At 72.6% G+C, this 53,535-nt stretch carries 49 protein-coding genes (1 of these 49 only partly in view); 24 read left to right on the top strand and 25 right to left on the bottom strand.

Features of this window, described 5'->3' with window-relative positions; translation table 11 throughout:
* Positions 1 to 3,690: fibronectin type III domain-containing protein (locus AB0J71_RS35675; protein ID WP_364418328.1), on the top strand; the 3,690-nt coding region annotated here is incomplete at its 5' end.
* Between the two features lie 34 nt (positions 3,691 to 3,724).
* Here AB0J71_RS35675 and AB0J71_RS35670 read toward each other — a convergent pair.
* The 3 genes from AB0J71_RS35670 to AB0J71_RS35660 all read right to left on the bottom strand — a co-directional run bounded on the left by AB0J71_RS35670 (position 3,725) and on the right by AB0J71_RS35660 (position 5,591).
* Positions 3,725 to 4,138, bottom strand: a complete 414-nt coding sequence (locus tag AB0J71_RS35670; RefSeq protein WP_364418326.1) for a VOC family protein — start codon at positions 4,136 to 4,138, stop codon at positions 3,725 to 3,727.
* A 257-nt stretch (positions 4,139 to 4,395) separates the two neighbouring features.
* Entirely contained in the window at positions 4,396 to 4,773 is a 378-nt protein-coding gene (locus tag AB0J71_RS35665; protein WP_352330917.1) for a GntR family transcriptional regulator, read from the bottom strand.
* Positions 4,770 to 5,591, bottom strand: a complete 822-nt coding sequence (locus AB0J71_RS35660; RefSeq protein WP_364418323.1) for a hypothetical protein — start codon at positions 5,589 to 5,591, stop codon at positions 4,770 to 4,772. The genes AB0J71_RS35665 and AB0J71_RS35660 overlap by 4 nt, the downstream gene beginning before the upstream one ends.
* 161 nt (positions 5,592 to 5,752) lie before the next feature.
* Between AB0J71_RS35660 and AB0J71_RS35655 the strand changes: the two genes are divergently transcribed.
* Positions 5,753 to 6,409 (top strand): SAM-dependent methyltransferase, encoded by a 657-nt coding sequence (locus AB0J71_RS35655; protein ID WP_364418321.1) that lies wholly within the window; start codon positions 5,753 to 5,755, stop codon positions 6,407 to 6,409.
* 45 nt (positions 6,410 to 6,454) lie between these two features.
* Here AB0J71_RS35655 and AB0J71_RS35650 read toward each other — a convergent pair whose 3' ends face one another.
* Both AB0J71_RS35650 and AB0J71_RS35645 read right to left on the bottom strand, forming a co-directional pair.
* Positions 6,455 to 7,144 carry a DUF4097 family beta strand repeat-containing protein gene (locus tag AB0J71_RS35650; protein ID WP_364418319.1) on the bottom strand — a complete coding sequence of 230 codons (690 nt, stop codon included), beginning with the start codon at positions 7,142 to 7,144 and terminating at the stop codon, positions 6,455 to 6,457.
* A 119-nt stretch (positions 7,145 to 7,263) separates the two neighbouring features.
* On the bottom strand, positions 7,264 to 7,755 hold the full coding sequence (locus tag AB0J71_RS35645; protein WP_364418317.1) for a helix-turn-helix domain-containing protein: 492 nt from the start codon (positions 7,753 to 7,755) through the stop codon (positions 7,264 to 7,266).
* A gap of 95 nt (positions 7,756 to 7,850) precedes the next feature.
* Between AB0J71_RS35645 and AB0J71_RS35640 the strand changes: the two genes are divergently transcribed.
* The gene (locus AB0J71_RS35640; RefSeq protein ID WP_364418315.1) at positions 7,851 to 8,348 is read left to right on the top strand and encodes a hypothetical protein; all 498 of its coding nucleotides are present in this window, start codon (positions 7,851 to 7,853) and stop codon (positions 8,346 to 8,348) included.
* 110 nt (positions 8,349 to 8,458) lie between these two features.
* Here the strand turns inward: AB0J71_RS35640 and catA are convergent, their stop codons facing one another.
* Positions 8,459 to 9,142, bottom strand: a complete 684-nt coding sequence (catA, locus tag AB0J71_RS35635) for a type A chloramphenicol O-acetyltransferase (RefSeq protein WP_352325552.1) — start codon at positions 9,140 to 9,142, stop codon at positions 8,459 to 8,461.
* 75 nt (positions 9,143 to 9,217) lie between these two features.
* Between catA and AB0J71_RS35630 the strand changes: the two genes are divergently transcribed.
* Positions 9,218 to 9,760: an SMI1/KNR4 family protein gene (locus tag AB0J71_RS35630; RefSeq protein WP_352325551.1), complete on the top strand. Its 543-nt coding sequence runs from the start codon at positions 9,218 to 9,220 to the stop codon at positions 9,758 to 9,760.
* Positions 9,761 to 9,781: 21 nt separating this feature from the next.
* On the opposite strand, the gene AB0J71_RS35625 is transcribed toward AB0J71_RS35630, so the two are convergent.
* From AB0J71_RS35625 to AB0J71_RS35615, 3 genes are all read right to left on the bottom strand, one after another.
* Entirely contained in the window at positions 9,782 to 11,815 is a 2,034-nt protein-coding gene (locus AB0J71_RS35625; RefSeq protein WP_364418313.1) for a M48 family metalloprotease, read from the bottom strand.
* Positions 11,812 to 12,255: a hypothetical protein gene (locus tag AB0J71_RS35620; protein WP_352325549.1), complete on the bottom strand. Its 444-nt coding sequence runs from the start codon at positions 12,253 to 12,255 to the stop codon at positions 11,812 to 11,814. Before AB0J71_RS35620 ends, AB0J71_RS35625 begins: the two co-directional genes overlap by 4 nt.
* 259 nt (positions 12,256 to 12,514) lie before the next feature.
* Positions 12,515 to 13,207 (bottom strand): GntR family transcriptional regulator, encoded by a 693-nt coding sequence (locus AB0J71_RS35615; RefSeq protein WP_352325548.1) that lies wholly within the window; start codon positions 13,205 to 13,207, stop codon positions 12,515 to 12,517.
* Positions 13,208 to 13,296: 89 nt separating this feature from the next.
* Here AB0J71_RS35615 and AB0J71_RS35610 point away from each other — a divergent pair, with 89 nt between their 5' ends.
* Both AB0J71_RS35610 and AB0J71_RS35605 read left to right on the top strand, forming a co-directional pair.
* A complete protein-coding gene (locus tag AB0J71_RS35610) occupies positions 13,297 to 13,830 on the top strand; it encodes a YbhB/YbcL family Raf kinase inhibitor-like protein (protein ID WP_352325547.1) in 534 nt (177 codons plus the stop codon).
* Between the two features lie 34 nt (positions 13,831 to 13,864).
* Positions 13,865 to 14,752: a hypothetical protein gene (locus AB0J71_RS35605; protein WP_364418311.1), complete on the top strand. Its 888-nt coding sequence runs from the start codon at positions 13,865 to 13,867 to the stop codon at positions 14,750 to 14,752.
* A 629-nt stretch (positions 14,753 to 15,381) separates the two neighbouring features.
* On the opposite strand, the gene AB0J71_RS35600 is transcribed toward AB0J71_RS35605, so the two are convergent.
* The 3 genes from AB0J71_RS35600 to lanL all read right to left on the bottom strand — a co-directional run bounded on the left by AB0J71_RS35600 (position 15,382) and on the right by lanL (position 21,221).
* Positions 15,382 to 15,549, bottom strand: a complete 168-nt coding sequence (locus AB0J71_RS35600; RefSeq protein ID WP_352325543.1) for a hypothetical protein — start codon at positions 15,547 to 15,549, stop codon at positions 15,382 to 15,384.
* A 959-nt stretch (positions 15,550 to 16,508) separates the two neighbouring features.
* Complete coding sequence (locus tag AB0J71_RS35595; protein WP_364418309.1) at positions 16,509 to 18,284, bottom strand: ABC transporter ATP-binding protein; 1,776 nt, start codon at positions 18,282 to 18,284, stop codon at positions 16,509 to 16,511.
* A 276-nt stretch (positions 18,285 to 18,560) separates the two neighbouring features.
* Positions 18,561 to 21,221: a class IV lanthionine synthetase LanL gene (gene lanL, locus AB0J71_RS35590; RefSeq protein WP_364418307.1), complete on the bottom strand. Its 2,661-nt coding sequence runs from the start codon at positions 21,219 to 21,221 to the stop codon at positions 18,561 to 18,563.
* Between the two features lie 421 nt (positions 21,222 to 21,642).
* Here lanL and AB0J71_RS35585 point away from each other — a divergent pair, with 421 nt between their 5' ends.
* Entirely contained in the window at positions 21,643 to 22,122 is a 480-nt protein-coding gene (locus AB0J71_RS35585) for a hypothetical protein (RefSeq protein ID WP_364418305.1), read from the top strand.
* A 196-nt stretch (positions 22,123 to 22,318) separates the two neighbouring features.
* Here the strand turns inward: AB0J71_RS35585 and AB0J71_RS35580 are convergent, their stop codons facing one another.
* Entirely contained in the window at positions 22,319 to 23,551 is a 1,233-nt protein-coding gene (locus AB0J71_RS35580; RefSeq protein ID WP_358295522.1) for a hypothetical protein, read from the bottom strand.
* Positions 23,552 to 23,683: 132 nt separating this feature from the next.
* On the opposite strand from AB0J71_RS35580, the gene hemC reads away from it, so the two are divergent.
* The gene (hemC, locus tag AB0J71_RS35575; RefSeq protein WP_352325537.1) at positions 23,684 to 24,619 is read left to right on the top strand and encodes a hydroxymethylbilane synthase; all 936 of its coding nucleotides are present in this window, start codon (positions 23,684 to 23,686) and stop codon (positions 24,617 to 24,619) included.
* An 11-nt stretch (positions 24,620 to 24,630) separates the two neighbouring features.
* Here hemC and AB0J71_RS35570 read toward each other — a convergent pair whose 3' ends face one another.
* Positions 24,631 to 25,506 (bottom strand): alpha/beta hydrolase, encoded by an 876-nt coding sequence (locus tag AB0J71_RS35570; RefSeq protein ID WP_364391968.1) that lies wholly within the window; start codon positions 25,504 to 25,506, stop codon positions 24,631 to 24,633.
* Between the two features lie 129 nt (positions 25,507 to 25,635).
* Positions 25,636 to 26,712, bottom strand: a complete 1,077-nt coding sequence (locus AB0J71_RS35565; RefSeq protein WP_364418302.1) for a YafY family protein — start codon at positions 26,710 to 26,712, stop codon at positions 25,636 to 25,638.
* 95 nt (positions 26,713 to 26,807) lie between these two features.
* On the opposite strand from AB0J71_RS35565, the gene AB0J71_RS35560 reads away from it, so the two are divergent.
* Positions 26,808 to 27,206 carry a VOC family protein gene (locus AB0J71_RS35560; protein WP_352326501.1) on the top strand — a complete coding sequence of 133 codons (399 nt, stop codon included), beginning with the start codon at positions 26,808 to 26,810 and terminating at the stop codon, positions 27,204 to 27,206.
* A gap of 21 nt (positions 27,207 to 27,227) precedes the next feature.
* Here AB0J71_RS35560 and AB0J71_RS35555 read toward each other — a convergent pair whose 3' ends face one another.
* Complete coding sequence (locus AB0J71_RS35555) at positions 27,228 to 28,097, bottom strand: arylamine N-acetyltransferase (protein WP_364418300.1); 870 nt, start codon at positions 28,095 to 28,097, stop codon at positions 27,228 to 27,230.
* 224 nt (positions 28,098 to 28,321) lie between these two features.
* Between AB0J71_RS35555 and AB0J71_RS35550 the strand changes: the two genes are divergently transcribed.
* The 3 genes from AB0J71_RS35550 to AB0J71_RS35540 are packed head-to-tail and all read left to right on the top strand — an operon-like array spanning position 28,322 to position 31,439.
* On the top strand, positions 28,322 to 28,999 hold the full coding sequence (locus AB0J71_RS35550) for an FkbM family methyltransferase (RefSeq protein WP_352359882.1): 678 nt from the start codon (positions 28,322 to 28,324) through the stop codon (positions 28,997 to 28,999).
* Positions 28,999 to 29,763, top strand: a complete 765-nt coding sequence (locus AB0J71_RS35545) for an enoyl-CoA hydratase/isomerase family protein (RefSeq protein ID WP_364391963.1) — start codon at positions 28,999 to 29,001, stop codon at positions 29,761 to 29,763. The genes AB0J71_RS35550 and AB0J71_RS35545 overlap by 1 nt, the downstream gene beginning before the upstream one ends.
* Positions 29,760 to 31,439 carry a CoA-transferase gene (locus AB0J71_RS35540; protein ID WP_364418298.1) on the top strand — a complete coding sequence of 560 codons (1,680 nt, stop codon included), beginning with the start codon at positions 29,760 to 29,762 and terminating at the stop codon, positions 31,437 to 31,439. The genes AB0J71_RS35545 and AB0J71_RS35540 overlap by 4 nt, the downstream gene beginning before the upstream one ends.
* Before the next feature lie 74 nt (positions 31,440 to 31,513).
* On the opposite strand, the gene AB0J71_RS35535 is transcribed toward AB0J71_RS35540, so the two are convergent.
* Positions 31,514 to 32,773 carry a kynureninase gene (locus AB0J71_RS35535; RefSeq protein ID WP_352326509.1) on the bottom strand — a complete coding sequence of 420 codons (1,260 nt, stop codon included), beginning with the start codon at positions 32,771 to 32,773 and terminating at the stop codon, positions 31,514 to 31,516.
* Positions 32,770 to 33,555 carry a tryptophan 2,3-dioxygenase family protein gene (locus AB0J71_RS35530; RefSeq protein WP_352326511.1) on the bottom strand — a complete coding sequence of 262 codons (786 nt, stop codon included), beginning with the start codon at positions 33,553 to 33,555 and terminating at the stop codon, positions 32,770 to 32,772. Before AB0J71_RS35530 ends, AB0J71_RS35535 begins: the two co-directional genes overlap by 4 nt.
* Before the next feature lie 239 nt (positions 33,556 to 33,794).
* Here AB0J71_RS35530 and AB0J71_RS35525 point away from each other — a divergent pair, with 239 nt between their 5' ends.
* On the top strand, positions 33,795 to 35,078 hold the full coding sequence (locus AB0J71_RS35525; protein ID WP_352326512.1) for an acyltransferase: 1,284 nt from the start codon (positions 33,795 to 33,797) through the stop codon (positions 35,076 to 35,078).
* Positions 35,079 to 35,084: 6 nt separating this feature from the next.
* On the opposite strand, the gene AB0J71_RS35520 is transcribed toward AB0J71_RS35525, so the two are convergent.
* Positions 35,085 to 35,456, bottom strand: coding sequence for a DoxX family protein (locus tag AB0J71_RS35520; protein ID WP_352326514.1), 372 nt, complete (start codon positions 35,454 to 35,456; stop codon positions 35,085 to 35,087).
* A gap of 99 nt (positions 35,457 to 35,555) precedes the next feature.
* Positions 35,556 to 36,506 (bottom strand): NADP-dependent oxidoreductase, encoded by a 951-nt coding sequence (locus AB0J71_RS35515; protein WP_364418296.1) that lies wholly within the window; start codon positions 36,504 to 36,506, stop codon positions 35,556 to 35,558.
* 99 nt (positions 36,507 to 36,605) lie between these two features.
* Between AB0J71_RS35515 and AB0J71_RS35510 the strand changes: the two genes are divergently transcribed.
* Positions 36,606 to 37,343 (top strand): helix-turn-helix domain-containing protein, encoded by a 738-nt coding sequence (locus tag AB0J71_RS35510; protein WP_364418294.1) that lies wholly within the window; start codon positions 36,606 to 36,608, stop codon positions 37,341 to 37,343.
* Positions 37,344 to 37,441: 98 nt separating this feature from the next.
* Here AB0J71_RS35510 and AB0J71_RS35505 read toward each other — a convergent pair whose 3' ends face one another.
* From AB0J71_RS35505 to AB0J71_RS35490, 4 genes are all read right to left on the bottom strand, one after another.
* Positions 37,442 to 37,894, bottom strand: a complete 453-nt coding sequence (locus AB0J71_RS35505) for a DUF1579 family protein (RefSeq protein WP_364418292.1) — start codon at positions 37,892 to 37,894, stop codon at positions 37,442 to 37,444.
* A gap of 61 nt (positions 37,895 to 37,955) precedes the next feature.
* Positions 37,956 to 38,363, bottom strand: a complete 408-nt coding sequence (locus AB0J71_RS35500; protein WP_352326520.1) for a DoxX family protein — start codon at positions 38,361 to 38,363, stop codon at positions 37,956 to 37,958.
* 18 nt (positions 38,364 to 38,381) lie between these two features.
* Positions 38,382 to 39,848, bottom strand: a complete 1,467-nt coding sequence (locus tag AB0J71_RS35495) for a multicopper oxidase domain-containing protein (RefSeq protein WP_352326521.1) — start codon at positions 39,846 to 39,848, stop codon at positions 38,382 to 38,384.
* 141 nt (positions 39,849 to 39,989) lie between these two features.
* Positions 39,990 to 41,303 carry an extracellular solute-binding protein gene (locus AB0J71_RS35490; RefSeq protein ID WP_364418290.1) on the bottom strand — a complete coding sequence of 438 codons (1,314 nt, stop codon included), beginning with the start codon at positions 41,301 to 41,303 and terminating at the stop codon, positions 39,990 to 39,992.
* 148 nt (positions 41,304 to 41,451) lie between these two features.
* Between AB0J71_RS35490 and AB0J71_RS35485 the strand changes: the two genes are divergently transcribed.
* The 10 genes from AB0J71_RS35485 to AB0J71_RS35440 are packed head-to-tail and all read left to right on the top strand — an operon-like array spanning position 41,452 to position 52,669.
* Positions 41,452 to 42,669, top strand: coding sequence for an NAD(P)/FAD-dependent oxidoreductase (locus tag AB0J71_RS35485; RefSeq protein WP_364418288.1), 1,218 nt, complete (start codon positions 41,452 to 41,454; stop codon positions 42,667 to 42,669).
* Between the two features lie 11 nt (positions 42,670 to 42,680).
* Positions 42,681 to 44,435: a non-ribosomal peptide synthetase gene (locus AB0J71_RS35480; RefSeq protein WP_364418286.1), complete on the top strand. Its 1,755-nt coding sequence runs from the start codon at positions 42,681 to 42,683 to the stop codon at positions 44,433 to 44,435.
* Positions 44,436 to 44,445: 10 nt separating this feature from the next.
* Positions 44,446 to 44,658, top strand: coding sequence for an MbtH family protein (locus AB0J71_RS35475; protein ID WP_352330095.1), 213 nt, complete (start codon positions 44,446 to 44,448; stop codon positions 44,656 to 44,658).
* Between the two features lie 3 nt (positions 44,659 to 44,661).
* A complete protein-coding gene (hppD, locus tag AB0J71_RS35470; RefSeq protein ID WP_352330097.1) occupies positions 44,662 to 45,750 on the top strand; it encodes a 4-hydroxyphenylpyruvate dioxygenase in 1,089 nt (362 codons plus the stop codon).
* Complete coding sequence (locus AB0J71_RS35465) at positions 45,747 to 47,099, top strand: condensation domain-containing protein (protein WP_364418284.1); 1,353 nt, start codon at positions 45,747 to 45,749, stop codon at positions 47,097 to 47,099. The genes hppD and AB0J71_RS35465 overlap by 4 nt, the downstream gene beginning before the upstream one ends.
* A gap of 5 nt (positions 47,100 to 47,104) precedes the next feature.
* On the top strand, positions 47,105 to 48,460 hold the full coding sequence (locus AB0J71_RS35460; protein ID WP_352327800.1) for a nucleotide disphospho-sugar-binding domain-containing protein: 1,356 nt from the start codon (positions 47,105 to 47,107) through the stop codon (positions 48,458 to 48,460).
* Between the two features lie 30 nt (positions 48,461 to 48,490).
* Entirely contained in the window at positions 48,491 to 49,474 is a 984-nt protein-coding gene (gene rfbB / locus AB0J71_RS35455; RefSeq protein WP_352327799.1) for a dTDP-glucose 4,6-dehydratase, read from the top strand.
* Positions 49,475 to 49,492: 18 nt separating this feature from the next.
* Complete coding sequence (locus AB0J71_RS35450; RefSeq protein WP_364418283.1) at positions 49,493 to 50,764, top strand: class I SAM-dependent methyltransferase; 1,272 nt, start codon at positions 49,493 to 49,495, stop codon at positions 50,762 to 50,764.
* 11 nt (positions 50,765 to 50,775) lie between these two features.
* Positions 50,776 to 51,528 (top strand): methyltransferase domain-containing protein, encoded by a 753-nt coding sequence (locus tag AB0J71_RS35445; protein ID WP_352327797.1) that lies wholly within the window; start codon positions 50,776 to 50,778, stop codon positions 51,526 to 51,528.
* Positions 51,515 to 52,669: an aminotransferase class I/II-fold pyridoxal phosphate-dependent enzyme gene (locus tag AB0J71_RS35440; RefSeq protein ID WP_352327796.1), complete on the top strand. Its 1,155-nt coding sequence runs from the start codon at positions 51,515 to 51,517 to the stop codon at positions 52,667 to 52,669. Before AB0J71_RS35445 ends, AB0J71_RS35440 begins: the two co-directional genes overlap by 14 nt.
* A 40-nt stretch (positions 52,670 to 52,709) precedes the next feature.
* Here AB0J71_RS35440 and AB0J71_RS35435 read toward each other — a convergent pair whose 3' ends face one another.
* A protein-coding gene (locus tag AB0J71_RS35435) for an MFS transporter (RefSeq protein WP_364418282.1) crosses the window boundary here: on the bottom strand, positions 52,710 to 53,535 show its 3' portion. 512 nt of this gene lie beyond the right edge of the window; only the last 826 of its 1,338 coding nucleotides appear in the window; its start codon lies off the right edge, out of view; the stop codon is at positions 52,710 to 52,712.

Below are 53,535 nucleotides of genomic sequence, written 5' to 3'. Positions count from 1 at the left end.
GCCGCGGGCGTGACCGGCTACGTCGTGACGGCCTCACCCGGCGGCGCCACCGTGAACACGACGGACACGCAGGCCACGGTCACCGGCCTGACCAACGGCACCGACTACTCCTTCACCGTCACCGCGGTCGGCGCGGCGGGCGCGGGAGACCCGTCGCCGCCCTCGGACGCGGTGCGCCCGGCGCCCGCCGAGGTGCCCATGTCCCCGCCCGCGCTGCTGGTGACCCCCCTCGACCAGCGCGTGGACGTGCAGTGGGCGCCCGCGGTGGACGGCGGCTCGCCGATCACCGGGTACACGGTGACCGTCCAGCCCGGCGGCCGGACCGTCGACACGCCGCCCGACACGACGGTCACCTCGGTGACCGGGCTGGCCAACGGCACCGCGTACACGGTCTCGGTCGTGGCCAGGAACGCGGTGGGCGCGAGCGTCCCGAGCACCGCGGCGGCGGTCACCCCGGCGGCGAGCCGGCCGCCCGGCGCGCCGACGCACCTGCGGGCCGGGCTCCCGGCCTCCGGCAGCGTCCAGGTCAGCTGGGACGCGCCCGCCGACGTCGGCACGGGCCCCGTCACCGGCTACACGGTGACGGCCAGCCCCGGCGGGAAGAGCGCGACGGTCACCGCCACCACCGCCACGATCTCGGGGCTGGACCCGGCCACGGCCTACACCTTCACCGTGCGCGCCGCCAACGCCGCGGGCACCGGCACGGCCAGCGCCCCGACCGAGGCGATCACGCCGAAGCTCACGGTCAAGAGCGAGCCGCGGGTGTTGTCCCCGCAGGCGGCGGTCACGCTGCGGGCCGTACGGGGGCGGGTCCTGGAGTTCGAGAACCCGCCGGCGGAGGTCACCGGGCTCACCGCGGGCACGCTGCTCGTCATCGGCCAGACCGAACGCACCCCCGAAGGGTTCTTCGGCAAGGTGTCCGGCACCGCGCTGCAGAACGGGCGGTTCGTCGTCTCGACCACGGCCGCCTCGCTGAGCGACGCCTTCACCGACGCCAACTTCGCCACCGACGGCCGCGTGGACTCCGGCGACCAGGTGGAGTTCGTGCCGTCGGTGCCGGGGGCGAGGCTCGTCAAACCCGTCGAGAACACCAGTAACCGGGCGGCCGGGCCGCGGATCGGCCTGCGGGACGGGAACCTGGTCATCGAGTTCGAGGAGTCGTTCGAGCAGAAGGGCCGCTCGGTCACGAAGGTCGAGGGCTGGGCGGTGATCGACCAGGACACCAAGATGGGCGCCAGCACCGACTCCGCCGGCCGGGGCGTGGACATCAGCAACACCACGAAGATCAGCTCCGAGGTGCGGGTGAAGCAGGGCCTCGGGTTCGCCTTCGACAAGCGGGTGCACCTCGGGCACGTCAACGGGCCGTGCTTCTCGTTCATGGTGGGCAAGGTGCCGGTCGTGGTGTGCGTGCGCTTCTCGGTCGCGCTGTCGGTCGAGGCGTCCGCGTCGGTCGGGCTGAGCTTCGCCGTCCACTGGGACAAGCAGTTCGGCACGCGCTGCCACACCGGCAAGAGCGGCACGTCCTGCACCCCGAACGACGGCGGCCCGGGCTTCTACAGCGACGGCGGCGTGGGGGCCTACGGCGACGGCACGGTCACCGCCGCCGTCTCCACCGACGTCGAGCTCCTGCTGTACGGCCTGGCGGGCCCCGCCCTGGTGGTGGACGTGCCGGGCGTGCAGCTCAAGGCCGACACCACGCAGAACCCGTGGTGGGAACTGCGGGTGCTGGCCCGGCTCGGGGCCGCCATCGACCTGGGCGCGATCGGCAAGGACTACTCGGTCTGGCGCAAGGACGACATCATCAGCTCGTTCTGGACGGTCACCCACGCCGCGGGCGCGTTCCAGGGCATCAAGGTCACCCCTCAGCTCGGCGGGGTGGGACCGGGGCAGAACTACCAGTTCAAGGTCAGCGTCTCCGGCTATCCCGACGACGTCGTCACCCAGTGGAAGCTGATCAGCGGCCCCGGCACGCTGACCGCGGACGGCCTGTACAACTCCGCGCAGGAGGGCGTGGCCGAGGTCGAGGTGACCAGCCCCGCGACCGGCGGGCACCCGCAGCTGCAGGCCCGCGGCGGGGTCGAGGTCGGCACCAAGTACGGCACACCCGGACCGCCCAAGCTCGACACCTACACCGCGCCGACGCTGCGCGGGGCCACCGTGAGCTGGTCGCCGCCCGCCGACACCGGCATGAGCGACATCTCCGGCTACGTGGTGACCGCGACGGCCGAGGACGGCAGCGGGACCGCGCGTGCGTTCGCCTATGGCGGCGACGCGACGCACCAGCTCGTCCAGGGGCTCACGCCCGGGGTGACGTACAGCGTCACCGTGATCGCGCAGAACGCCCAGGGCAGCGGCGAGCCGTCCGCCCCGCTGAAGCTGACGCCGACGGACGTGATCTTCCTCGGCCCGCCCTCCACGCTCGGCGCGGACCTCGCGGGCAGCACCGAGACGCAGGGCCGCCCCGACTCCTCCGGGACGGCCGGCGGCGCCACCGGCGCCGCGGCCTCCGGCGACGGCCGCTACATCTTCTTCCTGACCAAGGCGCGCAGCAACCTCATGCCGGACGACCGGCGCGCGCCCTCCAGCACGGCGCCGTTCATCCTGCGCAAGGACACGCAGGGCGGCGGCACGCAGGTCGTGTCCATGGGCGCCGACGGCGTCACCCCGGTCACCGGTTTCGTCGGCGGCCCGCTGGCCGGCCGGAACGGCAACGTGGTCGCCTTCACCTCGCTGGAGTGGACCGGCGTGCTGACCCCGAGGTCGGTCGTGCACGACATCGCCGCCAGGACCTCCTGGACGCTGGAGGAGTACGGCTACGTCTCCGCCGTCAGCGACGACGGGCACGCGGTCGTGTACTGGAAGAAGCTGGACGTGCACTCGGCCACCTCCCGGTGGAACCTGTACCGGCAGGTCAAGGGCGGCGCGGCGCAGAAGCTGACCTCGTGCGACTCCCAGACCGACGGCGACTGCCCGACCTCGACGGGCGAGGGCGTCCTGTCCGGCGACGGCAACCGGGTGACCTGGTCCACCTACGACGCCACCGCCCAGAAGTACCGCACCTGGCTGTACGACGCCGCCGCCGGCGGCACGACGGAGATCTTCCCGGGCGCCGACGTCGGCGACCCGATCATCTCCGGCGACGGGCAGGTGGTGGCGCTGCGGTTCACCGCGCATCCGTCCCAGACCTCGTGCCTGATGGTCGCCAGGATCGGCGGCGCCACGCCGGGCGCGGGCAACTGCCTGGTCCCCGAGGACGTCAACGGTCACGGCAAGGCGCTGTTCCTCAGCCAGAAGGGCACCGCGCTGGCCTACGAGTACACCGACGACGACTCGGTGCGCAGCCTGCGCAGCTACCGGGGCGGTGTCACCCATCTGGCGGGCGGCGCGCCGGGGCAGTCGTGGCCGGTGACGGCGTTCATCACCGACGACGACCAGCGCCTGATCTACACCCTCGGCTACGACGGCGGCACGGGCACCGCCGACACCGTCGTCGCCCACGAGGTGCCGGGCGTGTGGTGGGACTTCACGACGGGCGGGATGCCCGGTGGCGCCCCGGCGCCCGCCGCCGCGTCCGACACGGCGTCCGACCGGCGCGCGCCGGCTCGCGATCTACGGGTGCGCATGCCCGACAAGCCGGTCACGCTCGGCTCGACGCGGCCACATCCGGACGTTTCCTCCTCCCGCGATTGACGCCGGCGGGGGATCGGAGAACTGTCGGCGACAGCTACTGGGCGCGGTCGGGCCAGACGGGGCCCTGGTCGGTCCAGACGACACCCTTGTTGCGGCACAGGCAGAAGGGGTGGCCGACGGGGTCGGTGTAGACGCGCCACCCGTAGCCGTTGGGCCCGATGAACTCCTGCCGCAGGGACGCGCCGAGGGCCAGGACGCGGCTCTGCTCGGCCTCGACGTCGTCGACTTCGAAGTCGAGGTGGAACTGCTTGGGGTGCTCGCTGTCGGGCCACTGCGGGGCGCGGTAGCGCTCCACCGGGTTGAAGGCCAGCTCGATCTCGCCGAACTGGATGCCGGCCCAGTTCTCGTGGCTGCCCTCCTTGACCGGGCGACCCGTCACCGCGGAGTAGAAGGCCGCCAGTTTCAGCGCATCCGGGCAGTCGATGATGAAGTCGGTGAGTCGCAGCATCCCGCGATCCTGTCACAAGATCCAGTACGTCGGCCGTGAAGCAGGGCGGCCGATCTGTGGGCGGCGAAACAGTGTGCGCGCATCCGCTATCCGGAGGAAGAGACCAGGGTCATGGATCGTCTCGGCATAGGCCCTCGCAAAAGGAGCTGCGGGAGGTGGCCTTCTCCGCCCGCCGCAAGGGCCCGTCGCGCCGATCCCACCTCGTGCGTCGCCCCCCGCCCCCGTGCCTGGTGACGTGACGCCGCGGCGGGGTGCCGTCATGGAGAGGCCGGTGCCACCGTGCCGGACGTCAGGGCCGCCTGCACGATGCGGAGTGCTTCGGCCGCGTCGAGGCCGACGCTGGCGATCACGGCGGCGTAGTCGGCGGCCGCCCGCCGGGCCCGTTCCCGGCCCTCCTCGCCGGCGGCCGACACGAACGAGCCCGCCCGCCCGCGCGTCTCGATCAGCCCCGCCTCCTCCAGCTCCCGGTACGCCCGGCCGACCGTGTTGACGGCCAGGCCGAGGTCGGCCGCCAGGTGGCGGATGGTCGGCAGCCGGGCGCCCACGGCGAGCGTGCGGTTCTGGATCTGCCGGGCGAGCTGGGCCCGCAACTGCTCGAACGGCGGCACCGGCGAGCCCGCGTCGATGACGATCATCGCAGGCCCACCGCGCGCCGCGCCGTGGCCGCGTACGACGGGGTCCTGGCATGGACGGCGACCAGGGCGAGCACCCCCAGCACCAGGAAACCCACCGCGGCGGCGCTCCACCATCCGGGCGCGAACCCGGACAGCAGCACCACCGGCAGCGCCCACAACACGGGCGGCGCGTAGCTCTCGCGGGCGTCCTCGATCCGCATGACGACGTCGGCCGTCAGGGAGATCTCGTCCTCGGCCACGACGGGCCGGGCCAGCGTCTCGCGCAGTTGCAGGACGGCGACGAGGGCGACTCCGGTCACGGCGACCAGCAGCACCACGGCGGCGTACCGTGCGGTGCCCTCGGTGACGGCCAGCGCGCTCACCCCCAGCGCGAACGCGCAGGCGAAGGTGGCGCCCGCCACGGCGGCGTAGGGCCGTCCGAGCAGGGCGGCCCAGCCGAGCCGCACCGGATGGGCCACCCGTCGCGGCAGCGTGGACCCGGCGCGCCGGTCGACGCGCCGCACCCAGGCGTCCAGCAGGGTCTGGGTCAGCAGCAGCGCGGCGATCGACCCGCTCAGCGCCAGCATCGGCGCCGGCCGGCCCGGCCCGGCGCCGCCGGAGGCTCCCGGCAGGGCGGCGACCTGCGCCAGGGAGGCCGCGATGATCAGCACGGCCAGCAGGACGCTGCCCAGCAGCCGCACCCGCCGCCGCACCGCCAGGCGCGTGGCCAGCAACGGCGTCGGCGTGCCGTCGCCCAGGCCGTGCCGCCGCAGCCAGGTCTCGGCGGACCGGACGTCGGCCGGCGGCGGTCCGGCGTCGGACGTGGAAGCGTTCGTCATGCCTACTCCTTTTGTCGCAAGCTTTGTAGCAACATGGTGCGTCATTCCTTGCGACAAAGTCAACGCCCGGGACGCTCGCCCGCGCGAGGACGCGCAGATCTGACGGACACGTTTGCGACATTCGCCGGGACTGTTCGACAGGGCGGCCGTAGGGTGCGGTCATGGACTGGCAGACCTGGCACGACGAATACGACCTCGACGACTCCGTCCTGGCGCGGCGGCTGCAGGTCGTCCAGGACCAGCTTCGGCTGGCACTGGACGCTCGCCCGCCTGGTCCGCTGAAGGTGATCAGCTTGTGCTCGGGGCAAGGCCGTGACCTTCTCGGCGTGATGGCCGATCATCCCCGTCGTGGCGACGTCCGGGCGCGCCTGGTCGAACTGGATCCAGGCAACGCCGCGATCGCCCGGGCCGCGGCCGCGGCCGCAGGGCTGGACCAGGTCGAGGTGGTGACGGCTGACGCCGCGCTCACCGACCACTACCAGGACCTGGCGCCGGCCGACATCGTGCTGGCCTGCGGGATGTTCGGCAACATCACCGACGAGGACATCGAGCGCACGATCGGCTTCTGCCCACAGCTGTGCGCCACCGGCGCCACCGTCATCTGGACGCGGCACCGCCGCGCGCCGGACCGGGTTCCGCTGATCTGCGCCTGGTTCGAGGAGCGAGGATTCGACCGGACGTGGCTGTCCGACCCCCAGGCGGGTTTCGGCGTGGGGGTGCATCGCTACACGGGCCGGCCGCAGCCGCTGGCTCTCGGCGAGCGCATGTTCCAGTTCGTCGGCTACGACGTCCTCGAGGGCACCAGTCCGCAGGCTTGAACCCTGGCGCGACCGCCCGTGATCCGGCGCTGCGCGGGGTGCCGGCTACCCGGCGGAGACGGTGATGTCTCCGGAACCCGTGGTCAGTGACATCTTGCGCGGCGAGGAGCCGTCCTTCTTGACCGAGATGCCGGCGTCGCCGGAGGCCGTACTGGCCTTCACGTCGTAGGTCTCGTCGGGGACGGTGAGCACGACGTCGCCCGAACCGGCCGACAGCTCGACGCTCTCCGGCGCGACCGCGTACTTCAGGGTGACCTTGCCCGATCCCTCCTTGACCAGCAGCTTCTTGCCGCCCAGGCCGTCACCCTTGATGTCGCCGGAGCCGGCCTCCAGGTCCAGAGGGCCGGTGAGCGACCGCAGGGTGAGATCGCCCGAACCGGCGTCCACGTCGACCGGCACCCCCTTGGGGACCTCCACCTGGTACTCGACCCCGCAGGTGCCCCACGACTTCGCGCAGTCGTAGGAGACGGACAGCGTGCCGCCCTCCACCTTGTGCGCGGTCCGCGGCTTGTCGTTGCTCCAGTAGAGCCTCTCGGTCACGCTGACATGGGCGGCATCCGACTCGGTGACGGTCACGTTCCCGCTGCCGCTTCTGAGGTGAAGCCGCTGCACCTTCTCCTTGACCTGGTACGTGCTGGTCTCCTCGTTCTTCGGTTTGCCGATGGCGTCCAGGCCGCACCCGGTCAGGAGCACCGCGGAGGCCAGCAGGCCGCCCGCGATCGCAGTGATCTTCATGCCGTCCATCCTGTCCGGCCTCGCCGCGGCCTGCATCAGGGATGCCCCCGACAGGTCCCCGGGAGAACCCTCACCTCGGACGACCCTGTCCGTAGCGGGGGCAGAACGGGCATGTGATCTCAGGGGCTTTCCACGAAGCGCGCGCCCGGTCCGGGCGTGCGGCAGACGTCTTCCGGGGCGAGGTGGCGGTGCCCCGCGGCGCACTCGAGGACGATCTTGACCGGCTCGTCGCAGGAGCTCGCGTCATCGACGGGCCGGTGCCGGACGATGACGGACGGGCCCTGCGGGTCGGCGAGGTACGTGTCGCCCCATTCCAGGAGCGCCACGAGCGTGGGCCGCAACGCCCGGCCCTGCTCGGTGAGCTCGTAGGCGAAGCGCTGCCGGTCCCCGGGCTCCTGGTAGGGCACGCGCCGCATGACTCCCGCGGTCACCAGGGTCTCGAGCCGGGTCGCCAGGAGATTCTTGGCGATCCCGAGGCGGGAGTGGAACTCTCCGAACCGGCGCGCGCCGTCCAGCGCCTCACGGACGATCAGCAGCGACCAGCGTTCCCCCACCACCGAGAGGGCGCGCGCCACCGAGCAGTTCACCGGGTCGATTCGCCGCGTCTCCATGGGAGGAGTGTACCCGTCTGGGTTTACAAGCTGTACTCAGCCCTCGTAGACTCCCGGCCTGAGTTGAAGAACTAAACTCACAGAGGAGATCGACCATGCCCATGCTCGACGTGTACATCCCCGACGGGGCGCTCCAGCCGGACGCCGAGGCGGCCCTGCTGAACCGCATCACCGAGATCCTCATCCGCAACGAGGGATTCGACCCCGCCGACCCGGTGAGCCGTTCCGTCTCCTGGCTCTGGCTGCACCGGCCGGCCGGCGTCTACGTCGGCGGACAACCCGCGGACGCGCCCCGCTACAAGGTCGTCCCGTCCGTCCCCGAGGGCCAGCTCGACGAGCGGAAGCGCGCGAGCGTCATCGCCGAGGTCACCGAGGCCATCCTCGACGCGGAGAACGGCGCCTGGCCGCGTGACGCCGGCCGGATCTGGGTCTTCCCCACCGAGATCCCCGAGGGGCACTGGGGCGGCAGGGGCCAGGTCAGCCCGCTCGCGACGATCCTGGCCCGGCTCACCGGCGACGACACCGAGCGCGCCCGTACGCTCGCGCGTGAGCGGATCGCCGCCACCCGAGCCGAACACGCCCGCCTGCCCTGATCGGCGGCGGACGACGGGGGATCGAGGCGGCCGACTTCGCGCCGCCCGGACCGGCATGCGAACGGCGCGTCACGTCACCACGGGGCGAAGGCTCTCCGACGCGACACCCGCTACGGGCGCGCTGGTGAACCGGCCGGGCTCCGGTCGATCCAGGCCGGGTCCGCGACGAGGGCCTGGAGCTCGTTCACGAGCCGGGCGGAGTGGAACCCGTCGGCGGCGGCGTGGTGCACCTGGAGGGCGAGGGGGAGCAGGACCCGGCCGTCGCGCTCGGTGTACCGGCCGAGGGTGAAGATGGGGGCCAGGTGGTCCCAGTTGTCGCCGATGTTGAGGTTGAACCCGGTGAAGGACGCCCACGGCAGGCTCGACACGTCGAACGTGTTGGACGGCGGCGGCCCCTGAGGGAAGAACTCGGTGGCGCGGCCGTGCTCGGCGAGCAGGGGAGCGGCGACGTCGTGGAAGGCGGCGAAGTCGGGGTCGTAGGGCGCCCACACGCACGCGAACGTCTCGCGTTCGGGGTTGAAGACCGTGAAGGCCGGATGCACGACGGGCCAGACGGCCGGCTCGCCCGAGGCGGTGAGGCACATCCTGAACTCGTCGTGCCGGTTGACGACCGTGGCGATCGCCCACACCTGCGCGAGGTAGGACTTGCGCCGCGACCGGCCGAGCGCCGCCGTGAACGCGGTGACGTCGATCTCCACCGTGATCGAGTACGTGCACGGGACGGCCCGGCGGTAGTGCTCGAAGTGCTGCCGGCGCGGCCAGGCATCGGTGTCGATCGGGATGGGGGTGTCCATGACCCCATCATCCCAACCGTCATCCGGCCGCCGGACCGGACGGAATGTCGGCCGCGGCGGATACGGTCACCTGCCATGAACACCCAGTACGGCTGGCCCGCCCTCTTCGCGGCGAAGGGCCTGACCCCCCGGAGCCCCGGCGGCCCGCCGCCCGCGCCGGGCAACGCCCTGCACCCTCCGGCCGGCGAGGCGGAGGTCAGCCGGCTCGAAGACCGGCTGGGCACGGCCCTGCCACCGAGCTACCGGCAGTTCCTGCTGTTCGCCGACGGCTGGGGCGACGACGAGTCCGGCCATACCGTGTTGCCGGCCGCGCGGGTCGGCTGGTATCGCGACCTCGAGCCCGAGGCCGCCGGGCTGTGGCCGTCGCCCGGAGAACCGGTCTCCTACAGCGTCCCCGACGAGCTCTACTTCGTCTACGGGGCCGAGCAGGACTGCGTCAACCTGCGGGAGGAGTACGTACGCGACACCCTGCTGGTCGGCTACGGGGATGACGGCGAGTACCTGCTCAACCCGCACGTCAGGACCGCCGACGGCGAGTGGGAGGCCTGGTTCCTCGCGCCCTGGCTGGCGGGCGCCGACCGCCACCGGTCCTTCTGGGACCTGATGAGAACGCAGTAGCGTCCGTCCAGCGCCCCCGCCTCACCGCGGCGCGGGCGCGCCAGGCCCCGCGCGGACGGGCAGCAGGCGGGCCGGCAGGGCCGTGGCCAGCGCGGCGATCAGCGCGGCCGCCAGCATGCGCTCCAGGATGATCATGTGGATCGGCCACGGCAGCGCCGTCCGCAGGGGCAGCCACACCAGCTCCAGCGCGAGGGCGTAGAGCACCGCCGCGGCCAGAGCCGTCAGCATGCCCTTCGCGACCGGCGACGTCCCGGACAGCGCGGCCACGCAGGCCGCCAGGGCAGCGCCCACGGCGGCTCCGGTCGCGATGACGCCCGACAACGCGGTGCCGGAACTCTGGAAGACGTAGCCGTTGACCGTGCCCGACACCATTGCCGTGACCAGCGCCGCGGCGGCCGCGCAGCCCACCGCCAGGGGGACGCGGCCGGTGCGCCGGGGCGCGGGCGGGCGGCGTTCGCCGAGGGTGACCAAACGTACCGCCATCGGGGTCAGCATGAGCAGGACGACGGCGAGCAGCAGCAGGACGCCCCCCGACAGGCGGGAGTCCAGCATGATCTGCGCGCTGATCAGGACCTGGGCCAGCGGGTCGGAGACGGCGGGATATCTCTGCACGTGGGCGATGATGATGTCGGCCTGGATGTCGTAGAACGCCCGCGCGACCAGCGTCACGACCACCGCGATCAGCAGCAGCGGCCCGAGCGCCGACCGCAGCCCGTGCACCCGCGGCGCCCACACCCGCGCCACCCACCGCACCCACACCCCCAGCAGCAGGCCCGCCACCGCCAGCACCACCAGCCCGGCGAGCTGCACCGCCACGGGGAACGGCGCCAGCGCATGGTCCGTCATCCTGCTCGGGGCCAGCAGCCAGCCGCCCGCCAGCCCCACGGCCAGGCCCAGCGGCACGTGCACCGCGTCGCCGCGCGCCCCCACGGCCCGCAACGCCCGCAACCCCAGCGCGACGGCCAGCAGCAGGGCGAACACCTCCGCCGGCCACGGCAGCGTGTTGGTGCGTCCCTGCGCGGTCAGCGACGTGGCCGGATCCATGGTCAGGGAGAAACAGCCGCCCAGCGCCAGCGGGAAGACGAAGCCCTGGCGCACCAGCGGCTCCTCGTCCTCCAGCGCGGCCCGCCGGACGGCGAGATGCGGATGGGTGCGCACCCGCAGCGACACCGGCCACCGGCGCGGCGCCGGCGCCTGTTCGAACACGCGGCGCAGCGGTGTCGCGTCCCGCTCCCACGACAACACGCGGGCGTCGGCCATCAGCTCACGCGACTGCAGCACCACCGAACGGGTCAGCCACGACAACACCGCCAGCCCGGCGATCTGGGCGGCGAACAACCACGACAGCGCCGCGCGCGCCCCGAACGGCATCAGCTCCGACCGCAGGAACGGCGCCTGCCCCGACAACACTCCGTTCACGGCGGCGAGCAGACCCGGCACGAGGATCACCGCGGCGTAGGACCGCCACATCGCCAGCGTCACCGCCGTGATGGTCAGGTCCCTGTTGCGCACGTGCGCCAGCTCGTGCAGCACCACCGCACGGAACAGCGGCCGGTCGCGCTCGAACGACATCCAGGTGCCCCGGCTGATCACCACGTACCGGCGCCCGGCCCGGCCGAAGGCCAGCCCGGCCACCGCGGGGTCGAGCACGTCGAGCAGGAAGACGACCCGGCGGCCGCCGAGCACCTCCGCCGCCATCCGCCGCAGCTCCTCGCCCACCTCGCCGCCGACCGGACGCAGCCGCCGGCGGCGGATCCGCCAGGCCGGGCCGAACCAGTACTGCAGCCCGGTGAGCAGGACGAGCGTCGCGAAACAGAGCAACACGCCGAGCCGGAGATCCTGGTGGGCCCCGCGGCTCATCACGTCGCACGCGGGATCGTCCAGGCCCTTCAGCGCCGCGAGCTGGCACGCCTCCCTGACCTTCGCCGGGACCTCCGCCCCCTGCACCGACAGCAGGTCGAAGATCCCCGGCCGGTAGATCGCGGTCGTCGCGAACGCCAGGCTGATCAGCAGGACGAACGCGGACGTGGTGGCCGACGGCAGACGGCCGCTCATGACGGGTTGCGGGCCAGCTCGCTCACCACCGCGTCGGCCAGCGCGTCGGCCTGCGCCTGCGACATGCCCATCCGGCGCGCCTTGTGGTAGGCGACTTTGCGGATCTCCGTCAGCCGGGCCGGCGGCAACGGCGGCGGGCCCGCCGGCTGGGCCTCGGGCAGCTCCCGCGGACGGCGGCGCAACCGGCCGATCAGCCGGCCGGTCCACGAGCCGACGTCCTTGCCCACGTCCGCGAGCACCGTGGTCACCACGCCGGAGACGATCGCCGTCACCAGCAGCTCGTCCACCCCCGGCAACCCGAAACCGAGCGGATCCCGATGCGACCTCGGCCTGGTCCTGCCGCCGAGCGCGTCCCAGGTCTGGTCGAACAGCGGCAGTTCGGCGGGAGCGATCCTGGTCACGACCCGGCGGCTGAGATCCTTGGCGAACACATCGGACACCTAGCCTCCAACAGGAGAATTCCGTTGCCTGAAATATAGGCAGCTCCGAGGCCGGATGTCCTTGGATGCCGGATGTCCTTGGATACTGACGGCCCGGCCCGGCTTCCGCCGCATTTCCTCCGCGTTCCTCCGTGGCCCGTCCGATGACCAGGGCCCTGGTCAGGGCGCTTTTCTGGCTCTTGGGCAGCCTCTGGATCTAGAAGGGCCGGCCTCTGGGGCTGGAGGGAACCGGCGTCCTGCTCGCCGTTGCGGCGTGGGCCTAGGTGGCCTGGCCGGAGTCGTCGGTCAGAGCAACCGCGGTCAAGGTGAGGTGCCGGACCAGGACCTCGGCCGCGGTGTCGGCGTCGCGGGCCAGCGCCGCTTCCTCCAGTCTGCGGTGCTCCTTGGCGCCGTCCCGGCCGGGGTTGCGGTGCGCCGACCAACGGCGGGCCAGCTCACTCGCGGTCCACAGCCGGTCGAAGGTCTCCAACAGCGCGCGGTTGCCACACCCCTCCAGCAACGTGCGGTGGAAGGCCCTGTGAGCCTCGGCCCAAGCGCCGGTGTAGTACTCGCCCTCCTCCGGCACGTACGCCGGAGTGCGAACCAGACGATGGTGGGCGGCCCGCACACGGGCCTCCCAGTCGAGGTCGCCGCGCTCGATGGACATACGCAGGACGACCGGTTCGACGGTCCGACGGGCCTCCGCGACCTCCTGCCAGCGGCGGTCGGAGAAGGCCGGGACGGCGAAGCCGCGGTTGGGCAGCCGGTCGGCGAGCCCCTCGCCGACCACCCGCACGAGCGCCTCGCGCACCACGGCCAGGCTCACGCCCTGCTCCTTGGCCAGGTCCTGCGGCTTGAGCGGGGCGCCAGGAGGGTGGTCGCCGCGCATGATCGCGTCCCGCAGGTGTGCGTAGACCTGCTCGGAGAGCATCTGCTTCCCCGGTGAGATCGAGGGGTGCGCCATCTGAGCCATGAGCTCATCATAGACGATCCTCGAATAATCGATTATTTGTGCTACGGTCGATTAAGTAAGCCGCACTCGTCCGGAAAGGAACGACCGCTGTGCCTGCCAACGACCCCTTCGCCCGCTTTCCCAAGGCGGCCTCCTTCACCGTCACCAGCACCACCGTCACCGACGGCGCCCCCTGGCCGCCCGAGCAACGCTCCTCCGGCCTGCCCGGCGGGAAGGACACCTCCCCGCAGCTGTCCTGGACCGGCGCCCCGGACGGCACCAAGAGCTATGCCGTCACCGTCTACGATCCCGACGCCCCCACCGGGTCCGGGTTCTGGCACTGGGCGGTCGCCGACATCCCCGCCACCGTCACCGAACTGCCCGAGGGAGCCGGCGACGACACCGGCTCACAGCTGCCGGAGGGCGCCTACCAGTTGCCCAACGACGCCCGCGTGGCCCGCTACATCGGCGCCGCCCCGCCGGCCGGACATGGCCCGCACCGCTACTTCGTCGTCGTGCACGCCCTCGACATCCCCTCGACAGGCGTCCCGGCCGACGCCACGCCGGCCGTCCTCGGCTTCACCATGGCCGGTCACACCCTCGGACGCGCGATGTTGATCGCGACCGCCGAGACACCCGCCTGACAGCACCGCCCGACTCCCAGGAGAAACAACCACGATGCACCTTCCCGACTCCGCCCGCCCCGGCGACGGCTTGATGGACCTGAACGCCGTCCGTGACATCAGCCGCGCCATCAGTGCCGCCCACCTGTTCATCTATCTCGTCCCCGAAACCGCCGAGGAGGCGGTCGAGCTCGGCGTGAGCGACCGCGGGCCGGCGTATCTGGCCTTCAGGTCGGCCGCGATGGGCGCGGTTCCGTGGCAGGTCACGCTCGCGGCCTTCTACAACTTCAGCCCGCGTGCAGTGCGGGCCATGGCGGGCGTGTGGGACGTCGCACCGCCCGGGCGATGGCAGGCCGCCCGCTTCCTGGCCGCCGGCCGGGCGATGCGGCGCGTCAACGTACAGCTCACCGACGACCACCTTGCCGAGGCGCGCTCGCTGATCGACCCGGTCGTCGCCGGCGCCGACTACGCCGGCAAGGTGCTGGCCGCCGCGAACGCCTCGGTCGTGCTTCCCGCCGATCCTCTCGTCGCGCTCTGGCAGCAGATCACGGTGGCGCGCGAGTGGCGCGGCGACGCCCATCTCGTCGTACTCGCCGACAACGACCTCGGGCCGTGCGACTGCCTCGTTCTGCACACCGCAACCGGCCGCCTCCCGACGGCTCTCGCACGAGCGACCCGCCAGTGGGACGACGAGGAGTGGAGCGCGGCGACGGCACGCCTCGTCGCGCGCGGCTGGCTCGACTCCAACGCTGTGATCACCGCCGCCGGCAGTGCGGCACGTGAGCGCATCGACGTGGAGACCGACGAGCACTGCGCCGCTCTGTGGGCGCCGATCGGCGACGCGGGTGCCCGCCGCCTGGCCTCGCTCATCGCGCCGATCGCCAACGCGTTCACCGCGGCGGGAACGTTCCAGACCGTTCGCGGGCGGTCCGATCTTGCCTGAACGCTGATCGCCCATGCGGCCGAGTCAGCCTACGTCCGCATGCTCCACGACGGCGCTCGGCGACGACGGGGTCCACGCCGCGCAGCTCACGGTGGTCGGCCCCATCGGCCCTGGCGCCCGCCACGAACCGGACGCGGTGGCCGACGAACTGTGGCAGCTGCACACCCGGCGCGAGCAGGGCGTGTGGTCCCCGACGGGTCCCCAAGCAGGCGGTTCAGAGGGGGATCCGCCACAAGGCGGCCCATACGCAGGATCCACCAGCGTGTTTTACTACCCGGTCATCCTGAACAAGGGCTACCGCGTAAGCAGGGATGTACAGGTAGGGACGACCGCCGGGAAGCCGGAATTGGGAAATGATCAGCAAAAAGCCCTCGCCGCCAGATTCTGGCTCAACTCCGATCGGTGGTCATCTGAAGCGTCTTTGTGATGCGCAACCCAGACTGATCCCCGCAGGATCGCGCACCATAGACGCTGTTCCGACGACTCGGGGACCCCCGCCCGAGGGGTTCCGGGCCGCCCGTTCTGTGGCAGTTGCCCGCTGCCCGGCAGTGTGGAGATGGTGAACCGCGATGTCAGGTACGCCCGGCCGTCCGGCGCACGGACGGCACGGACGTGCCCGACCTTGTGAGCTACCAGTTGGCGTCGCTGATGGGCTCCAGCCGGAACTTCTCGTTGTCTTGGTGGCCGGAGTCGTACTGGTTCACGCTGGCACCGTCCTTGAGGCCGGCGTTCTCGATGGCCGGCACCTTGCCCGAATGCTTGACGATCAGCCGGGCGCGAGAAGGGAAGGAAGCCATGGTTACCTCCTTGGTAGGGGAAATCGGGGGGTAGGGGCCTGACACACACCGGACGGCGTGCCCTCTGCCAGTGGTCTCCACATTGAGCCGGTCGACGCTCAAGGGGCAACACAGAAAAAGCGGCCATATATTCTTCGGCCATGAATTCCGGTAGATGCGCCCGTCAAGAAAGCCTGTGATGAGCTGCCGAACCACGGCGCGAGCAGCAGCGGCGTGCCCGCAGTGGTGGAGTCCACGGACAGCACATCTGGTTGAAAGCGGTGCACCCTCGATGTCAATCACCAGCCCCCCATTCGGTCGGTGATCGAGGCAACGACGCCCGCTCGTCTCTATGAAACTTGATTACGGGCGGGAAATCACCCTCCAGTCCTGGCCCGCATCTGGACAGGATTCAAGCCTCCGCCACTTAATCCCGCCAGCGGTGCCAGGCAAGATCACCACGAGGTGTCCGGCAGTCCGTCCGAGGAGCCGGCGCAGGCGACTGTCACCGTTCAGATCCGATGACAATGGCAGAAGTGGGGTCGAGGGCCGGCCGTACGGAGAACTGATGTCAAACTACGCCGGGCCAAAGCACTGGTGCTGGTCGGGTTATCGCCCATGGAGAGATGACTGAATGGCTATGTCCATGTGACGCCGGCGCTTGGTCGCTATTGGCCAGTAGGCAGGTGATTGTTGACGTGCGCGACGACGAACTCACCGCCCGCGGGACAGAACAACCTGATCGCCGATCCGGCGGCGGGCGACAGCGCGATCTCCAGTAGAACGTTCTGCGGCGAGGCGCGCCTGGGTGTCGTACTTGCCCATCACACCCCGCATCTCCATCCAGGCATCGGCGCAGGACCAGGCCGATCGCGTCGGTGACCGTCCGCCGGTGGGCCTGCGAGCCGCGTAGCCGCTTCGGAGAACATGCAGCTCAAGCCCTGTGTGATGGTTTGACGCGGCACAGGGCGAACGGGGGTCTATGCGACGCCGGTCTGAGCGCGGACCATCCGCGCGTACCATCCGTGCCGGTCGCCGAGCAGGTCGAGGCGATCTCCGTGTTCCGCTACCCGGCCCTCGTCCAGGGCCACGACGGTGTCGAAGGACTCGAGGACGCCGAACCTGTGGGTGATCATCACCGTCGTCCGTCCCGCCCGCTCGGCCAGGATCGCCTCGACGACCTCCAGTTCGGTCATCGGGTCGAGCGCGGAGGTGGCCTCGTCGAGAACCAGCACGGACGCGCCGGCCAGGAGCGCGCGGGCCAGGGCGATGCGCTGTCGTTCGCCGCCGGACAGCAGCGCCCCCCGCTCTCCCACCAGCGAGTCGTAGCCGTCCGGGAGTGCCATGATCCGCTCGTGGACGCGGGTGAGCCGGCAGGCGCGCATGAGATCGTCCGCGGTGGCGTCGGGGGCGGCGTATCGGAGGTTGTCGGCGATCGACCCCTGGAAGAGGAAGGGCTCCTGCGTGGCGATGCAAATCTGTCCGGGCGACGGACGGGTGATCTTCACCCCGTCGATCCGGACCGAGCCCTCGGTGGGCGTGTGCAGGCCGGCCAGCAGGTGGCCGAGTGTCGTCTTGCCCGAGCCGCTCGGGCCGACGACCAGCGTGGTGGATCCGGCCGGGAGGGCGAGACTCACAGCGTCCAACGCCGGGCGGCCCCGCTCGTCTGCGGCGTACCGGAACGTGGCCCCATGGACGGCGAGCGCGCCGGGCCCGGGAGCGGGGTCCGGTCGTGCGTCAGGTCCGGGCTCCGGCTCGGGCTCCATGTCGAGGTAGTCGAAGACCCGCTCGAAGGCTCCCTGGGCGGAGCGGAACTCGGTGGAGATGTGCAGGAGTTGCCAAAGGGGCTGGTAGAGCCTGGCCTGCAGCACGGTGAAGGCCACCAGTGTGCCTGGAGTGATCCCGTCGGACAGGCCCGCCGCCACGAACACCAGATAGGGGGTCAACACGAAGAAGACGTGTCCCGCGCTCAGCACCCCTTGGGCCACCAGTCCGGAGCGTACTCCGAGCCGGATCAGCCGCCGGCTTTCCGTGGCGAATCGGCCGGCCTCGTCCGCGCTTCTGCCGTGGACCCTGGCCAGGATGACGGCGCCCAGGCTCAGCCGCTCCGCCACGATGGCCGACAGTTGCGCGCGAGAGTGCTGGCTGACCTCCGACAGGTTCTTGAGCGCTCGCCCGGAGCGGGAGGCCACCCAGACGACGATGGGCGCGAGAATCAGGGCGGCACCCGCGAGCTGGGGGGATAGTGCCACCATCGCGCCGGCGGCGGCCACGAATCCGATGACGCCGGACAGCGTGCTGGGCAGGGTGTCCTTGACGGCGTTCTCGATCTGAGCGGTGTCGTTGGCCAGCCGCGACTGGATCTCGCCACCTGGTGTCGCGGCGAAGAAGGCCAGCGGCATGCGCTGGAGACGGCCGAACAGTTCCACGCGCAGCGCGTGCACCACTTGCTGCGCGACGCGGGCCGACACCCACGACTGGCCGAGGTCCACCACACCCACCGCGCAGGCGGTGGCCGCCGCCAGGCCGGCGATCAGCGCGAGCAGCGGCAGGTCGGGACCGCCCGCGCCGAACAGCGCCCGGTCGAAGACCAGCTGGGTCAGCAACGGGACGGCGGCGTTCAGCGCGGAGTAGGCCACGACGAGCAGGACGACGAAGCAGATGGCGAGCCGGTGCGGCATGAACAGCCGCACGACCCTGCGCCAGGTTCCGGGGGCGGGAGGCTTCTCCGGAGCGAAGAGGGGACGATCGTGCACGGGCCGGGCCTGTCCTTGTCTGCATCGAGCGTCTGGTGACCGAGCGTCTGGTAGATCGAACGTCTGATGATCGAACAGCCCCGCCCGCCCGTGTCCGGGCGGGCGGGTTCGACTGTCAATTGTCGGTGCAGCCGAAGTGCTTGATGCAGTTGGTCAGCCGGAGCGCCTCGTTGGCGCCGGGCTCGAGCTCCTGGAGCGCCTGCAGGTCCTCGACGTCGAAGGACATGGTCGTCACCTCCTTGTGAATGCCGGGGCCGCCAGTGGCGCGGCCGTCTGTCATCGCCGTCCCGCTGCGGGAGCGGCGAGCCTGGGGGCCTCCTCCGGCATCCACAACCGGGCGGACCGGTCGCGCAGTCGGATGAGGAAGGCGACGATCCCCGCCGTACCGGCGAGAAAGGTCGGCGGGAAGTCTCCCTGGGGTCCGGGGACGAGCAGGCGGCCGCGACGATCGGCCGCACGGATTTCGAGGCAGCCGGCCAGATCTCGCGCCCACCGCCGGTAGTGGTCGTCACCGGTGAAGTCGGCCATGTCGAGCAGGAATTCACCGTCGCCGGGCAGTCCGTGGCACGGCACCGGCCCTGACTGCCATCGAGTACGGTGCACGGCCGCCGCGGCCTTGCGCGCCAGGTCCAGCGCGGGCGGGTCGCCGGTGGCACGCCAGTACCTCACGAGGAAGGAGCCGATCCCGGAGGAGCCGCTGCACCAGTGCGGCCGGCGCGGGCGCACCGTGGACAGGTCGCCGCGCTGCGTCGGCCACCAGGCGGTGTCGCCGTCCACTTCGGCGTGTTCGTAGAGGGCGCGGGCGATCTCGTGGACGGTCGCCGTCCAGTCAGGCCGGTGGAGGGCCCGGCCCGCGTGGAGCAGCGCGGTCCCGATGCCGGCGATGCCGTGCGCGAAACCGAAGTGGTTGGCCCCGGCCAGGCCCGAGTCGAACGTCTGCGGCGTCGGCCACTGCGGGTGGCCGTTGCCGTACGACCGCGCCTGATGCAGGTTCTGGAGGGCTTCGGCGGCCCGGTCCCGGAGCGGGAGATCTCCCGAGGCCAGGGCGATGTGCAGGAGCGCCATGCCGCATCCGGCCAGTCCGTGCGTCACGTCGGAGCCGGGGTGGTCGGTCGGCAGTCGCCGCGCCGTCCGTACCGCGAACCGGGCCAGCTCGGCGTCGCCCGTGGCCGTCGCCGCGTCGTACAGCGCCCACACGGCGCCGGAGCGCCCGAAGTGCAGGCCGGGCGGCCAGACGTCCTCGGCCGCCAGCCGCCGCCTCAACCAGCGGGCGAGTTCGGCAGCCGCCCTCGCGTGCGGTTCGGCCCGTGTCAGGACGCCGAGGATTCCCGCCGCGCCGCCGTTGACCGAGCACGGATCGGCTTCGATGCCGTCGGCGGCGTCGGGCCACGGCGACGGGGCGTCCTCGCTCGTGTCCATCGTCTCCACCAGGTGCGCGAGCCCGTCGTCGATCAGGCGGCCGATCCGCTGCGGCGGCCGGGACCGGTGGTGGGGGGCGGCCCGCTCCGGGGCGGGAGCGGTGAGGAAGCGGAGGCAGCTGTCCAGCGACCAGCGCCGTTCCGGTTCTGTCGCCAGCAGGCCCTCCACGAGCGGTCGCAGCAGGGCGAGCGTGGGGTTGGCTGCGGCAACCGCTGCCACCCTGGCCGCCTGGCCGGGGCCCGGCGGGTCCAGGTGGGCGCCGACCGCCAGGAAGTACGCCATCGCGCCGAGACTGTAGAGGTCGGCGCTCGCGTGCGGGGCGGGCCGGAACTCCCCCGTGTGGCCCGCCAGCTCCGGGGCGAGGTAGCCCGGAGTCCCGCCCACCATGACGGTGGTGCCCGGCACGGCCGCGTGTTCCAGGTCGATGAGCCGTAGTTCACCGCCGGGCGAGAGCATCACGTTGTTCGGCGACAGGTCGCCGAACACGTAGCCTCGGCCGTGCAGAGCCTTCAGCAACGTGGTCAGGCGGCTGATGATGGGCAGGACCTGCGCCGGCGCGCTGCCGAAGCCGTCCTCGCCCAGTGGCCCGGCATTCTCGTCCGACCAGCGCTGCAGCGTGATCCCCGGCACGAGCTCCTCGACGAGGAAGATGTGGCCGCCCTGCTCGAAGAAGTCCACCACGGCCGGTGTGATCCCGGCCGTGGCGAGGGCTTCCAGGCAGGAACGTTCGGCCGCGATCCGATCCCGCGCGTCGCGGCCGCTCAGATCGGCGCACGCGTGCGGACGCCCCTCCTTGACGACGACCTCGTGGCCGGTGGCGGTGTCCTCGGCGAGGTAGACGCCGCCCCGGTTGGCATGCCGTACGGCCTTACGGACGATGAACCGGTCATTGAGCATCACCGCAGACGCCCGCGGGCGCCGGCTCGCCACCGGAACCTCGAACGGGCAGGTCGCGAACGGCGGCGGGGAGAAGCTGGGCCGCCGTTCGTCGGGAACGAGCCGGCCCTGCGGCGAACGCAGCCGAATCTCGTAGAACCCGTCGTTGCCGAGCACGCGGTGCCCGCTGAAGGCGCCGTAGCGGTAGTGGACGATCCCGCCCGCCCGGTACGGACGGTCGGAAAGGATCACCGGACCGGGAAGTCCGCGGGTGGCGTCATCGAGCAGGGCGGCCAGGCGTACCGACGCGGCGTCGTCGAGGGGATAGACGGTGATGAACTTCCCGGCCTGCGCCCGGCTGCAGTGCGGCTCAAGGAGTTTCCAGTAGTCGCTCAGCCGGGCGGGAAACTTGAAGGCGCAACGGGCCTCGGCGAGTACTCGCGAGACGCGGGCGAGCGCCAGCGGGGCGGAGAGCATCGTCGCGGAGACGTGCAGCTTCCATCCCTGGTCGGGCATCGGGTAGGCGTCGGGGGTGACCTTGCACCAGAGGTTGTCCTCGACGAGCGACCAGTCCTGTGCGCCCGCGCGCCCGAGTTCGGCGGTCACGATGTCGCGCAGAATGGCCGGGTCTTCTGAATGCATGCCCACGTGACCCGCTTCCACCGTCGCCGCTTGCCTGCGGAACCGAGAGTCGCGAAGCGCTCTTGCAGATGAATGGGAAATGAATTGAATGCGAGGTGAGAGCTCCTCTCCCGGCCGGAGGTGAGCGCCACTCCCTGTATCGGTCGCATTTAGCTGAGATGCCGGAGGTGAGGCACGGCGCGAAGCAGCCCGGACGCTTTCTGGGCGAGAGCTCGACGGCCGGGGTTTGCGCCTTCGCTTTCGACCCCTATTTCATTTTCCGATTTTGCGGTTTTGGGCTGCCCGATTTTAAACGCTCAAACCTTTTCCCGTGGTTATCGTGCAGTTCTCCTGGCGCTCAGCCCTTCATCATGTCATGTGTGACATGCTACTGATCGTGTGCGGCGCGAGGCCGCACGCCCGATCATCAAAGGGGAAATCGTTGAAGCAGATCGTCAAGCGTGGATCCGCGGTACTCGCCGCAGGGGCGGCGGCCGCGGGGGCGCTCGCGTTGAGCGGCCCGGCATCCGCTGCCACGACTACGACCACCTGCAGTGACAGCGTCCTGATCTCGGGCCTCTCCACCAAGGCCTGCGTGGATCTCACCGGCACCCAGGCACGGTTATACGGCACCGTCGGCGCGCCCGGCATCGCAGAGCCTGGACCCGGCGGAGTCATCACCCCACAGCGCGCAGAGGTGGAGGTGTCCGGCCAAGTCGTCGGTGGCCTGTTCCTCGGCTCCCGGCGGCAGTCGGTGAGCATCTGGAACAACACCGTGACCGTTGAGGACGCCACCGCGACCGTCCCCTGCGGATCGACGGTTCGCGCCGAGGTCAAGCTGTCCCAGGGGCCCGTGGGTCCCGGCGGGCCCAGCTTCTACGGCCCTGCCTCCGTCACGGTGGACGCGCCGGTCGGCTGCTGAAACAGATGGATCGACGGTGGGCGCGGAACAGCCGTTCCGCGCCCACGTGCGCATGCCCGCGGCAGCGCTGAGGTCGTAGCGCTGGAAGGGCAGGTGGTCGCCCGCCACCGACACCGTGCCGGCCGAGCTGGAGATCCGCCGAGGAGATCCTCGAATCCCTCGCTGAATATTGCCGGCGAATTTCAGGCGGATGACACTAGTCGCCGTGGAGCCCGTCGGGGTCGCAGTAGTCGATCTCGTTCGTCGGCTTGAAGTCGGCCACGATGATCTCGCGCCGGAACGGGCCGCCGCTCTCCATCTCCTCGGCGGACGCCTCGAAGGTGAAGCGCTGCATGGGCCGCAGCAGCCTGCCCGCGATGACCACCGGCCTGCGCACCGAATAGATGGCGGGGAACGGGCAGCAGTAGTAGCTGCCGAGCGGCTTGCCCGCCGCGTCTACGGCGTAGGCGATGGCGCCGTCCCGGAAGGCGGCGTCGATCTGCGCCTGGATGTGCAGCGTGGCGGCCGGGTCGGGGTCGTACTCCCACATCTCCTTGACGGCCTGCCGGGCCTTGGGGTCGGCCTGCCAGTAGTCCCGCCGCTGCGGGTCGGTCAGGCACCACGGGTCGAGGTCGCGCAGATTCGCCTCAAGGGACTTGTACGTCGCCGCGGGCCTGGTGACGGTGCTCTGGTAGGTGGCGATGTGCCTGGGCATGGCGATGAGCTGACCCACGTGGTAGTAGAGCTCCAGGGACCGCTGCAGCCGTTGCTCGATCGCCTCGTGCAGGCTCGGCTGCGGATCGGCCTTGAGCAGCCCCTCGGCGTAGTCGGCGGCGGTGGCGGCCTCGGCCACGAGCTGGCGCAGCCGCTGCAGGTCGGCCTGGTGGTCGTGGTCGTCGGCGACGGTCTGCTCGAACACGCCGAAGGCCACTTCCGCGTGCCGGCGGATCGCGCGGGTGGCGGCCAGCATGCCGTGCAGGTGGGGCAGCGGGCACGGGTCCGCCTCGGCCCATTCGGGCAGGTCGGCGGGCAGCTGGAGCTCTGTCTCGACCAGATAGCGGGTGTTGCCGGCCGCCTGCCGGGCGCGTGACACCCAGCCTTCCACCTGCGCGAAGCACGCGGCCACCTGCCGGCTGGTGACCGGCGGCACGTAGCCCGCGGTGCGCGGGTCGGCGCTGTAGTCGGAGTCGAGCAGCTGCTCGCCGATGGTCTGCAGCACGAACGCGTTCCAGGTGCACAGCAGCTGCCCGGAGGCGGACTGCGGGCCGTGCCAGAGGTTGACGCCGTCCTGGACCAGGCGTAACCGCAGCTCCTCGGCACGCTCCAGCTCGGTGTAGACCAGGCCCCCCGCCCGCCGGTACGCCTCCAGCTCGTCCGCGCGCACCTCGCCCTTGTACGCCGCGACCATCCGCGTCATCAGCGTCGGCCGTCCCGGATCATTGGCCATCATGTACGTCCCCGTCCTCTTCCCCCGTGACAATTGGTGATCCGTACCCTAAGCCGCCATCCCTTCGGCGGGCCATCCATGGCGAGCTCCGGAATCAGCCCGCGCGGCACGGAGGTGACGCCCTACGATCGGGGGATGGCCGTCCCCGAGCTGATCCGCATCGTGACGCGTTCGTCTCCCATGGCGCTCGCCCAGGTCGAGCGCGTCCGGCGGGAGCTGGCCGACCGGCATCCCGGCATCCGCACCGAGGTCGTCCCGGTCACCACGTCCGGCGACCGGTGGCAGGGGGCGCTGTCGGCGCTGGGCGGCAAGGGCGCCTTCACCAAAGAGGTCGACGAGGCGCTCCTGGCCGGCCAGGCCGACCTGGCGGTCCACTGCATGAAGGACGTGCCCGCCGACCGCCCGCTGCCGGCCGGCACGGTGTTCGCGGCCTTCCTCAAGCGTGACGACCTGCGCGACGCGCTCGTGCACCCCGGCGGCCTGAAGCTGGACGCGCTGCCCGAGGGCACCCGGATCGGCACGTCGTCGGTGCGGCGCGTGGCCCAGCTCGCCGCGTCCCACCCGCAGCTGCGCTGCGTGCCGATGCGCGGCAACGCCAACCGGCGCCTGGAGAAGCTGGACGCGGGGGAGGCCGACGCGCTGCTGCTGGCGGTGGCCGGGCTGGAGCGCATCGGCCGGCCGGAACGGATCACCGAGGCGCTGTCGCTGGAGACGATGTGCCCGCCGATCGGCGCGGGCGTGCTGGCCCTGCAGTGCCGGGAGGACGACCCGGCGACCGTCGACGCGGTCGCCGGGCTGGGGCATGCCGACACGTGGCGGGAGATCACGGCCGAGCGCATGCTGCTGCACGTGCTCCAGGGCCACTGCAACTCGCCCATCGCCGGGTACGCCCGCGCCGAGCGCGACGGCCGGTTGTCGTTGCGCGCCCGGGTCTTCTCCCCCGACGGCAAGCGCGTGCTCGACGCGCACGAGTGGGCCGGCCCGCTCGACCCGGCGACGCTCGGCACCTCCGTCGCTGTCGCGCTGCTCCGCCAGGGCGCCCGGGAACTGATCGACACCATCCCTCACTGACGGCGGGCCGCCTATGTCGTGGCGGCCGCCATCTCGTCCTGGTCGCGGAGGGGTTCGTCGCCGTGCAGCAGCCACTCCAGCGTGGCGGGGGTGGCGTCGAAGTGCCCGGCGTGCCCGGCGTCGGGCTGGACGGTGAGGGTGGCGGTGGGGATCCGGGCGGCGAGCCAGCGGGCGTGCGCGACCGGCACGACCCCGTCCAGCTCGCCGTGCCACAGCCGGACCGGAACGGTGATGGCGGCGGGGTCCACCTCCCAGGGCCTGCCGAAGAGGGCGATGACGTCGTCGGCCCAGCCCCCGAGGCCGGGACGGACCGCCGCGGCGTAGGCGGCCGCCAACATGGCGCTGACCTCGGGCCGCGTCAGGACGGCGGCCTCGAACGGCGGCAACTGCGGCGGCCCGGACGAGTCCGCCCCCAGGTGGGCGATCATCGCGTCGCGATCCTGGAGGGCGACGGCGGCGCTGCGTCGGTTGCCCTCCATCATCCCGGCTGTCCAGTCCAGCCCTTCGGCGTCGCGCGGGGCCGGCGCCGCCAGCGTGGCGACCCGGACCGCCCGGCCGGGGTGGCGGGCGGCGAACGCCAGCGCGTGCGGCCCGCCGCCGGAGACCCCGTAGACGGCGAACTCGTCCAGGCCGAGCGCGTCGGCCACGGCGGCGACGTCGTCCGCGCCGTCCACGACGCGCCGCCCCGGCAGCGGCGTCGAGCCGCCGAGGCCGGGGCGGTCGAAGGTGATCAGCCGGATGCCGAGCCTGGTGTACAAGGAGTCGTCGGGGTGGCGGGCCAGGCGTCCCACGGGGGTGCCGTGCAGGTAGAAGACGGGTGTCCCGTCGGGGACGCCCCACTGCTCCACGGCAAGGGTGCGGCCGTCTCGCGTGATCACTGTGTGCACTCCGCCACGCTAGCCAGGACGACACCAGTGCACCGTAGGTTTCATTTCCGGCGAAACAGACGCGGCTGCGTACGGGGCGGGCGGACCTGGCGGAGACGGTGAGCTTCGTCGGAGTGTGACGCCGGGCGGTCAGGCTCGGCGGGCGCGGCACGCGAGGCGGCCGGCGACGGCGAGGACGAGGTCGCGCAGTTCGGCGGGACGTTCGATGACGAACGGACGGTCGAGCGCGGCGAGCACGGCAGGCAGCCAGTCGAGCCGTTCGACCCGCAGCTCGACCCGCCACCAGCGCCCACCCGCCGGATGGGCCTCCCCGGCGGCCTCCGCAGCGGGCTCGTCAGCGGTCTGCGCAGCGGGCTCGACGGCGAGGGCGTCAGCGGGGTTGAGAGCGGGGTCGTCGGTGATCTCCTCCATGGTGGCGACGGCGGCGGGCAGGCGGGCGCGGATCTGCTCGGCCGTCCCGTGGATCCGCAGGGTCACCTCGTGCCGGTAGGACGCGGTGGCGAACCCCGACAGGACGCGCTGCGCCGGATCCGGGCCGGCCGGCGCCTCGAACGAGCCGGGCAGGGTCCGGGCGTCCGCGACGCGGTCGAGGCGGAAGGTCCGGTTCTCGCCGAGGCCGGGGTCCTCGCCGGTGACGTACCAGCGGCCCGCGTGGCTGACGATCCCGTACGGGTGCAGCGTGCGGTCACTGCGCCGGCCGGTGCGGTCGGCGTACCGGATCGAGACGGGCCGGCGGTGGCGTACGGCGTCGGCGATCGTGAGCAGGACGGCGCCGTCCGGGCCGGCGGGCCTGCCGGACGGGCCGGTGAAGGCGAGGGCTTCCATGAGCGCGTCGAGTCTGCGGACGAGCCGTTCCGGCAGCACCCGGCGGATCTTCGCGGCCGCCGTCTCGCTCGCAGTGTCGCTCGCCGTGTCCCCGGCGTCGCCCGCCGTACGCCGGTTGGCGATCAGGCCGAGCAGCACGGCCAGCGCCTCGTCGTCGTCGAGCATGAGCGGCGGCAGGCGGTAACCGCGGGCGAGACGATAGCCGCCGTAACGGCCGCGCACCGACTCGACCGGCAGCCCGAGGTCGACGAGCTGACCGACGTACCGCCGCACGGTACGGCCGTCGACGCCGAGCCGGTCGGCCAGTTCGGCCATCGTCCGGACGCCGCCCGACTGCAACAACTCCAGGAGCGTGAGCACACGACCGGTGGGTGGCGACATGAATACGAGCCTATGGCGAATAGTGGACCGAATCCGTCCAGTATCAGTCGTACCGTGCGGGGTGCCAAGAGCTGCACGAACACTGAAGGAACGTCATGAACTTCGTATCGATCCGCATCATCACCGACGACGTCGCCCGCCTCGCCGGGTTCTACGAGCAGGCCACCGGGACCCCGGCGACCTGGTCCACCGAGGACTTCGCCGAGATCAGGACCGGCACCGCCACGCTGGCGATCGCGAGCACCCGCACCGTCCCGCTGTTCGCCCCGGGCTCCTCCCGCCCGGCCGACAACCACAGCGTGATCGTCGAGTTCCTGGTGGACGACGTGGACCGCGTGTACGAGAACCTGACCGGCTTCGTCACCGACTTCGTCAACGAGCCCACCACGATGCCCTGGGGCAACCGGTCGCTGCTGTTCCGCGACCCCGACGGCAATCTCGTCAACCTCTTCACCCCGGTCACCCCGGCCGCCGTGGCGAGATCCGCCCGCTGATCGGAAAACCAGCGGGCGGGGTCAGGCGGCGGGGGTGCGGCGGCGGGACTGCCAGGCCAGGTGGGCGTCGCGGACCTTGGTCCACAGGGCCTCGCGCTCGGCGCCGTTGACGTCGTCGAGGCGCAGCCCGAACACCTCCTCCAGGGCCTCGAACCACTCCCGCCGGGTGGACAGCTCCCGTTCGGTCCTGCCGTCCGCGCCGACCCGGCGCAGCATGCAGCCCACCAGGCAGTCGGCGCCCGTCGCGTCGCGCCGCAGCACGACGGCGGCCCGCACCAGCCGGGACTCGGGCGAGGTGCACAGGTACGGATGCCACTCCACGAAGTCCCCGGGCTCGGCGGGCGCCCGCTCGACGTCCAGCCCGGCGATCGACCCGCGGGGGTCGTGGTCGAACCGCCAGCCGCCGGGCTCCACGTCCGAGGCGGACAGCCGGAACTCGAACGGCCCCTGCCGGTACGTCCCCGCCCGCAGCGGCAGCGGCTCGTGCAGCCCGTCGCCGAGCCCGATGTCCACCAGCCAGTCCTGCCCGTCGAGGGCGACGGTGAGCGCGAGGTGCGGCGCGAACGACGCCGGCGAGGCGGGCGCCCGGACGGCGGCCTGCACCCCGGCCCGATGCCAGGTGACGTCGTAGCCGAGCGCGGTAAGCAGCGTGGCGAACGCCCCGTTGAGCTGCACGCAGTAGCCGCCGCGCCCGCGCAGCACCCGCTCGACCGACTCGCGCGGGTCCACGGTGATCCGCCGGCCGAGCTGCACCTCCAACGTCTCGTACGGCACCCGCTCCACGTGCGCGCGGTGCAGGGCGCGCAGCGCCGGAAGCGACGGCTCGCCGGGGTCGCCGACGTCCAGCCGGTCGAGGTAGGCGTTCAGGTCACGGTCACGAGTTCGCCGCATGGGCCCTCCCTTCGGTCGCCGCGTCCATCGTGGTCCGCCGCGCGGCCGTCCCGCACCTCGCGGATTGCTCGCCGCGCGGCGGTGCCGGACGGCGAGCCCGGGCGACCGAGCACGGCGGCGGGCGGCCGTACCGCGCAATCCACGAGATGCGGCGGCGCGCGGCCGCGACCGACGATGACCACGATGACGCTGCCCTGAGCGGTTCACCGGGAGGAGACGACCAGATGCGCAACCAGACTGTCGCACCGGAGCGGGTGAGCGCCCGATGGGAGGATCACCTGCCCGACCTGCTGGACAAGCTGGGATTGCCGGCCGAAGGGGCGATCCAGGTGGGCGCGCACCGGGGCCAGGAGGTGGAGGCGCTCACCAGGTGCGGTTTCCGCCGCCTGGTCATGATGGAGCCCAACGGCGACCACCTGCCCGCGCTGCGCGAGCAGCTCCGGCTGCACCACCTGGCCGCCGGGCTGCCCGAGCCCGAGCATGGCCACCCGGCCCGCGAGGTCGTGGCGGCGTGCGCCGGCCGGGAACGCGGCCAGGCCACCCTCAACGTCACCCCCTACGACAAGCAGTCCAGCATGCTGCCGCCGCTGCTGCCCATGGCCGTCGTCCGGCAGGACGTCGTCCCGGTGATCCCCGTCAGCGAGGTGCAGCACGGCTGCAACGTGCTGGTGGTGGACGCCCAGGGCGCCGAGCTGGAGGTGCTGGCCGGGACCGACCTGAGCCGGCTGCGGCTCGCCGTCGTCGAGGGCAGCGTGACGGCCCGCTACAGCGGCGGCTCGACCCTCGACAGCATCGCCGAGCACATGACGGCGCACGGCTGGCGCGAGGTGGCCGCCTGGCCGCACCTGCGTCCCGGCGTCGTGGACGTCGCCTGGCTGGCCCCCTGGCCCACCCCGTTCTGATGGATCGGCCGTCGGACGGGGGCCTGGCGTGCGAGCGCCGCGGGGCGGTGGCCGTCCTGCGGCTCGACCGGCCCCGCGTGCGCAACGCGCTCGGGTCCGGGCTGGTCGCGGCGCTCGGCTGCGCGCTGGCCGAGCTGGACGACGACCCGGGGGTGCGCGCCGCCGTGCTGACGGGCGCGCCGCCGGGGTTCTGCGCGGGTTCGGACCTGAAGGAGCTGTCCGGGATGACGCGTGAGGGCATGGTGCGGCACGAGGCCGACACCGGGCGCGTGGCCAGGGCCGTCCAGCATCTCGGCATCCCCGTGGTGGCCGCCGTCGAGGGCTTCGCGCTCGGCGGCGGCTTCTTGCTGGCCACCGGCTGCGACGTGGTGGTCACCGCCGAGGACGCCCGCTGGCACCTGCCGGAGGTGCGGCTCGGCTGGGTGCCGCCCTGGGGCATCCAGAGCCTGGCCGCCCGGGTCGGGCCGGTCGCCGCGCGGCGGCTGGTCTGGGGCGACCGCCCGCTGACCGGCCGCGAGCTGCACGGGATCGGCGGCGCCGACGAGCTCACGGCGCCGGGCCAGGCCCTGGCGTGCGCGCTGGAGGTGGCGGCGGGGCTCGCCGCGCTGCCCCCGCACGCGGTCGCCTCCGCCAAGCGGGCGCTGGCCGACGCGGTGAGCGGGCCCGCCGAGACGCTCGACGCGCGTACGACCTGGATGTTCGGCGCCGACTGCGCCTCCGCCGCGGCCCGCGAGAGCCTGGCCCGCTTCGGAGCCCGCCCATGACCGGCCAGGACCAGGCCCCGGCCCCGGTCCCGGACCAGGTCCCGGACCAGGCCCCGGATCAGGTCCCGGATCAGGCCGCGGACCAGGCCCCGGAGCCGGCGGCGGCCGGCCGGACGGGCAAGGTGTGCGGGGCGGCCGAGGCTGTCGCGCTCATCGAGGACCACCAGGCCGTCGCCAGCACCGGCGTGATCGGCTGGCTGACCCCCGACGCCCTGCTGGCCGCGCTCGGCGAGCGCTTCGCCGCCACCGGCGCCCCCCGCGAGCTGACCTTCTACTTCCCCTGCGCCACCGGGGACGCCGTCGGCATCGGCGGCATGGACCACGTGGCCAGGAAGGGCCTGATGCGCCGCATCGTGTCCGCCTCGTTCATCAACCCCCGCCACCCGGTGACCGGCGCCCGCCCGGCCCTGACCGAGCTGATCCAGAACGACCTCGTCGAGGCGTACAGCTGGCCGATGGGCGCGGCCATGCACTGGCTGCGCGAGGTGGCCCGGCGCGGCCCCGGCTACCTGACCCGCGTCGGACTCGGCACGTACGCCGACCCCCGGCACGGCGGCGGCAGGTTCACCCGCCTGGCCCAGGAGGACCTGGTGGAGCTGGTCGAGCTGGGCGGGGAGGAGTACCTGTTCTACCCGTCCTGGCCGCTGCACGCCGGCCTGGTCCGGGCGAGCGCCGCCGACCCCGACGGCAACCTGTCCTTCGAGGACCAGCCGCTGTTCTCCAGCGCGCTGGCCATCGCCCTCGCGGTGAAGGCGTGCGGCGGCACCGTGATCGCGCAGGTGTCGCGGATCGTGCCCGCCGGCTCGTCGCCCGCGCGGGAGATGCGCGTGCCCGGGGCGCTCGTCGACCGGGTCGTCGTGGTCCCGGACGCGCCCATGACCACCGGCGTACGGCACGACCCCGGCTACCTGCGGCACGTGCCCGACGCCGTCGCGCGAGTGCCGCGGCTGCCGTCCGGGCCGGACAAGGTGATCGCCCGCCGGGTCGCCAGGGAGGTCAGGCCGGGGGAGACCTCGATCTTCGGGTTCGGCGCCTCCTCCGACGCCGTCCTGGCCATGGCCGAGGACGGCCTGCTGGACGACGGCCGCCTGGACGAGCACCTGTTCACCACCGAGCACGGCTCGTTCGGCGGCATCGTGATGAGCGGCTGGCAGTTCTCGGCGAACTACTCGCCGCGGGCGCTGCTCGACGGGCCCTCCCAGTTCGACTTCATCGACGGCGGCGGCTGCCCGTTCGCCGCGCTCGCCTTCGCCCAGATCGACGCCGAGGGCAACGTGAACGTCAGCCGGTTCGGCGCGGCCAACCCCGGCGCCGGCGGGTTCGTGGACATCGCGCACAACGCCACGCGGCTGGTCTTCGCCGGCACGCTGACCACCGACGGCCTCCGGGTGAGCTGCGCCGACGGCGGGCTGCGGATCCTGGCCGAAGGGCGGGTGCGCAAGCTGGTGCCGCGGGCCGGGCACGTCACGTACCGGCTGGGCGAGGGCGTGCGGCGCGGGCAGTGGGCCCGCGTCGTCACCGAGCGGGCCGTCTTCGACGTCACCGCCGGCGGCCTGGAGCTCGTGGAGCTCGCGCCCGGGGTGGACCTGCGCCGCGACGTGCTCGACCAGATCGGCTTCCCGGTCCGCGTCTCGCCGTCGCTCGTCCCCATGGACCCGGCCCTCTTCCGCCCCTGACCGTCGGCGGGTGCAAGGCCGGGCCGGGGCCGGGGGCAGGTGCCCGGCTGTGGGCCGCCGCCGCCCCCTCTGGTTCACGCCGCCCGCCTCGCCCCGGCCGCCGTGCCGGCCGTCGCGCCGGTCGCCGTGCCGGTCGCCGTGCCGGCCGCCGCCCCGGACGTCAGGGAGCGGACCTCCGCGGCCAGGTGGTCCATGGCCGCGTGCAGCAGCGCGTCCGACAGGTACGGCGCCGGCCCGAGCCGCAGGTGGTCGCCCCGGCTGTCGGCCTGCACCCCCCGCGCCGCCAGCCCCGCCCGCAGCCGCCCCGCGTACGGCGAGCGCAGCGCCAGGAACCCGCCGAACTCCTCGGGCGCGGCGTCCAGGTCCCGGCTGACCACGTGCGGGGGCGCGCCGATCTCGTCGAAGCGCGCCGCCAGCAGCCCGCGCTGCCGCAGCGACACCGCCCGCAGCACCTGCGGCGTCAGCCCCTGCGCGGCGAAGAAGTCGAACACCCGGGCCGCCCGGTAGTGGCTCACCGGGTCGTAGGTCGCCCCCGCGAACCGGGCCGCCCCCGCCGGGTAGCCGACCCGGCCGCCCGCCCGCGGGTCCTCGGCCAGCTCGGCGAACTCCGAGTACCACCCGGTCACCACCGGCCGCAGCCGGTCGGCGTGCGCCGGCAGCCGCAGCACGCAGTTGCCCTCCCCGAGCTGCAGGTACTTGTACCCGCCCGCCACCACCCAGGCCGACTCCAGGCCCGCCGTCGAGAACGGCACCACGCCCAGCGCATGGTAGGCGTCCACCAGCAGCTCGGCCCCCCGCAGGCGGCAGGCGGCGGCCAGCGCGTCCAGCTCCGGCACGATCCTGGCCGTCTCGAACAGCACCGCCGAGACCAGGACGGCGGCCGTGCGCCCGTCGGCCGCGTCCGCCAGCCGCGCGGCCAGCGTGCCCACCGGCTCCGGCGGGACGACGACCACCTCCACCCCCTCCTCGGCCAGGCGGGCGAGCTGGCGGCGCAGCGTGTGGAACTCGCCGCCGGAGGTGACCAGCCGGGGCCGGCCGCGCAGGTCCAGCGCCGACAGGAAGCGCAGCACCAGCTCGTGCGTGCTGGACCCGAGGGCCAGCTCGGCGTACGGGTCGCCGAGGAAGAGGCGGAACCCCTCCCTGACCCGGTCGGCCTTCTTGAACGCGGCGGCCCATTTGTCGTCCACGTCCCGGGCGGCGTCGTCGAACGCCTCGATCTGCCCGGCCAGCGCCACGTCCGGCCAGGCCTGGTGGGAGTGGCCGGTGAGCAGCAGCCGGTCGGCCGCGCGGAAGGCCGAGTAGTGCGGCGCCAGGCGTCCCGAGATGTCGTTCATGCCATGCTCCTGACGGCCCACAGGTCGGGGAACGCCGGCGTCAGCGAGGCCCGCAGGTACGCCCCGCCGCTGGAGCCGCCGGTGCCCGGGCGGGCGCCGATGGTGCGCTCGACCATCTTCAGGTGCCGGTACCGCCACTCCTGGAGGCATTCGTCCAGGTCCACCAGGCGCTCGCAGAGCTGGGCCGCGCCGGTGTCGTCCCGGTAGACCCGCAGCAGCAGGTCCTGCACCGGCTCCGACGGCTCCAGCGGCAGGCGTACGTCGCGGTGCAGCCGGTCCTGCGGCACCTCGTAGCCGCGCAGGTACAGGTACGTCAGCAGCGAGTCGTACAGCGTGGGCCTGGCCATCGCCGCCTCGATCCGGGCGCGGGCCGGGCTGCCCTCGGCCTGGCCGAGCAGCATGCGCTCGTCGCGCCGGCCCAGCACCGCCTCGATCTCGCGGAACTGCGCCGACTGGAAGCCGCTGCTGGTGCCCAGCTTGCCGCGGAAGGCGGCGAACTGGAACGGCGTCATCGTCTCCATGACGTCCATCTGGGAGACCGCCAGCCGCATCAGCTTCAAGGACCGGTGCAAAGTCCGCATGGCGTGCGCGGTGAATCCGCCGGCGAGTTCGAGTTGCAGCTCGGCGAATTCGTGCAGCAATTGTTTGAACCACAGCTCGTACACCTGGTGGACGATGATGAACAGGGTCTCGTCATGGCTCTCGGAAACCGGTCGCTGCGCCGTGAGGATCTCCTCCAGCGCCAGGTAGGACGAGTACGTCAGGACGGTGTCTTCTCTCATGGCCCCAACGATGCGCCTCCCGGGGGACGGGCGACAGGGCATTCCCGGGCAGCTACCTGCCCCGCCGGGACCGCTTCCTGCAATTCGCCGGAAACGCATTCCGGAAGATGTGGAAAAGGCCGTCCGGCGGCACGGGGAATTCAGCACGACACGAGATGCGGCCGCCCGCGGCCCCGCGTGACGATGGCGCCGAGGGGGTGCCGAGCCCCATCAGCGAGCGAACTGCGAGGAAACATGCCATGACCTCACCGGAGATCATCAAGAGGGGCGGCCCCGGCAAACGTGCCCCTCGGCTCGACGGGCTGCGCGGATATCTGGCACTGGGCGTGATCGTGGTGCACGTCGCCTTCGCCGCCGGCGTCATCGGCTTCTACGACAAACCGTCCGTCGGCATCTGGCCCGTGCTGATCCAGGGGCTCAACGTGCTGCTGCCGCCCTTCTTCGTGATGTCCGGCCTGCTGCTGTACCGGCCGTTCGCCAGGGCGACGATCGTCGGCACGTCGCGTCCTGAGCTCAAGGGCTACCTGATCAAGCGCATGCTGCGGATCCTGCCCGCGTACTGGCTGGTGGCCGTGGCGGCGCTGCTGCTGCTCAACCTCAAGAGCGTCGACGGCCTGTGGTACGTGCTCAGCCCCCTGCTGCTCATGCACTACTACGTGCCGGGCCCCGAGGCGGGCTACGCCGGGCTGGAGCCCACCTGGACCGTGCCCGCCGAGGTCACCTTCTACCTGGCGCTGCCCATTCTGGCCTGGATCTTCGACCGGTACGCCAGGAAGGCCGCCGACCCCGGCGCCAAGGCCCGCCGTCTGCTGGTCCCGCTGGGCGTCTTCGTGCTCGTCGGCCTGGCCTGGACGGCGTACACGCACCTGGAGTCGATGGGCCCCTTCCCGTACGAGTACTTCTGGGTGATCGGCTTCACCGGCTTCCTGGCCATCGGCATGGGCCTGGCGATCCTGTCGGCGTACGCGGAGGCCAAGGACACCACGCCCGCCTTCTACCGGCTGGTGGCCCGCCGTCCGCTGCTGTTCTGGCTGGGCGCGGCCGTCGTCTACGTGATCAACTGCATCCGGCCGTTCGGCAAGCCGGGCATGGCCGACTACGCCACCGTGCCCGAGGCGATGGCCGAGATGGTGCTGTTCCTGGTCTTCGCGCTGCTGATCATCGCCCCGGTGGTGGTGCCCGGCGTGCACTCGAAGGTCATCGACGCCGTGCTCACCAACCGGCCGATGCGCTTCTTCGGCCGCATCTCCTACGGCGTCTACCTGTGGCACTTCATCCTGCAGTACCTCTGGCTGCAGAACGGCAGCGTCTTCGGCGCGCCGCCGGTGCCGATGCCGATGGTGATGGGCAAGTCCGGCTTCTGGGAGCTGCTGGCGGTCGTGCTCGTGGGCACGGTCGCGGTCGCGACGGTCAGCTACTACCTGGTCGAGCTGCCCGCGATGCGGCTGCGCGAACGCCTGGTGGCCCGGCGCGCCGAGGCCGAGCCACGCCGGGCGGCCGAGAGCCCGCGCGTCCCGGTCTAGGGGTGCTCAGAAGGGGTGAGGTCCGAAGCGCCCCCAGGCGACGAACGCGGCCAGCAGGAACAGGATCGCGTTGACGGCGATCGCGCCGGGCTCCTTGCGGCGGACGTGCACGAGCGCGGCCGGCACCATCACCACGGCCAGGCCGGCCGCGGCCAGCGGGGTCAGGAGGGGCGCGACGCCGGTGACCGCGGGCAGGATCAGCCCGAGCGCGCCGGCCAGCTCGGTGAGGCCGATGAGGCGGACGGCGCCGGCGGAGAAGTCCTCGGCCCAGGGCAGTCTGGGCTCCAGCTTCTCCTTGGGTTGCGTGGACTTGGTGAGTCCGGCGAGCCCGAACAGGAGGGCGAGCACGGCCTGCACGATCCACAGGGCGATGTTCATCACGGGTTCCTTCGCGAAAGCGGGGGGTGGCCGGGGCGATGCGCCCCGGCGTGGCCGGTCGAGGGGTGAGGACGGTCCCGGGCCTTCAGGCCGGGGACGTCAGGAGCAGGTGACGGCGATCTTGCCGAGCGTGCCCGCGCGGAAGGCGGCGAACGCCTCGGGGGCCTGCTCCAGCCGGTAGGTGGCGGTGACCGGCACGCGCAGCGCGCCCGCCGCGACCCGGGTGGCCAGCTCGGTCAGGGTCCGCGGGTTCGGATCGGCCATGACGGTGTGCACGGTGACCGCGGCATCCTGGACGGCGTCCTGGACGGCGTCCTGGGTCAGGCCGAGGGTCGAGGCGAGCCGGCCGCCGTCGCGCAGCAGCCCCGCCAGCTCGGCGCCGTCGCCCGCCAGGTGCAGCACGGCGTCCACGCCCGCCGGGGCCAGCGCGCGGACCTGCGCGGCCAGGTCGCCGCCGTGGTCGACGAGCTCGACCTTGGCGTCGGTGAGCCCGGCGACGAAGTCGGCCTCGGCGCCGGGACGGGCGGTGGCGATCACCCGGGCGCCGCGGGCGGCGGCCAGCTGCACGGCCAGCGCGCCCACGCCGCCGGTGGCGCCGGAGATCAGCACCGTCTCACCGTCGGCCGGGGCGACGGCGTCGAGGCTGTCCAGCGCCGCGGTGCCGGCCAGACCCAGCGCGCCCGCCTCGGCGGCGGTCAGCCCCTGGGGGAGCGGGGCGATGCCGTAACCGGCGGACACGGTGACGTACTCGGCCATCGAGCCGGGGCCGAGGAACGGCTTCATCACCACGCCGAAGACCGGCTGCCCGACGGTGAAGCCCTCGGCGCCCTCGCCGAGCGCCTCGACGGTGCCGGCGAAGTCCTTGCCCACGACCAGCGGGAACCGGTGCTCCATCGCCTGCTGCAGATAGCCGGCGGCCACGGCCAGGTCGAAGCCGTTGACCGAGGAGCCCGCGACCTTCACCAGCACCTCGCCGGCCGCCGGCCGCGGGACGGGCAGATCGGCCAGGGCCGGGTCGGCGGGGACGGAGTTCATCATGACAGCACGCATGAGCTGCACCTCTCAGAAAAGTGGAACGGGCTACCCGTTTCGTGCCGTCAGCGTAGCAAGAAAAACGGGTAGGTCGTTCCACTTGGGTAGGATGGGCGCATGGATCATCCCGCCGACACCTCAGGTGAGCAGCCCGGCCCGGGCTTTCGCGCCGACACCTCAGGTGAGCAGCCAGGCCCGGGCCTTCGCGCCGACGCCGAACGCAACCGCGAACGCATCGTGGCCACCGCCCGCCGCCTGTACGCCAGCCACGGCCTCGGCGTCTCCATGGCCTGCATCGCCCGTGCCGCCGGCGTCGGCAAGGCCACCCTGTCGCGCCGCTTCGCCACCCGCGAGGAGCTCATCAACGCCGTCTTCGCCGACCGCATGGACGCCTACGCCGCCGCCGTCGCCGAGGCGCTGGCCGACCCCGACCCCTGGCACGGCTTCGTCGGCTACGTCCGGTCCGTGTGCGCCATGCAGGCCGCCGACCGGGGCTTCGCCGACGTGCTGGCCATGACTTTCCCCGCGGCCAAGGCGCTGGAGAAGCGCCGGGCCGCGGCCTACCAGGGCTTCCTCGACCTCATCGAGCGCGCCAAGGCCACCGGCCGGCTGCGGGCGGACTTCACCGACCAGGACATGGTCATCCTGCTGATGGCCAACGCCGGGGTCATCGCCGCCACCGGGGACGCCGCCCCGGACACCTGGCGCCGCCTCGTCGGCCAGATGCTGCGCGCCTACGCCGCCCCCGGCGCCGACCTGCCCCCGCTGGAGCCGACCCCCGCGCCCACCGCCCTGTACCGGGCCATGGTCCGCCTCACCCGCCCCGCCGCCGGCCCCGGCGACGGCCGGGAGTGAGCAGCCGGGCGGGGCCGCCTGGAGTGAGCAGCCGGCCGGGACGGGGGGCGGCGGCCGGGCCGTGGGGGCCGGTCCCGGCCGTCACGAGATCGGTCCGGCTAACCCGCCCGGGTCATGGTGGCCTCGTAGCCGCCGCCCGGCCACTCCCACCGGCCGCTGATGGTCCGGCCGTCCTCGCTGAAGGCGCCGGTGAACCCGGCAGGCGAGCCCTCCGCGCCGAACCAGATGTTGAGGTCGCGCCCGTCGAGCTTCCACACGTAGACGAAGTTGTTGCCGGTGCTGTCGAAGTAGTGCGAGCGCAGCGCGCCGCTCTCGGGGTCGTGGCCGATGTACTCCACGCCGGTCATCGTGCCGCCGCCGTGGCTCATCTCGACGCGCTGGACGAGGAAGAAGCCGCCGTCCATCCACTCGAAGACGAGCCGGCCGCCGGTCGCCTCGCCGGTGCCGAAGTCCTTGCCCGTCATCTCCCACGTGCCGACCAGCGGCTGCAGGGTCTGCAGCGAGGGGTCGGGGGTGGGGAGCTGGTTCTGCGGGTTGGCCGTCTCTGTCATGTTCCCTCCACGGGACAGGTCGATGCCCGGTACGCCGATCGCGTACCGGGCGGGGGTTGGCTCACTTGGCGCCGAAGAACGCCTTGACCCGGGACCAGCGGCCCCAGACGACCAGCGCCAGGACGACCAGCAGGACGGCCTCGATCACGGGGACGCCGCCCAGCACGATCGCGTTGGTGCCGGCCGCGCCGATCATCAGGCCGATCAGCGCCAGCGCGGCCACGCCGCTCAGCCGCGGGATCAGCAGCCCGATCGCGCCGGCGATCTCCAGCACGCCGACCACGTAGCGGAACCACTGGCCGGCGCCGATGTCCTCGAACATGGCGACCATGGTCGGGTCGCCGGCGAGCTTGAGCACGCCGCCCAGGCCGACCTGGAACGCCAGAAGGACCTGGGCGACCCAGAGGGCGATGTTGACGCCGCGGCCGGTGGACCGGCCGACGGCGGACGTGCTGTTCGTGGTGCTCATGCAGTCCTCCTTGAGGAACTAGTTGACGATCTCCATCTGGCCCATCATCCCGATGGCCGAGTGCTCCAACATGTGACAGTGGTAGACGTATCGCCCCAGGTAGTCGCCGAAGCTGGCCTGGAAGCGCACGGTCTCGCCCGGCTGGATGAGCACCGTGTCCTTCCATCCCGCCTCGCCCGGCTGCGGCGGCGTGCCGTCGCGGTCCAGGATCCGGAACTGGGCGAGGTGGGTGTGGAAGTTGTGCGGGACGCCGAAGCCGGAGCCCCCGACGTTGGTGTCGGAGTTGGTGACCTCCCAGACCTCGCTGGTTCCCCGCTTGACCTGCATGTCCACCCGGTTGGCGTCGAACGCCCGATTGTTGATCAGGGCCTGGATGTTGACCGGGTCCAGGCTGAGGGTGAGCTGCCGGGTCTGCGTGGCCGCGGCCAGCGGGACCATCGCGCGCAACTGGCTGGGCACGCGGCTGCGGTCGACGGCCCGCCGTACGACGTCGAAGCGGAGCACGGAGCCGCTCACGTCCTCCAGCGTGATCTGCGTGCCCAGCGGGAACGCGCCGAAGTCGATCACGACCTCGGCCCGCTCGCCCGAGGAGAGCACCAGCTTGGACGTCGGCACCGGCGCCGCCAGCAGCCCGCAGTCGGTGGCGATCTGCGTCATCTGGGCGCCGTTGCTCAGCGACAGCTCGAAGATCCGGTGCGTGGAGCCGTTGAGCAGGCGCAGCCGGTACTTGCGGGCCGCGACCTGGAAGTACGGCTGGGCCTTGCCGTTGGCGATCAGCGTCGGCCGGTTGTAGGGGTCGGCCGGGTCGAAGACGAGCCCGCCCTGGTCGTCGAAGAGCGCGTCGCGCAGCAGGATGGGCACGTCGTAGGCCCCGGACGGCAGGCCGAGCTGCTGCTCGTCGGCGCCCTCGACCAGGTAGAAGCCGTGCATGCCGCGGTAGACGTGCTCGGCCTCCATGTGGTGGGTGTGGTCGTGGTACCACAGCGTGGCGCCGGCCTGCGCGTTCGGATAGTCGTAGGTCTTCGACTTGCCGTCGGCGATCAGGTCCATCGGGTACCCGTCGCTGGCCGCCGGCACGCGGCCGCCGTGCAGGTGCACGTTCGCCTCGTGGCCGAGCCTGTTGTCGAAGGTGACCAGCGCCCTGCGGCCCTGCCGGGCGCGGATGGTGGGGGCGGTGAACTGGCCGCCGTACGTCAGCACGGGCGTGCTCACGCCCGGCAGGATCTGGGTGGTCGCCTGCTGGATGGACAGCCGGTAGAAGTCGATGCCCGGCAGGGTGGCCACGGGGGCCAGCACCGGGGGCACCGGCATCGCGACGCTGAAGGGCGCCGCGGTGGCGCCGGTGCGGACCGCGGGGACCCGGCCGCCGTGGTCGTGCATGCGCATCATGTGCTGCTGCTGCGCCTGCTGTTCCGGCTCGCCGAACAGCCCGCGGGACACCGGGGTGAGCGCGGCGCCTCCTGCCAGGCCACCGAGAACGATCAAGCGCCGTCGGCTTAACATACGGGAACTCCCATCGCCATGTCCGAGCGTGGCATCGCCCGCCGGCACGGTCTTCTTCTGAAGTGCTCACTTCACGGGCGGATGCCGTGGGAGCGGTGCCGCCGCCCGGAGGGCGGCGGTGGTTCAGCCCACGGACAGGCGGCGCGGGGTGCGCCCGTCCAGGCAGTCGGCGTTGTAGGCGTCGAGCAGGCCCTGAGCCCGCCGCGACGCCTCGGCGAAGCAGTCGTCGGGGTCGGCGCCGTCCAGCACCCGGGCCATGGCCTGCGTCATCAGGTCCTGGATCCCGGCGAAGTCCCCGAGCACCGCGCCCAGCGCGGCGGGGGAGCCGTCGGCGGCGCGCAGCTGGGCGGTCGCGGCCCGGTGCACCGGGTGCCGCGCGAACCAGCCCTCCTCCTCCAGCAGGCCGGCCGCGGCCCTGGTGACCGGCAGGAAACCGGCCTCACGGTGCCACCGCGCCGCGTTGCCCGCGCTCAGCAGGTGCTGGACGAACGCCAGCGCGCCGTCCCGCCGCTCCGGCGGCAGCCCGTCGGTCAGCCAGAGCGCCTGGCCGGAGACCAGGTGCCCGGCGCGCGGCAGGCTCTCGTTGTGCGGCAGCGGGCTCGCCGTCACCTCGAACCCGGCCTCCCGCCCGCGCTCGGCGATCATGCCGGCCACCACCGAGGACGCGACCGTGAACGCCACCCGCCGCTCCAGGAACGCCCCCAGCGCCGGGCCCCAGTCACCGGGCTCGCCGGCGCGCAGGTAGTGGCCCTCGGCGTGCAGGCGCCGCCACCAGGCGGCGTAGGCCAGCAGCTCCTTGGAGGCCAGGTCCACCCGTCCGGCGCGGCCGGCGCGGCCGTTGTCGTGGTCGGCCAGCAGGCCGCCCTGCCCGGCGACGGCCTGCTGGAACAGCCAGCCGTGGTTGGCCCAGGAGACGCCGTGCGGCGGGCCGCCGGGCAGCGCCCGTACGGCGGCGCACGCGCGCTCCAGCTCCTCCCAGGTGCGCGGCGGCGCCTCGATCCCGGCCGCGCGGAGCAGCGTGGCGTTGCTGAGCAGCACCGCCGTGGTCGCCGTCGCGGGCGCGGCGACGAGCTCGCCGCGGTAGGTGTAGTGGCCGCGGACGGCCGGTTCGAGGTCGGCGAGCACGACCGGCTCGCCGAGGATCTCCGCGCGTCCCCCGACGGCGCGCTCGATCGGCGTGAACAGCGGCGCGCCGGAACGCGACCGGGTGTCCAGCGCGAGCCGGGTGGCCGTGGCGTAGTACTCCGCCAGGTCCGGCGGCTCGCCCCGGCCGGCCGCGGCGGCCACCGCGGCGGGCAGCTCGCGGAAGCCGTGCCCGGTGATCTCGATCCGGAGGTCCGGGTGCGCGGCCTCGAAGTCGGCGGCCATCCTCCTGATCGGGCCCAGGTAGTCCGGCAGGGGATGCTCGGCGATCCAGACGCTGATGACCGTTCTCATTCGCCTCATGATGAACGCGGCCACCCCGCCGCACATCTTGTGAAATGCGGTGTTTCGTGAGCTCAGACAGCAATTCAAAGGATGTGGGCCCCGCGACGTGAATGTGACCCTGACTGCGAGTCGCAGAGCGGCGAAACGGAGGAGCACGGTGATCAATACTCATGACGAGTTCGACGTTGTCGTGATCGGCGGAGGCCCTGGCGGCTCGGGTACGGCGGGACTGCTGGCCCAGCGCGGGCACCGGGTTCTGGTGCTGGAGCGGGAGAAGTTCCCGCGCTATCACATCGGCGAGTCGCTGATCACGGGGTCCATGCCCACGCTGGAGGAACTGGGCCTGAAGGACCGGCTGGACCAGATGGGGTTCGTCAAGAAGTACGGCGGCACCCTGTTGTGGGGCAGGAACCAGGGCACCTGGGACTTCCGCTTCGCCGAGGCGTCCAACTACGAGTACGCCTACCAGGTGCGCCGCGCCGATTTCGACGCCCTTCTGCTGGCCAGGGCCAGGGAGCTGGGCGCGACGGTGTTCGAGGAGGCCACGGTCAAGGACCTGGTGTTCGACGGCGACCGCGTCACCGGCGTCACGTACGCGGTGAAGGGCGACGACGAGCAGCGCACCGCCCGCTGCCGCCTGCTGATCGACGCCACCGGGCAGCAGCACCTGCTGGCCCGCCGCTTCGACCTCATCGAGTACCACGACGACCTGCGCAACATCGCCGTCTGGTCGTACTGGCAGGGGTGCAAGCGCTACGGCGGCACGCGCTTCGGCGACACCGTCACCGAGAACCGCCCCGCCGGCTGGTTCTGGTTCATCCCCCTGCACGACGGCACGGTGAGCGTCGGCTACGTCACGCCCATCGAGGAGTACAAGAAGTCCGGCAAGAGCCTGGAGGACCTGTACGCCTCGGAGCTGGCCGCCGCCGAGGAGGTGCGGGCCCTGACCGAGGGCGCCACCCGGGTCAGCGGCTTCCGCAGCATCCGCGACTGGTCCTACACCTGCACCCGTTTCCACGGCCCCGGCTGGGCCCTGGTGGGCGACGCGGCGGCCTTCATCGACCCGCTGCTGTCCACCGGCGTCGGCCTGGCGCTGCGCGGCGCCCACGGGCTGGCCGGCGCGGTGGACGAGATCCTCGCCGACCCGGCCTCGGAGGAGGCCGTGCTGGCCCGCTACGAGAAGGACTACCGCGAGTTCCTGAACTCCCTGCTGGACTTCGTGCGCTTCTTCTACGACCGCACCAGGCACAAGGAGGAGTACTGGGACAGGGCGCAGAAGACCCTCGACCCCAGCAAGCTCCGCCCCCGCAAGATCGACTTCGCCACGATGCTCTCGGGCGTCTCCGGCATCCACGCCATCTTCCACGACGACTGAGGAACCCGCTGATGTCGCCTACAACTGTGCACGGACACGTCGCCGAGCAGGCCAGGCGCACGCCCGACGCGGTCGCGGTGTCGGCGGGCCCGGTGCGGCTGACCTACCGGGAGCTCGACGAGCGGGCCAACCGCCTCGCCCACCGCCTGCGCGGGCTCGGCGCCGGCCCCGAGACGCCGGTCGCGGTGCTGATGGAGCGCTCGGCCGAGCTGGTCGTCACGCTCCTCGCGATCCTCAAGACGGGCGGCTGCTACCTGCCCGTCCACAGCGCCTACCCGGCCGACCGCCGGCAGTGGATCGTCGACTCGTCCGGGACGCCCGTCCTGGTCGCCGACCGCGCCAAGGCCGCCGCGGGCCTGCCGGCCGCCCCCGCGACCCTGCTGGCCGACGACGACCCCGCCACCGCGCAGCAACCGGCCACCGAGCCGGGCGTCGCCACCGGCCCGGACGACCTGGCCTACGTCATCTACACCTCGGGCTCGACCGGGCACCCCAAGGGCGTCGCGGTCACCCACTGGGACGTGCTCGGCCTGGCCCTCGACCCCTGCTGGGACACCGGCGCCCACGAGCGCGTCCTGATGGTCGCGCCGTACGCGTTCAACGTCTCGACGTACGAGCTGTGGGTGCCGCTGCTGCACGGCGGCACGATCGTCGTGGCGCCGCCCGGCGAGCCGGACCTCGACACCCTGCGCCGGCTGATCCGCGAGGAGCGCATCACCGGGCTGCACCTGACCGCCGGGCTGTTCCGGGTCGTGGCCGAGGAGGGGGCGGACTGCCTGGCCGGCGTCCGCGAGGTGCTGACCGGCGGCGACGTGATCGTGCCCGCCGCCGTCCGCCAGGTGCTGGCCGCCTGCCCGGGGACGACCGTGCGGGCCATGTACGGCGCGACCGAGGTCACCCTGTTCTCCACCCACGCCCCCCTGACCGCCGGGACCGAGCTGGGCACGACCGTGCCGGTCGGCGGCCCGATGCGGGACGTGCGGCTCTACGTGCTCGACGACCGCCTCAGCCCGGTCCCCGGCGACCTGGAGGGCGAGCTGTACATCGGGGGCAGGGGAGTGGCCCGGGGCTACTACGGCCGCCCCGACCTGACCGCCGAGCGCTTCGTCGCCGACCCGTTCGGCGGGCCCGGCGAGCGCATGTACCGCACCGGCGACCTGGTCCGGCGCAACGACGACGGGCAGATCGAGTTCATCGGGCGGGCCGGCGACCAGGTCAAGATCCTGGGCTTCCGGGTCGAGCTGGCCGAGGTGGAGGCCGTGCTGGCCGGCTATCCCGGGCTGGCGCACGTCGCCGTCGTGGCCGGGCAGTCGCGGCAGGGCGACAAACGCCTGGTCGCCTACGTCGTGCCGGCCGCCGAGGCTCCCGACCCCGCCGCGCTGCGCGCCCACGTGCGCGCCTCGCTGCCGGACTACATGGTGCCCACGGCGTTCGTCGTGCTGGACGCGCTGCCCCTGACCGCCAACGGCAAGGTGGACCGCGCGGCCCTGCCCGACCCCGACACCGAGCCCGGCTCGGCCTACCGCGCGCCGCAGAACCCCCGCCAGGAGGTCCTGTGCACCGTGTTCGCCGAGGTGTTCGGCGTCGAGCGGGTCGGCGTGGACGACAGCATCTTCGACCTGGACGTCCAGTCGCTGCTGGCGATGCGGCTGGTCAGCCGGATCCGCGCGGCGCTGGGCGTGAACCTGTCCATCGGCGACCTGTTCGACGCGGCGACCGTGGCCGGCCTGGACGAGTGGCTAGAGGCCGGCGCGCGCACCCAGTGAGAGGGACGAGATGAGCAACCCATTCGACGACCGGGACGCGGCCTTCCGCGTGCTGGTGAACCACGAGGGCCGGCACTGCCTGTGGCCCGCCTTCGCCGACGTGCCCGCGGGATGGGAGGTCGCCTTCGGCCCCGCCGTCCGCGACGCCTGCACCGAGTACGTCACCACCCACTGGACGGACCTGCGCCCGCGCGGTCTGGCCGCCCGGACGGACGCCGGATAGCCCATGACCACCACGACGATCTTCGACGACCTGCGCCTGGACCACATCGGCTTCTACGTCGGCGACCTGGACGGCGAGACCGAACGGCTGACCGGCTCCCTGGGCCTGACGGCCCACGCCACGGCCCGGGACGACCGGGCCCGCGCGGCCGCCCTGGGCGCGAACCGGATCAGGTTCGTGCTCACCCAGCCGCTGGCCGCCGACCACCCCGGCGCCGGCTACCTCGACCGGCACGGCGACGGCGTGTCCGACATCGCGCTGGGCGTGCCCGACGCCGCGGCCGCCTACCACGAGGCGGTGCGGCGCGGCGCCCGTCCGGTGGCGGCCCCCGCCGGGCGCGACGGCTTCGTCACGGCCGCCGTCCACGGCTTCGGCGACGTGCTGCACACGTTCGTGCAGCGCCCGGCCGGGGCGGCGGAGCGGGCGCTGCCCGGCTTCCGCGACACCGGGCCGCGGCCGGCCGATTCCGCCCTCGGGCTGCAGGAGGTGGACCATCTGGCCGTGTGCGTCCCGGCCGGGGAGCTCGACGCCACCGTCGAGTGGTACCGGCGGGTGCTCGGCTTCGAGCTCACCTTCGCCGAGCGCATCGCCGTCGGCTCGCAGGCCATGACCACCAAGGTCGTCCGCAGCCGCGGCCGCGGCGAGGTGACGTTCACGCTGATCGAGCCGGACGTGACCAGGACGCCCGGCCACATCGACGAGTTCCTGCGCGACCACGGCGGCGCGGGCGTGCAGCACCTGGCGCTGGCCGCCGCCGACATCGTGGCCGCGGTGGAGGGCAGCGCGGCCCGCGGGGTGGAGTTCCTGACCGCCCCCGACGTCTACTACAGCCTGCTCGCCGAACGGGTCCGGCCGGTGAAGTACCGGCTGGAGGACCTGGCCCGGCTCGACATCCTCGTGGACGAGGACCACGACGGGCAGCTCTACCAGATCTTCGCCCGCTCCACCCACCCCCGCGACACCTTCTTCTTCGAACTCATCGAGCGACTGGGCGCGCGCAGCTTCGGCAGCGGCAACATCAGCGCCCTCTACCGGGCCGTGGAGCTCCAGCGCAGCGGCCGACGCGATGCCCGCACGGAGGCGGCAGCATGACCATTTCCCCGCCGGCGATCCGGTACCCCCTGTCCTACACCCAGCACTTCCTGCGCCTGTTCGACCAGGGCGACGCCCAGGGGCCCTTCAGCGCCCGCTACAACATCGTCGTCGGCTGGCGCCTGCGCGGCCGCATCGACGTCGACACCCTCCAGCTCGCCATGGACGACGTCGCCGACCGGCACGACGCGCTCAACATGACGATCACCCGGGGGGAGGGGGAGGCGTACCAGGTGCGGCAGCCGTCCGCGCCGGCCCGGCTGCTGGTGGTCGACCTGCCGGCCGCCGCCCCCGAGGAGCGCGCGCTGCGGGCCGAGGAGCTGCTCACCGAGGTCGAGGCCGGCTCCTACAGCCTCCAGGAACTGCCGCACCTGCGCGCCATCCTCGGCCGGTTCGACGACGAGGACGCGGTGCTCGCGCTGATCGTGCACCACACCGCGGGCGACGGCTGGTCCATGCAGCTGCTCATCCGCGACATCGTCACCCGCTACGCCGAGCGCCGCGGCCACGCCGTGCCGCCGCTGCCCGAGCCCCGGCCCTACCACGAGTACGCCGGACGGCAGCAGGAGCAGGCCGGCAGCGCCGAGACCCAGGCCGCCCGCGACTTCTGGGCCGAGCGGCTGCGCGGGGCGCGCATGCTGGCCGTCCCCACCGACCACGCCAGGTCGGCCGGGCTGGCCAAGGTCTGCCCGGTCCACCGGTTCTCGCTGCCCAAGGACGTCTCCGCCCGGGTGATCGGCTACGCCAGGACGATGCGCAGCTCGCCGTTCATGGTGCTGCTGGCCGCCTACAACGTGCTGCTCAGCCGGATCACCGGGGCCACCGACCTGGTCGTCCCGGTGATCAGCTCCGGACGCGGGCAGCCGGAGTTCCAGGAGACCGTGGGGCCGTTCTTCAACTTCCTGCCGCTGCGCACCGGCCTGGACGGCTGCGCCACCTTCCGGCAGGTCGTCGAGCGCTCCCGCCGGACCTGCATGGACTCCTACGCCAACGAGATCCCGTTCCTGCAGATCGTGGCCGAGGCGCCCGAGCTGATGGCCGACGCCGCGCTGGAGAGCAAGGCGCTGTGCGCGCTCCAGGTCTGGCAGTTCGCCACCGGCATGGACGGCGAGCGCGTCGGCGACCTGGAGATCGCCGAGGTCCGCGAACGCCTGCTGGACCAGCCCAACGGCACCGACATCCCCGACGGTGCGCTGCTCACCTTCGACATCGCCCCCTCCGGCGAGATCTTCGGCAACTTCGCCTACAACAGCAACCTGTTCACCGAGAGCACGATCGTGACGATGGTGGCCGACTTCGGCGAGATCCTGCGCGCCGGCCTGGCCGCCCCCGACTCGCCTCTGGAGTGATCGCCATGCGCGTGATGTTCACCGTCTTCCCCGCGACGGCGCACTTCCTGCCGATCGTGCCCTACGCCTGGGCGTTGCAGGCGGCCGGGCACCAGGTGGTGGTGGCGGCCCCGCCGGGCGTCGACACCGGGGTCTCGGTGCCCGACTTCCACCGGTCGGTGAACGCGGCCGGGCTGACCGCGGTCTCCTGCGGCGCGCCCGAGCCGCTGTCGGTGCACGACCGCGGCTACCCCGGGTTCGCCGATCTGATCCCGACGATCGAGGAGTCGGAGCGCCTGGTCGCCGCGCTCGGCATCACCGAGGCGGAACGCCCGCCCTGGGATGTCTTCTACCACTTCGCGCTGCTCACCATGCGCAACTACCATCCGCCGGAGCCGCGCCAGGACGTGCGGGCCGTCGTCGAGTTCGCCCGCGAGTGGCGGCCCGACCTCGTCCTGTGGGACCCGTGGTTCCCGTGCGGCGCGGTGGCGGCCCGGGTCTGCGGCGCCGCCCACGCCCGTACGCTGCTGGCCCCCGACTACACCGCCTGGGCCGCGGACAGGTTCGCCGGCAGCGGCGAGCGCAACCCCATGACCGGGGTGATCGGCCCGCTGGCCGACGCGTACGGCGTGACCGTCGACGACAACCTGCTGCTCGGCGACTGGACGGTGGACCCGTTCCCGCCCGGGATGAGCCTGCCCACCCCCGGCGTGCGCCGCCTGCCCGTCCGGTACGTCCCCTACACCGGGGCGAGCGTCGTGCCCGAGTGGCTGCGGCGGCCGCCGGAGCGGCCACGGGTGGCGATCTCGCTGGGCGTGTCGATGCGCACGTTCTTCAAGGGCGACTGGGGCCGCACCGCCAAGCTGATGGAGGCCGTGGACGGCCTGGACGCCGAGGTCGTCGCCACCCTGGACGCCAACCAGCTGCTCGACCTGGACCGCCCGCTGCCCGCCAACGTGCGCGTGTTCGACTACGTGCCGCTCGACCAGCTCCTGCCGACCTGCTCGGCGATCATCCACCACGGTTCGATCGGCACCTTCGCGGCCGCCTCGGCCATGAACGTCCCGCAGATCGTCTGCGACACCGACGAGCACAACCGGCTCGTCGGCACCCCCGTCGAGGGCGGCATCGACTGGCAGCTCCAGTGCCAGAAACAGCTCACCTCGACCCGGACCTCCCGGTACGTCACCACGCGCGGCGCCGGCGTGCGGATCAACCACCAGACGCAGTCCGCGGCCGAAATCCGCGACGAGCTGCTGCGCGTGCTGAAGGACCCCTCGTTCACCAAGGGCGCGGCCGCCATCCACCAGGACTGGCTGGCCACGCCGAGCCCGACCGACATCGTCGCGGAGCTGGAGCGGCTGACCGCCGCCGCCCGGTAGCCGTCGACCCCTCAGACAGGAGGCGGACAGTTGCGGATCCTGGTCACCGGCGGCGCCGGTTTCATCGGCTCGGAGTTCGTCAGAGCCACGTTGCGCGACTCGCCGGGCACGCGGGTCACCGTCCTGGACAAGCTCACCTATTCCGGCAACCTGGAGAACCTCGACCCGGTGGCCGGCCACCCGGGGCTGCGCTTCGTGCAGGGCGACACCGCCGACCCGCTCGTGGCCGACGAGGTGGTGGCCGGGCAGGACGCGATCGTGCACTTCGCCGCCGAGACGCACGTCGACCGGTCGATCGTCAGCGCGACCGGCTTCGTGCGCTCCAACGTGCTGGGCACCCAGACCCTGCTGGAGGCGGCCCTGCGGCACGGCGTCGGCCGTTTCGTGCACGTCTCCACCGACGAGGTGTACGGCTCCATCGCCGAGGGCTCGTGGACCGAGGAGACGCCGCTCGCGCCGAACGTGCCGTACGCGGCCTCCAAGGCCGGCTCGGACCTGCTCGCGCTGGCCTTCCACCGCACGCTCGGCCTGGACGTCGTGATCACCCGCTGCACCAACAACTACGGCCACTACCAGTTCCCCGAGAAGGTCATCCCGCTGTTCGTCACCAACCTGCTCGAAGGCCGCCGGGTGCCCCTGTACGGCGACGGCGGCAACCGGCGCGACTGGCTGCACGTCTCCGACCACTGCCGGGCCATCCGCATGGTCCTCGACCGCGGCCGGGCCGGCGAGGTGTACCACATCGGCGGCGGCAGCGAGCTGAGCAACCTGGAGCTGACCGCCCGCCTGCTGGAGGCGTGCGGGGCGGGCTGGGACATGGTCGAGCACGTCCCCGACCGGCCGGGGCACGACCTGCGCTACTCCCTCGACATCTCCAAGATCGAGCGGGAGCTGGGCTACGCGCCGTCGGTCGACTTCGAGACCGGGCTGGCCGCGACCGTCGCGTGGTACCGGGACAACCGGTCCTGGTGGGAACCGCTCAAGCACCGCGAGCTCGCCGTGGCCGCCCACTGAAGATCATGAGGAGAAGCCATGCAGGACATTGTCCGACGTCTTGACACGTGCCGGGTCTGCGGGCGCGACGACTGGCTGGAGGTCACCTCCTTCGGGTCCGTGCCGCTGGCCAACGGCTTCCTCGACCCCGCCGACCTCCCGGCCGAGGAGCCCGCCTACCCCGTGGACGTCATCGTGTGCCGCAACTGCCGGCTGATGGCCATCCGGCACGTGATCAGGCCCGACGTGCTGTTCCGGCACTACGTGTACGTCACCTCCGAGTCCGACCAGATGACCGCCCACATGCGGCGCATCGTCGGCTGGTGCACCCGCCGGGCCGGGCTCGCGCCCGGCGAGCTCGTCGTCGAGCTGGGCAGCAACGTCGGCCTGCAGCTCGCGCTCTTCCAGGAGCAGGGGCAGCGGGTCGTCGGCGTGGACCCGGCCGAGAACCTGGCCGAGATCGCCAACGCCCGCGGCGTGCGCACGCTGCCCGAGTTCTTCGGCGCCGACCAGGGCCGCCGCATCCACGCCGAGCAGGGCGAGGCCAAGCTGGTGCTCGGCCGCCAGTGCTTCGCCCACATCGACGACGTGCACAACGTGCTGGACGGCGCCACCGCCGTGCTGGCCCCCGACGGGCTGGTCGCGATCGAGGTCCCGTACCTGCTGGACCTGCTGGAGGAGAACCAGTTCGACACGATCTACCACGAGCACCTGTCGTACTACTCGGTCACCACCCTCGCCCACCTGTTCGCCCGGCACGGCCTGCGCATCGTGGACGTCGAGCGGGCGGCCGTGCACGGCGGCTCGATCGTCGTCTTCGCCGCCAGGGAGGGCTCGGCCCACCCCGCCCGGCCCTCCGTGAACCGGCTGTTGTCGCTGGAGCGGCAGAGCGGCCTCGACTCCGACGACGCCTACCTGGCCTTCGCCGAGCGCGCCCACCAGGTGATCAGGCAGATCGGCGACCTCGTGCGCGACCTGGCCGGCCGCGGCCTGACCGTCGCCGGGTACGGCGCGCCCTCCAAGGGCACCACCCTGCTGCAGTTCTGCGAGCTCGGCCCGGCCGAGGTGCGCTTCTGCAGCGACACCACCAGCCTCAAGCACGGCAGGCTGCTGCCCGGCACCCGCATCCCGTGCCGCTCGCCCGAGCAGGCCCGCGACCAGCAGCCCGACTACTACCTGCTGCTCGCCTGGAACTACGCCGACGAGATCATCTCCAAGGAGCAGGACTTCCTGCGCCGCGGCGGCAAGTTCATCATCCCCATCCCGCAGCCGAGGGTCGTGACGGCCGAGCCCGTCCCGGCGGTGGCCTGAAGGAGATCTGCATGGAATACGGATCCGACCACGCCGAGTACTACGACCGCGTCTTCCGCAGCCGCGGCAAGAGCTTCGAGGGCGAGGCCCGGGAGCTCGACCGGATCATCAGGGAACGGTCGCCGCACGCGGCCTCGCTGCTCGACGTCGCCTGCGGCACCGGCGCGCACCTGGAGACCTTCGCCAAGCTCTTCGACCACGTCGAGGGGGTCGAGCTGTCGCCCGACATGCGGGAGGTCGCCGGACGGCGGCTGCCCGGCGTGCCGCTGCACGCCGGCGACATGCGCACCTTCGACCTCGGACGCACCTTCGACGCCGTGACCTGCATGGGCAACGCCGTCGGCGAGCTGGGCTCCTACGAGGAGCTGGTGGAGGCCGTCGGCCGCATGGCGGCTCACCTGGAGCCCGGCGGCGTCCTCGTCGTCGAGCCCTGGTACTTCCCGGAGAACTTCCTCGACGGGCACGTCGGCGGCCACACGCTGGTGGAGGAGGGGCTCGTCATCTCCCGCATGACGCACTCGCGCAGGGAGGGCGGCAAGAGCCGGCTGGAGGTGCGGTTCAGGGTCGCCGACGCCTCGGGCTTCAAGGAGTTCGCCGAGGTCCTCTACTCCAGCCTGTTCACCTGCGACCAGTACCTGGAGGCGTTCGCCAAGGCGGGCTGCCGGGCCGATTTCCGGCCCGCGTTCAAGCTGGCCGACGGCCGGCCCAACAGCCCCGGGCTGTTCGTCGGCGTGCGCGAGGAGGCCGGCGATGGCCTTCGGTGAGCCCCTCGTCGTCGGCCGGCCCAACGCGGGGGAGCGGGCGCGCCTGCTGGAACGGCTCGGCGGCGTGCTCGACCGGCTCTGGCTGACCAACAACGGCCCGCTGGTGCGCGAGTTCGAGGCCCGCCTGGCCGACCTGACCGGCGCCCGGAACGCCGTGGCGACCTGCAACGCCACCACCGGCATCCAGATCGCGGCCAGGGCCGCCGGGCTGCGGCCGGGCGACGAGGTGATCGTCCCCTCCTTCACCTGGGTGGCCACCGCCCACGCGCTGGAGTGGATCGGCATCGTCCCGGTCTTCTGCGACTCCGACGAGATCACCGGCAACGCCGACCCCGACCACGTCGAGCGCCTGATCGGCCCGCGCACCCGCGGCATACTCGGCGTGCACGTCTTCGGCTACCCGTGCGACGTGGACGCCCTGGAGCGCCTGGCCCGCGAGCACGGGCTCGTCCTGCTGTTCGACGCGGCGCACGCGCTCGGCTGCACCTACCGGGGCAGGCCGATCGGCACGTCCGGGGACGCCGAGATCTTCAGCTTCCACGCCACCAAGTTCGTCAACAGCGTCGAGGGCGGCGCGATCGTCACCGACGACGACGACCTGGCCGCGCGCGTCAGGGAACTGCGCAACCAGGGCATCGACGCGGCCGGTCAGATCTCCGGGGCCGGCACGGTGGCCAGGATGAGCGAGTTCCACGCGGCCATGGGGCTGACCTCGCTGGAGGCCATCGACACGATCGTCGAGGCCAACCGGCGCAACCAGCGGGTCTACGAGGAACTGCTCGCCGGGCTGCCGGGCGTCGTGGTGCGCGGCCAGGCGCCCGGCGAACGGGCCAACTTCCAGTACCTGGTCATCGAGGTGGACGAGGCCGTCGCCGGCGTGTCGCGGGACGCGGTGCTGGCGGCGCTGCTGGAGGAGAACGTGCACGCGCGGCGCTACTTCTCCCCGATCTGCCACCAGGTCGAGCCGTACCGGTCGGACCCGGGCAGGCACTTCCCGCTGCCCCTGCCCCGCGCCGAGGGCCTGGCCGCCCGCGTCCTGTCCCTGCCGACCGGCCCCACGGTGGACGCGGGGCACATCGCCGGCATCTGCCGCGTGGTCCGGGAGACCGTCCGGGCGGCCGACCGCCGGCTGGTCGCCTGACCCGCGACGAGGGCGCTCCTCGACGGGGCGCCCTCGTCCGTCAGGCCGCCGGCACGGTCCCCTGGACGGCCTCGGGGACGGGGGTCACCCGGCGGCGCACGGCCAGGCCGAACAGGGCGACCAGCAGGCCGCAGGCGCCCGCCAGCGCGAAGGGGGCCGCGGGCCGCCACAGGTCGTAGAGCCAGCCGCCGACGCCGGAGATGACGAAGATGCCGATCGCGCCGCAGAGCGTCTGGACGCCGAAGCTGGAGCCCCGGTACCGGGCCGGCACCTGCTGGGCCAGCAGCGGGCCCGCCGTGGTGATGACGCCGATCTCGCCCAGTCCGACGGCCGCCGCCACCAGCATCATCCCCGGCCCGAGCGGGTCGCTGACCAGCAGCGTCGACAGGTACGCGGCCCCGGCCAGCGCCTGGGCCAGGATCACCACGTCCTGCCGCCGCATCCGGTCGCCGAGCCAGCCGAACAGCGGCGCGCCCACCACGATCACCATGTACGCGATGCCCACGATCGCGCCGCTCTTGGCCAGGGCCTCGGTGGCGGACATGCCGCGCACGGCCTTGGCGTGGTCCACGATCCACAACGACAGGAAGCTCGCCACCAGCGCCAGGTCGGCCCTGGCCACGAAGGACGCCGCGTACGACAGCGCCACGCCGGGGTCGCGGGCCAGCCGCACGCCCTCGACGACCAGCCGCCCCAGCCCGGCCCGCTCACCGGCCTGCTGCCCGGCCGAGGGCCCGGCGGCCGGCTCGACGGACGCGGCCAGGCCGGGGGCCAGCGTGCCGCGCAGGGCCAGCGCGCCCAGCAGCACCAGCCCGGCGACCACCAGGAAGCCCACCTTGGCCGCCGTGGCCGGGGCCATGCCGCCG

The organism is Nonomuraea sp. NPDC049637 (genome assembly GCF_040675235.1).
In the GTDB taxonomy this organism is placed as follows: Bacteria; Actinomycetota; Actinomycetes; order Streptosporangiales; family Streptosporangiaceae; genus Nonomuraea.
This window is presented reverse-complemented; position numbering and strand designations above follow the sequence as displayed.

What these genes read in the sequence shown, in the direction of transcription:
- AB0J71_RS35670 (WP_364418326.1), bottom strand. Translation starts at nt 4,138, where the DNA reads ATGCTGCGACTCACCGACTTCATCATCGACTGCCCGGATGCGCTGAAA.
- AB0J71_RS35665 (WP_352330917.1), bottom strand. Translation starts at nt 4,773, where the DNA reads ATGATCGTCATCGACGCGGGCTCGCCGGTGCCGCCGTTCGAGCAGTTG.
- AB0J71_RS35660 (WP_364418323.1), bottom strand. Translation starts at nt 5,591, where the DNA reads ATGACGAACGCTTCCACGTCCGACGCCGGACCGCCGCCGGCCGACGTC.
- AB0J71_RS35655 (WP_364418321.1), top strand. Translation starts at nt 5,753, where the DNA reads ATGGACTGGCAGACCTGGCACGACGAATACGACCTCGACGACTCCGTC.
- AB0J71_RS35650 (WP_364418319.1), bottom strand. Translation starts at nt 7,144, where the DNA reads ATGAAGATCACTGCGATCGCGGGCGGCCTGCTGGCCTCCGCGGTGCTC.
- AB0J71_RS35645 (WP_364418317.1), bottom strand. Translation starts at nt 7,755, where the DNA reads ATGGAGACGCGGCGAATCGACCCGGTGAACTGCTCGGTGGCGCGCGCC.
- AB0J71_RS35640 (WP_364418315.1), top strand. Translation starts at nt 7,851, where the DNA reads ATGCCCATGCTCGACGTGTACATCCCCGACGGGGCGCTCCAGCCGGAC.
- catA (WP_352325552.1), bottom strand. Translation starts at nt 9,142, where the DNA reads ATGGACACCCCCATCCCGATCGACACCGATGCCTGGCCGCGCCGGCAG.
- AB0J71_RS35630 (WP_352325551.1), top strand. Translation starts at nt 9,218, where the DNA reads ATGAACACCCAGTACGGCTGGCCCGCCCTCTTCGCGGCGAAGGGCCTG.
- AB0J71_RS35625 (WP_364418313.1), bottom strand. Translation starts at nt 11,815, where the DNA reads ATGAGCGGCCGTCTGCCGTCGGCCACCACGTCCGCGTTCGTCCTGCTG.
- AB0J71_RS35615 (WP_352325548.1), bottom strand. Translation starts at nt 13,207, where the DNA reads ATGGCTCAGATGGCGCACCCCTCGATCTCACCGGGGAAGCAGATGCTC.
- AB0J71_RS35605 (WP_364418311.1), top strand. Translation starts at nt 13,865, where the DNA reads ATGCACCTTCCCGACTCCGCCCGCCCCGGCGACGGCTTGATGGACCTG.
- AB0J71_RS35600 (WP_352325543.1), bottom strand. Translation starts at nt 15,549, where the DNA reads ATGGCTTCCTTCCCTTCTCGCGCCCGGCTGATCGTCAAGCATTCGGGC.
- lanL (WP_364418307.1), bottom strand. Translation starts at nt 21,221, where the DNA reads ATGCATTCAGAAGACCCGGCCATTCTGCGCGACATCGTGACCGCCGAA.
- AB0J71_RS35580 (WP_358295522.1), bottom strand. Translation starts at nt 23,551, where the DNA reads ATGATGGCCAATGATCCGGGACGGCCGACGCTGATGACGCGGATGGTC.
- hemC (WP_352325537.1), top strand. Translation starts at nt 23,684, where the DNA reads ATGGCCGTCCCCGAGCTGATCCGCATCGTGACGCGTTCGTCTCCCATG.
- AB0J71_RS35565 (WP_364418302.1), bottom strand. Translation starts at nt 26,712, where the DNA reads ATGTCGCCACCCACCGGTCGTGTGCTCACGCTCCTGGAGTTGTTGCAG.
- AB0J71_RS35560 (WP_352326501.1), top strand. Translation starts at nt 26,808, where the DNA reads ATGAACTTCGTATCGATCCGCATCATCACCGACGACGTCGCCCGCCTC.
- AB0J71_RS35555 (WP_364418300.1), bottom strand. Translation starts at nt 28,097, where the DNA reads ATGCGGCGAACTCGTGACCGTGACCTGAACGCCTACCTCGACCGGCTG.
- AB0J71_RS35550 (WP_352359882.1), top strand. Translation starts at nt 28,322, where the DNA reads ATGCGCAACCAGACTGTCGCACCGGAGCGGGTGAGCGCCCGATGGGAG.
- AB0J71_RS35545 (WP_364391963.1), top strand. Translation starts at nt 28,999, where the DNA reads ATGGATCGGCCGTCGGACGGGGGCCTGGCGTGCGAGCGCCGCGGGGCG.
- AB0J71_RS35540 (WP_364418298.1), top strand. Translation starts at nt 29,760, where the DNA reads ATGACCGGCCAGGACCAGGCCCCGGCCCCGGTCCCGGACCAGGTCCCG.
- AB0J71_RS35535 (WP_352326509.1), bottom strand. Translation starts at nt 32,773, where the DNA reads ATGAACGACATCTCGGGACGCCTGGCGCCGCACTACTCGGCCTTCCGC.
- AB0J71_RS35530 (WP_352326511.1), bottom strand. Translation starts at nt 33,555, where the DNA reads ATGAGAGAAGACACCGTCCTGACGTACTCGTCCTACCTGGCGCTGGAG.
- AB0J71_RS35525 (WP_352326512.1), top strand. Translation starts at nt 33,795, where the DNA reads ATGACCTCACCGGAGATCATCAAGAGGGGCGGCCCCGGCAAACGTGCC.
- AB0J71_RS35520 (WP_352326514.1), bottom strand. Translation starts at nt 35,456, where the DNA reads ATGAACATCGCCCTGTGGATCGTGCAGGCCGTGCTCGCCCTCCTGTTC.
- AB0J71_RS35515 (WP_364418296.1), bottom strand. Translation starts at nt 36,506, where the DNA reads ATGCGTGCTGTCATGATGAACTCCGTCCCCGCCGACCCGGCCCTGGCC.
- AB0J71_RS35510 (WP_364418294.1), top strand. Translation starts at nt 36,606, where the DNA reads ATGGATCATCCCGCCGACACCTCAGGTGAGCAGCCCGGCCCGGGCTTT.
- AB0J71_RS35505 (WP_364418292.1), bottom strand. Translation starts at nt 37,894, where the DNA reads ATGACAGAGACGGCCAACCCGCAGAACCAGCTCCCCACCCCCGACCCC.
- AB0J71_RS35500 (WP_352326520.1), bottom strand. Translation starts at nt 38,363, where the DNA reads ATGAGCACCACGAACAGCACGTCCGCCGTCGGCCGGTCCACCGGCCGC.
- AB0J71_RS35490 (WP_364418290.1), bottom strand. Translation starts at nt 41,303, where the DNA reads ATGAGAACGGTCATCAGCGTCTGGATCGCCGAGCATCCCCTGCCGGAC.
- AB0J71_RS35480 (WP_364418286.1), top strand. Translation starts at nt 42,681, where the DNA reads ATGTCGCCTACAACTGTGCACGGACACGTCGCCGAGCAGGCCAGGCGC.
- AB0J71_RS35475 (WP_352330095.1), top strand. Translation starts at nt 44,446, where the DNA reads ATGAGCAACCCATTCGACGACCGGGACGCGGCCTTCCGCGTGCTGGTG.
- hppD (WP_352330097.1), top strand. Translation starts at nt 44,662, where the DNA reads ATGACCACCACGACGATCTTCGACGACCTGCGCCTGGACCACATCGGC.
- AB0J71_RS35465 (WP_364418284.1), top strand. Translation starts at nt 45,747, where the DNA reads ATGACCATTTCCCCGCCGGCGATCCGGTACCCCCTGTCCTACACCCAG.
- AB0J71_RS35460 (WP_352327800.1), top strand. Translation starts at nt 47,105, where the DNA reads ATGCGCGTGATGTTCACCGTCTTCCCCGCGACGGCGCACTTCCTGCCG.
- AB0J71_RS35450 (WP_364418283.1), top strand. Translation starts at nt 49,493, where the DNA reads ATGCAGGACATTGTCCGACGTCTTGACACGTGCCGGGTCTGCGGGCGC.
- AB0J71_RS35445 (WP_352327797.1), top strand. Translation starts at nt 50,776, where the DNA reads ATGGAATACGGATCCGACCACGCCGAGTACTACGACCGCGTCTTCCGC.
- AB0J71_RS35440 (WP_352327796.1), top strand. Translation starts at nt 51,515, where the DNA reads ATGGCCTTCGGTGAGCCCCTCGTCGTCGGCCGGCCCAACGCGGGGGAG.